Here is a 57,671-nt window from a genome sequence, read left to right as displayed (position 1 = left end):
GATTTTAAAACTTCACGATGAAGTGCCTATCCTTCTTTCGATATCTTTCTCATCTGACGCTCCATAAAAAAAGCCCCACAAAAGTGGGGCTGGATAAAATGATGTTCTAATCAATCTTGCGTTAATTATAATAAAGTGGCTCGCTACATCCACGGGCGCCTATTTTTTCATCTTCTACATAACGAGAATGCGCAAAATTCCGTACAAGATGATCATTGTTAGAGCCACCAGTCCAATCGCCTCCTCCCAACATAACATTTATGTCTACACGCAAACTGCTTCCTTGCTCCCCTGTATGCCATTTAGTCTCGGGATAACAACCAGACAAATATTGCCAAACATAACCGCAACCATCCTCACAACCGATATGCGAAATCATCCGTCTATTGTTTGTATCAACGTGTCCTCCAGACGTCTTAGGAGAAGGCGCTTGATTGCCTACAATACTGGTTGCTTGATTACTTCCATACATGCATGGCGAAAACTCATCACTCGTCAAAAATCTCTTATTAACAGACCAAAAATCAAAGGCATGATTCGCATAGCTACGATTGGTCGTAATCGGAACACCATATGCCGACTTTGCATTTACACCTGTCCCTGATTGAAGATAAATATCAACCCAAATATTATGCCACGGATTGTAAACCATCCCTTCTGGACTACTACGCGGGCGGTGATTTAAACACCAAACAGAATTGGGCAAAATATCCCCCGCTTGATAACCCGATAAGAGATGACCTTCAATCTCACCAACATCCGCACATAGCGTATGAAATCCACCGATCTTTTCAGAATTATCCTCTGTATAGCCATCAGGAGCCGTCAGATTTTGCGAAAGCTCAAAGGATAGCTCATTCGTCTGATCTTTTAAGATGAGATATATATAATAATCCTTTCCTGCTTCAAGATCTTCGTCAAAAGTCATCCTTCCACGCCCCTGGAACGCGGTAAAAGAGGTACCTACCCCCAATTCTCTTCACCATGATAAAAGCGAAAACATGCCCCGTCATTGATCACAAGACCTTTTCTATTTTTCGGATCGGCTTCCAGAATTCTGTCAGGTTGATGAAAACGCACATCCTCTAAAAATTTAGTGGAAAGAGAACCTACCTTACCTTGAAGTTCAGAAAGACTGTCACTGTTCCTCTGTGCCTTCTCTTGAACTTCTATCAATGCACTCTTCGCTTCTTCCGCTAACACTTTTATCTCAAAGGCAGCTGTATTCGCAGAATTTGTCGTTGCTGTCGCCGTGTCTAATGAACTCTTGACCTCTTTCAAGCCCTTACTTCGTCGTATCAGCTTCTTCTTTTGCTTGCTCCGCAACACTCTTCGCTTCTTCCGCTGTTGTCTTCGCAGTCTCAGCTACTTCCTTGGCTTCTACAACCAAAGGTTCTACTTTATCTGCCTTAACCTGCGCTGCTTCACAAATGATCAGATCAAATTCTGATAAACCGTATTTCTTTTGCGCATCCGCAATCACTTGGATTAATTGGTAAGTAGCAAACACCACGGTCATTGCATTTACTAAGACTTTATTTGTTTTTTCAAAGCTTTTGAACATCAGTTGATAGCTGATAGAGCGAGATCTGAGACATCGAGTTCGGCAGCAGCTTCTTTGTTTTTACGACGCTTGCCAACTTATGTATCAGAATACACCACAAAGGAACGAAACGGCACTTCTGTATAGCGTGTCCATTCTCTTATCGTTTTGTGACATCAAAGCCAGAAAAGGCACGAAAAACAAAACACGCTTGCCAGTTCTGGTTATTTGTTCTGCTATCTTAAAGCTGGTAAAAATCTTCTCCGTTCCACATGCCACAATAAGTTTTCCACGATCTGCTTCTTTTAAACCATCACAGACTTTCTCATATTTTTGGATTTGTTGAAAAGTTATCCCTAATTGATGCCCTAATTGCTTTTACGACATTCCCAGCATTTTTCTTTGAAAGCGATTTTTTGCCTATAGAAATGCCGTTAAAATGTAGCTTTTTGCTTTTCACTCTTAAGCTCCCCCCGCTGGGTGCGAGCACCCTCGCATTAGTATTCCGAGAGCCTGAAAGTATTGAATACGAAACAGATTTTTGCTTTTAGTGCTCATAGCACCTAGACATAGAAAAATATCCCATAATTCCGAGACCCCCACTGAGTGGGCTCATTTATGATCGAACTTTAGGGCTTTCAGACCCTACTAATCGCTGCGTAGACGAGCAAAAACACTCTTTAAGTAATAAAGTAATTTCAGGAAATTGGCAATCAAAATTAAAATAATCTCAAAGACTATAAGATTGGGCACTCTTCAAAAAAGGATAATGCGAAGGGCTGTCATCGTGGTTAGTCATTAACCCACATAATGCTTCTTTTCCAGAAAACGCAAAACGCGATATAAGAAAAAATGTTGTTTGCAAAGTTTTCTCTTGCCTATACAAAGAGAAAATAAAAAATTTGGAGGGCTCCCATGATAAATGACATCTACTGTGTTGGATACAATTATGTTGAACATGTTCATGAACTAGGCAATGTTGTTGAAGATGAACCCGTTATCTTTAGCAAACCAAAAAGTTCACTCGTTTTAGGTAATGAAATTTATCTCCCTGATTTTTCCAAAGAAATACATTTTGAAACTGAAATTGTGCTCAAAATCTCAAAGGACGCTTTCATGATCATGGAGGCAGAAGCAAAAGAATGCTATGATGCCGTAGCAATAGGTCTTGATCTCACCGCGCGAGATTTGCAAACAAAACTGAAAGGAAAAAGGCTTCCTTGGCTTTTATCGAAAGGATTTAAAGGCGCTGCATACGTCTCTGACTTCATAAACAAGGAAAAAATAAACAACCCAATAACCTTTGCAATGAAGTTGAATGGCAAAACAAGACAAGTTGGCAATACGAAAAATATGATCTTTAGCTTTGAGAAGATAATCTCATTTTTAAGTCACTACATTCAGCTAAGACGTGGTGATCTCATATACACAGGCACTCCACAGGGTGTCGGAAAACTTTCTCACTTTGACAGAATAGAATTGTATCTCGAAAATCAATTAATTTCAGAGCTAAAAGTAAAATGAATCATCAAATACTGACCTTTTTCATTGTTTCATTTTTTTAGTCATCTCACCGGGGCCGAATATGGCCCTTATCATCGATAATGCAACGAGATTGGGAAGAAAGAACGCATTTGTAAACGTTTTAGGATTGTGTACAGCAACATATGTGCATGGGGCATTTTCCACACCTAGGTGTATCAGCGCTCATTCTCAACAACAAAACGCTGTTTTTTTTAGTAAAACTCATGGGTGGCAGCTATTTATTATACATGGGCTTTAAATCGATTAAATCTGGGATACACAGCTTAAATTCAAAAGAAAGAAGTTCAACGAATGAAAAGAGTGCTATTGGTAAAACAAAACTTTTCACCAGCTATATGAACGGTTTTTTGACACAAATACTAAATCCCAAAGTATCAATATTTTACATAGCGGCCTTCCCGAAATTTTTATCTTCTGGCGGTAGCATTAAAAAAGGTTTTGAACTTGTCACAATACATTCTTTCAATATCTTTGCATGGTTTACTTTAATGACCATTTTTATATCATTTGCCAGCTCCGCTCTAAAAAAGCAGCGGATAAAAGGTGCGATTAATATAGCGACAGGAACAGTTTTATCTCTGTTTTCTTTTTTCATTGTCTTTGGATAGTTTTATCTTTTTGATAACAAATTGTAAAGTTAATAGAGCAATCTTTTCCTGATTCTGTCTCTCACTATGAATAGCTCAATCTCTAACAGAGCTTATACAATCCCCAGTTCTTTTTTTCTTTGTATAACTGAATTACGTTTCATTTCTTTATCATACTCTCAAGGCCGTTTGTGTAAACAATGTGAGTTTCTCGCAATATTTTATAAAATGTTACCAATATCTAAACAAAATCCTTATTCATCACTTTAAAAAATAAGCTATGATATTCCTCTTTTCGTTTATGAAACAAAAGTAACTTTTTGATTTATGATAGCACCATACAAACAAAAAAATGATTTTAAAAATCATTTTAATTTTCCATTACAAATTGTTCTTAAACTAAGATGAGAACTCTCGAGTGCTATTTGAGCAAAAATTAAAACTCTCACCATTATGAATAATAATAAATAATGCACTGATTACAAATAATAAGTTTCAAAAAATTATAAAAACTCCTGACAGTTTTCTGAAATAATTTTAAAAGCCCCACGTCTTTTAATGAACAATTAATTTGTTATTAATAACAATAAAAAGCTCCCTATTCAAATATCTGTTACGTTATTTAAGAGAAAAACATTCTCTTTTTTCAAAACCATATTCCTAAAACATATTCTTTTCTTTATCCACACAAAATCATAAAAAACGTTTTTTTCCTTTACACCTCATTTATATCATGCTTCGATACAGAACAATGCATTTTTAGTGTAATTTAATCTCAAAATAATTAAAGGGAACCCCCAAAAAATGAGCTATAAACAAAATTTAAAAGATGGTCCTCAGATGAAACTACAACGTGGCCTAGATAACCGTCACGTACAACTTATAGCCCTCGGTGGAGCTATTGGAACAGGACTCTTCATGGGATCAGGAAAAACAATTAGTGTAGCAGGCCCTTCCATCGTACTCGTTTATGCTATTATTGGATGTGCCCTATACTTTGTCATGCGTGCTATGGGAGAATTATTGCTTTCTAATTCACAGTACCGGTCCCTTATTGATTTTTCAACCGATATGCTAGGACCGGGAATCGCTTTCTTTGTAGGCTGGAGCTATTGGTTGAGCTGGGTTGTAACTGGAGCTGCAGATATTATTGCCATCATCACTTATATGCACTTTTGGTGGCCAACGCTTAATCCATGGATTGCCGTTTTTTCTTGCATTGGTTTCTTTTTAATTTTTAATCTCTTTGCCGTAAAACTATTTGGTGAACTTGAATTTTGGTTTGGTCTTATCAAAGTCGTAGCAATTTTAGCATTAATTGTTGTTGGTTTTTATATGATCGCTACGAGCTTTACTTCTCCCAATGGTACTGTTGCTTCTCTCAATCACGTATGGAACGATGGAAATATCTTTCCGCGAGGAATGACAGGTTTTTTTGCTGGATTTCAAATTGCCATTTTTTCTTTTGTTGGTATAGAAATTGCAGGAACAACTGCAGCTGAAGTCAAAAATCCTAAAAAAGTTCTACCAAAAGCAATTAATGCAATACCAGTACGTATTGTACTCTTTTACATCTTCTCTCTCATCGTGATTATGTCAGTCACACCTTGGGATCAAATTGTTCCAGATAAAAGCCCCTTTGTTTCGATGTTTTGGCTTGCTGGTATTCCGATAGCTGCTGGTTTGGTAAACTTTGTCGTTCTCACCTCGGCTGCTTCTTCGGCAAATAGTGGTATTTTTTCTACTAGCCGCATGATATATGGGCTTGCAACACAAAAAGGTGCTCCTCCAATTTTAGGTAAGCTTTCCAAATATCATGTTCCAGCCAATGCTCTATTCTTTTCCTGCTTATGTATTTTAATAGGGTATACAATTGCCTCACTCTCTCCAAGCCTCATAAGTGCTTTCACAATTGTGACGAGCATCTCAGCTATTGCATTTTTATTCGTATGGTCTGTAATTTTGGTTAGCTATATTGTATATCGTCGCAATCACCCTCATTTGCATGCTGAATCCGTCTACAAAATGCCAGGAGGAGTTATCGTGTGCGGGATAATTTTAGTTTTCTTTGCTTTCATGCTCTATTTGTTAACGTTAGAAGAAGACACCCTAACAGCTTTAAAATACGGTATATTCTGGTTTATTTGCTTAGGCATAACCTATTTTACATTTGTAAAGAAAAAAATGACTCAAGGTAACAAATAAAGTCTATACATAAAACATCTCAAAAAAGGGTAATTTTAGTTACCCTTTTTCTACTTAACCTCCTCCCCAAATATCAAAAAACGACGATTCCTACCAGCGCCGGTTTGTGAACAATCCAGCTTATTAAGAGGGAATGCTGCTGATCATTTATATGGTTCACCTACATAAGGCTCTATGGGCTAGCCCTGCCCTGAACACTCACCACACATTCTAAAAATACTTAATGTGTAAAATGTTATATGCTTTATATCACTACTCTACACAACAGTATTTTACTGTATAATAGGATAAGAACGAGCTATTCTGTAAAGAATTCTCTATAAACTTCACTGACATTGTTTACTAATAAAACATGAGATTTTATCTAAAACTTCCCCCCCAAAAAAATTTATATTCAATTTTTTATCAAAATTAAAAATGTAGCTCTAAACAGAATATATCTTAATAGCTATCTGCAATAAAAAAAGATTCTATGAAAATATTTTTCTATTTGTAATAATTTTTAAATATTAATACTTAAATGTAAATTTTAAATATATTTTTTAATTATTTAAATAATAGTTCAACAATTTAAAATTATTTTATTTATATAAAAATTACTATAAATAAATATAATTATTGTTTATATACAAATAATAATTATGTATAAAATAAATTATATTATATATAATTATTATTAATTATGTATAAAACATAAAAATCAAAAAAAATATAATACAATTTATCTTTTGTTTCTTATATATAAAATAATTATTCCATTAATGAATAATGTTCTTGCTTTATTCACATATAGTCATAGAAAAAAATTCCTTTACTCCTTAACCATAGCGTGTTCCGATAGAAGGAATTACCTTTTTTAGGGTAATTTTATTTAAAAATAACTAAGGAGAACTCCCCAAAAATGAACAAACAAAATTTAGAAAAAAAACCTAAGAAGAAATTACAACGTGGACTACATAACCGACACATACAACTTATAGCCCTCGGTGGAGCGATTGGAACAGGTCTCTTCATGGGATCAGGAAAAACAATCAGTGTAGCAGGGCCTTCGATTCTACTCGTTTATGCAATTATTGGTTGTGCTCTATACTTTGTCATGCGTGCTATGGGAGAGTTATTGCTTTCTAATACACAATACCGATCTTTTATTGACTTCTCAACCGATCTTCTAGGGCCATGTGCCGGATTCTTTATCGGCTGGACATATTGGTTGTGTTGGATTGTCACTGGAACTGCTGAAATTATTGCTATTGTCACTTATACACACTTTTGGTGGACTGAACTCAATCCGTGGATTCCTGTTATAATTGGTCTTATGTCCTTTTTAATTCTTAACCTCGTCGCAGTAAAACTATTTGGCGAACTTGAGTTTTGGTTTGGTTTTATCAAAATCGTAGCAATTCTAGTCTTAATCGTTGTAGGATTTTATATGATCTTTACCGGTTTTGTCTCTCCAAACGGTACGGTTGCTTCTCTTAGCCATATATGGAACGGTGGGAATATTTTTCCGCGAGGAATTACAGGCTTTTTTGCTGGATTTCAAATTGTTATTTTTGCTTTTGTTGGCATTGAACTCGCTGGAACAGCTGCTGCTGAAGTAAAAGAACCTCAAAAAGCTCTACCACAAGCTGTTAATTCAATACCAATCCGCATTGTATTCTTTTATATATTCTCTCTTCTTGTGATTATGTCTGTGACGCCGTGGGATCAAATCAGTCCAGAAAAAAGCCCATTTGTAACAATGTATGCACTTATTGGTATTCCAACTGCTGCAGGTTTGATGAACTTTGTTGTCCTCACAGCTGCCGCATCTTCAGCAAATAGTGGAATTTTTTCTACCAGCCGTATGATATATGGGCTAGCAACACAAAAAGGTGCTCCTAAATTTTTAGGAAAACTTTCTCGTAACCACGTTCCAGCTAACGCATTATTCTTTTCATGTATATGCATCTTATTTGGTTATGCAATTGTATCGTTATCTCAAACACTCATAGCTGCTTTTACAATTGTTACGACAATTGCCGCAACTTTGTTTATATTTGTATGGTCTATCATTTTGATCAGCTATATCATCTATCGCCGCAATCGTCCTCTCCAGCATACTGTCTCTCCTTATAAAATGCCTGGAGGTGTTGTTATGTGTTGGGCGCTTCTTATTTTCTTTGCATTCATTATTTATTTATTGTCATTAGAAGCTGACACTGCCATAGCTTTAAAATACACTCCAGCGTGGTTCATATTTTTAGGAATTGTATACTTTCTTTTTGGAAAAAAGAATTATGCAAAAAATTAAAAAATAAAGCTTATGTTTCCAAAAACATATAAAAAAGGGTAACTAAAGTTACCCTTTTTTTGATATTTATCTATAAAATTATAAAAGCTATTGACAAAATATCTCTGTAGAAGCTTCAATTACGCTCTTTATCAACCAAAGCGTTAGATTTTATCCAAGGCATCATAGAACGAAGTTTTTTACCAACTTCTTCAATAGGATGATTATCATTTAAACGCCGCATACTTTTAAAATGAGCAGCACCAGCTTTATATTCTTGAATCCAATTCGATGTAAATTTACCCGTTTGAATATCTTTCAATATACGTTTCATTTCTGCTCTAGTTTCATCCGTAATCACACGTGGACCAGAGATATATTCACCCCATTCAGCTGTATTAGAAATCGAATAATTCATATTTGCAATGCCCCCTTCATACATGAGATCAACAATCAGTTTCACTTCATGTAAACACTCAAAATAAGCCATTTCCGGCGCATAACCTGCCTGTGTTAATGTTTCATAACCTGCTCGAATCAGTTCAACAAGACCTCCACAGAGAACCGCTTGTTCACCAAAAAGATCAGTTTCGCACTCTTCTTTAAATGTTGTTTCAATCACCCCAGCACGTCCACCACCAAGTCCACACGCATAAGATAATGCTACATTATGTGCATGCCCTGAAGCATCTTGCGCCACCGCTATTAAGCAAGGAACACCACAACCCCGTTGGTATTCATGACGAACTGTATGCCCTGGACCTTTAGGAGCAATCATCACAATATCAACGTTTTTTTTAGGTTCAATCAAGCCAAAATGAATGCTCAAACCATGCGCAAAAGCAATCGCTGCCCCATCGTGTAAATGATCATGAATATGTTCCTTATAAATATCAGCTTGCAATTCATCTGGTGTTGCCATCATGATGAGATCTGCCCATTTTGCTGCTTCAGCAACACTCACCACTTCAAAACCATCAGCCATGGCTTTTTTAACTGTTTCCGATCCTGAACGCAAAGCTATTTGCACATTTTTAACACCAGAATCTTTCAAGTTTAAAGCGTGTGCACGCCCTTGAGAACCATAACCAACAATGGCTACTTTTTTCCCTTTAATGAGATTAACATCCGCATCACGATCATAATAAACACGCATAAAAAAATTCCTTCTTTCTCTATTTAAACTGGATTTCAGATTATTTTTATTCAATAAGAAACATTATCTACAGTGCATCACACACTTATAAAGACAAAAAACACCGCTTATAAGAACACAGCAATTGAATAATTTTAAAGTTTACATATTGCATAGAAAAAACTGTAGTCCCCAAACATTCCTAAAACATATACGGATCCCCAAATAAACTTCAACTGCTATTCTACAAAAACAATAATTACACAAAATAAGATTTCTAAAGAAAATTTAGCTAATATTCTACTCTTTTATCGTGCAACAAAACGCTATATTCTAAAAATTAAGATACAACATACAATTTTTAACATGAACCAAATCAATACAGATAGCAAGAAAAATTACAAAATAACAAGTATTGTGTTAATACAACTTTCAAAAGCATATACAACAATATCTTTAGAATAATAAAGAGGATGTTTTTACTTTTTACGTTCTTTAATATCCACGCCTCTCACGCGAAGAAGCCCCCCATACGTCCATTATGTTATCCATTTATGGCACCTTATAAAAAAATTTTAATATGCTCAAGCCCTTTTCAAGAATTCCCTATAATAGTGTAAGATTTATTGCACATCACTCTCTTTACTTCATAAAGCTACAAGTCGATATCATCATTCTATTTAACAGTTCCTATTGCATTCAGCTTATTCATAAGGAGATTTTACGTTATACTATTTACAGATAACCCAAAAATGAGCTCAAATATCAAGAAAATTTGTGTATTGATCCATTAAAATCCTACGCACTCCTTTATAATGGAAATACTTTCAAAACCCTATCTCTTCTCCATTCAAAGAAATTATAATAAGAAGATTTTAAAACTTCCTCATAATGGATAGTACAAATAAAAAACATCGCATACACTCAAAAACAAAAGATAGAAAGCAACCAATAAATAGAGGAACAATAGAATATTTATAATGCACGATAATAGTGCTATTTATCTAAGCAATATATTGTTTTTTTTAAGATAAATTGGCAAACCTCTATAAAAATTTCTTTTCCAATTTTTATAGAGAGAAAAAGATTACGATAATAACCGGATAAAACGCTGAACAGTCTCATGTATTCCATACTCTAATGCATCAGCAATGAGCCCATGGCCAATAGAAACTTCATCAAGCCAAGGAATATTTTTGACAAGAGCAGGAAGATTCATAAGTGTCAGATCATGCCCTGCGTTTATACCTAACTGCAACTCTTTTGCTCTTCTTGCTGCTAAAACAAGTTTATTGAGCTCTTGATCTTGTTTTGTTTTATCCTGAAATGCACCACCGTAAGGTCCCGTGTAAAATTCCACACGATCAGCGCCCATTGCTTTAGCAATATCAAGACCATCGACAGTAGGATTAGCAAAAAGGGATACACGAATCTTTCTGTTTTTTAAATTCTGAATAATAGGTGCTAAAAATTCTGCATCATGAGCAAAATTCCAACCATGATCAGACGTTGACTGATCTGGATCATCAGGAACAAGGGTGATCTGATCCGCATAGTTTTCAGCGATATCCAAAAATTGATCACTGGGATAACCTTCAATATTAAACTCAGCTGTAGGAAAAGTGTTCTTGATTAAACAGTATATATCTGGCAAATCCGCAAAACGAATATGCCTTTCATCAGGGCGTGGATGAACCGTCAAACCTGCTGCTCCAGCAGCAAGCGCTATATGCCCAATATTCGTTATACTTGGCCACGGAAGATTACGTCGATTACGCAAAACAGCAACAGCATTAAGATTAACCGAAAGTTTTACCGCCATGCCCATTTCCATTTTTTTTATAGTATGTAACAAGATAGAAAAAAGGCATTTTTCATCTGAAACTTAGATGATATACACATTTTTTTCTATCGAACAATCGTTAAACGCTCTGCTGCGCGCGTAATTCCCGTATAAAGCCAGCGCGCATACATATCACGAAATGCAAAACTTTCATCAAACAAAACGACATTATTCCATTGAGAACCTTGCGCCTTATGAACCGTTAATGCATACCCATAATCAAAATCATCATATCGCTTTTTTAATTGCCATGAAATTTCTTGATCAGGGTTTTCAAACGCTGCTTTTAAAAGTTTAATCTTTGCTACCCCACGCTCACTTTCTTCTGGTTTCACAAGAAGATTAATACTTGGTTTAACGGTCTCCTTCTGTGAAGTCATCACCTTCCATAAAGAGCCATTCAACAAACCTTTAATAGGATCGTTTCGCAAACACACCAGCTTATCTCCCGCTTGCGGATAATCTGCTGTAAATCCCTTTAACACACGCAAACGCTGATTATAAAGGTGGCGTGTACGATTAACCCCTACCAAGACCTGATCAGCATCCAAAACCAATTGTTGATTGACCTCTTTACGTGTCACAACGCGCGCTTCTCCATAGTCACCACAAGCAATATCGCGTCCTTCACGTACATCCATAGCAAGACGTATAATCGGATTGTCGCGCGCTTGCCGATGAATTTCTGAAAGAAGAAAATCTGGTTTCCCATTAGAAAAAAAGCCCCCACCAGATATAGGAGGCAATTGACCTGGATCACCAAGAACAAGAATTGGCGTTCGAAAGCTCATTAAATCACGCGCCAATTGTTCATCAACCATCGAGCACTCATCAACAATAATGAGTTTAGCTTGTGCAGCAGCACTTCTTCGATTTAATGTAAATGTTGGAGCAATAGACTTTTTTCCTGTTATTTCATCGGAAACTTCCTCTTCTCCACGCGGACAATAAATCAGCGAATGAATCGTACAAGCATTGCTTGCACCTTTAGAACGCAAAACCTGCGCCGCCTTCCCTGTAAAAGCAGCAAATTGAACAGAACCATCAACTGTCTCTGCAAAATAGCGCGCAAGCGTCGTCTTACCGGTCCCCGCATAGCCAAAAAGGCGAAAAAGAGGAGAACGCCCTTCCCTCAACCACGCGGCAACAGCCTTTAATGCATTATCCTGTTCCCGTGAAAACTGCATAGCTTACCAACATAAGATTTGCATAAGAAGAGCAGTATTTTGAAAAAAAACGGCTATCAAGAAAAACCTTTTTATTAAGAATTGCTGACACACGCCCATCTAACAACCTTCGTAGCACAATTATCAATTATTTACCCATTGCTTTTTCAAGATATTGTAAAAATCTAAATTTTATCTATACATCGATCTTCTTGGTAACACCTTATACTTATCAAATAAAATATCATTTTTTACAACAGTAACACCAACAATGGAATATGCATATCTTAAATTTAAAATAACACCTATATACGCTTTTTTTAACCAAAATTTAGAATAAGAAAAAGAGCATTGCAATTGCAAAAATCTCACTAGAAAAAATGTCCTTAACAGGATAAGAATAATGTCATTTTATGAATACTATTTTACACAATCAATCAGCTTTCTTGCACATAAAAATAAAGTACATCCACTATTACGAAATAATAATTAAATATATCAAAAACCTTTTAGCAGAAATAGAAATAGCTCTCAACAAAACTACTTAATCCTATGATGATACACCTATAAAGTTCCTATCGTCCTCTTATCATGATTTTAATAAATTTACTCTTCATGCTACAAATATGTTATATCTCAACGCATAAAGAGAGATATCACACTTATATGAAGCACGCTTTATCTCGCACAAATATGTAGTTTTTTCTGTTTCAACAATAAAATATGGTTCGTAAGTATGACCTTCTTGGTAGTCTATTATAGAAAACTGGAACATGGTTTCAGTCCAGCGTAGCACTTCAGATTCGTCCTCTAGAATATGAGAAAAGCGCAATTCTTCATCTATTGAGTCAAACTTTTTCTTTTTGTCGCAATGTTTTAAAGTTTATAAAAACTAACTGATTAATGCTGTTCTTATTTGCTAGAAATAACAATAAATCAAGGGGTATAATTTGTTAATAGGCTTGGCGTTATGTCAAAATATCAGCGATGAGATTGCTTTTTGGTTGTTTTAGAAATGAAATAATGAGCTCAAATATTGATGAATGAAACGGAAGGTTTAAATTGAAAATATTAATTCCAGATGACTATCAAAAAGCCACTCTAACATTACAGTCTATTACAAAATTAATGACATCACATGAAGTGCTGGTTATAAATAATTTAGCTAAAGAATGTGATTTAGAAGATAAGCTCAAAGAGATCGATATTCTTATCTTAATCAGAGAGCGGACTATAGTTGATAGAAATCTTCTCCTGAAACTGCCAAATTTAAAATTAATCTGCCAAACAGTCCCTATAGGTTCACATATTGATATAGAAGCTTGTAGAGACTTAGAAATTGAAATATTAGAGGTGGTGGAGATCCAACTTCTGCTGCTGAATTTGCGTGGCTCTTAATTATGTCTGCGCGTAGAAAACTCTGTAAATCTGTATCTGATATGAAAAAAGGACGATGGCAAACAACATTTGGCAACCAAATGAAAGGGGCTACTCTTGGAATATTCGGGTTTGGGCGTATTGGTAAAATGGTTGCTCAATATGCTCAAGCTTTTGGCATGTCCATTTTGGTTTATGGGAGCGAGCGTTCAACGCAAGAAGCAAAAAATTTAGGTTATCATTTTACGCATTCAAAAGAAGAATTTTTTACACGTCCTGACATTATATCCATCCATTTACGTTTAAGTGATAAAACTAGAGAAATCATAAAATTAGATGATCTATTGAGCATGAAACCTCATGCTATTTTTGTCAACACAGCGCGTTCAGCTTTGGTTGAAAAAGGGGCGATAGAAAAAATACTAAGTTTGGAAAATTCAACTTACTTTGCACTGGATGTTTATGACAGCGAACCAGTATATGAGAGCAAATTATTGCAATCAGATAGAGTTCTTTGCACACCGCATCTGGGCTATGTGACTGAAGAAAGCTTTGAGAATTATTTTGAAAAAGCTTGCCAAAATATAGCTTCTTTTATGAAGAGCACTTAATGCCGGCTGAGCCAATGTTTGTAAAATTTATCTTATGTCGCTAGCGTATCAAATTTGCACGACACATAATAACTTATTTCCTTAAATGAAGCATATTCCTTAGCTTTCACATTAAGACCAATCGTATTGACAGATTTTTATGTAATCAGCATAAAATACCTAATTTATTGTTGCAAGCATTATTAAAAAAGGCTACTTTATTGGAATACAATTTAATTGGAGGGGGGCGGAGTGAGCAATAATAAATTTATAGAAAAGAATTATTATAGATGGATTATATTGCTTGTTGCCACTATCGCTCAAGCATCAGCTTGCTTCTTTGTTCAAGGGATTGGTCCTTTAGCTGAATTTTTTTAAGAAGGATTTCTCGCTTAGTGACTCTCAAATAGGTTTGCTGTCTTCAGCAGCGCAGTTCCTACCTATTATTGGATTACTTGTAGCTGGTGAATTACTAGACAAGTTTAACGAGCGCTATATTGTTGGAGTTGGCGCACTCGGCGTTTCTATCGCTCTTTTATTGGGAGCAATTGCAGAAAACTATATTTCCCTTTTGGTTTGTTTGCTCATTGTAGGGGGATTTTATAGCTCTGCTCAACCTGGTGGTGCTAAATCTGTTTCTGCATGGTTTCCACAATCGCAACGCGGATTTGCAATGGGAATAAGGCAAGCGGGGCTACCATTAGGTGGGGCATTAGCTGGGATGGTTCTTCCTGCGAGTGCGCTTGTCTATGGCATACAAGGTGCGTTTTTGGTCGGTGCCATCGTTTCTTTTTTAGGGGGATGTATCTTTATTATTTTTTATCACGCACCAGCAAAAGTTGTCGCTATCGTTCCAAAAAGCAAGGCAAAAGTTTCGTTCTATGCAAATGTAAAGTCTCGTCTTGCGATGTTAACTGCACCACATATGAAGAATATTATTTTTTCAGGCGTTTCACTTGTGATCGTTCAATATGTTTTAACCATTTTTATAACGATTTATTTTTATAGAATCTATCAGCTGTCCTTAAATAAAAGTGCTTATTTGTTTTTTGTTTCACAGGCTTCTGGTGCCTTAGGAAGAATTATTTTAGCAGCGTGGAGTGATCATTGTAGAAAAGGACGATTTTTTCCTGTCTTGTTTTGCATGATTGCAGTCGTTTTTGGATTTTTAATATTAATTTTAGGCATGAGTGGATTCATAATTTATTTAACTATTTTATCTGCTTGGTTAGTTTTTTTTGGATTGGGATGGTATGGCCCTTGGGTCGCCTATATTGTAGACTCTTCACCAAAAGAAAGCGTTGGCTTTTCTCTGGGGTTAGCAATGTCTATAAATCAAATCGCAATTATTACTGCTCCACCATTATTTGGATTAATCCAAGATTTTACAGACACTTATGTACTAACATGGCTGATTTTAATTTTAATTATTATTTTTTCACTTTTCTTAATAAGAAAGTAGGGAAAGATAATTGGGGAGGAAATTATAATGATAAATGAAAATACTTTTGAGTTGAGCAATCTCGAAAGAGACAAACTTTGGGAGGCTTTGGACCATGTTATTTATGATCCATACGGGTGGTATTGAATATTCGGTTAAGCTAAAAAAATAGCATTTTCGCTGCTACCCCATAGAATATTGACAATTCTTATGAATCAAAAGATGTCTATTACCCCTAGAGCATATTTAATCTTTGAAAACCTTCCAATTGATAGACAAATTAATACGTCACCTAATCCTTATAATTTAGATGCGTCTTGTAAAAGTGGCTATATTAGCGAAAATTTAATTATGATGTTTTCTTTATTAATCGGAGAGCCTTATTCAATTAAATTTGAAGGCGAACATATAGTAAACAACCTAGTTCCTTTAGAGGATAATAAAAAAGATTATACAGGATTAGGATCTGAAGTTGAGTTAGATTTTCATATAGAAAATGCTGCACTAAAATTTATAAGAGGTTTAAATTTATCTCCTAAAGGGATCTTTTTATCTGGTGTTCGCAATGATGTTGATGGCCCGTTAACGAGAATATCTGATGCACGTCTCGCTCTAAAACTTTTAAATGAGGAGGATTTGAGGAGCTTAAGGGATAATTTATATATAATTAATGTTCCCTATAGATGGAGAAAAAATGGGGTAACCTCTACAAGTAAAGTACCCCTCGTTCAAGGGGACGGTGAATTCCCAGATATCAGCGCTGTTTTTTATCCAGGCATGTTAGAACCACAGTCAAAAAAAGCCAAGGAAGCTTTAGATCATTTTTATGAAGCTATTAAGGCTGTATTTTTTGGAATTGATGTACAACCAGGAAGATTATTATACATTGATAACAGAATGGCTCTACACTCTAGAGATAAATTTTCTGGATCATTTGATCGTTATAAAAATCCAATGCGGTGGATTCAAAGAGTGTTTGTGTCTGCAGATTTATGGAATCATAGATATGTAGAACAAATAAAAGAAAGAGTATTTGATTTTCAATGTTAATGTCCTGATAATGATATGGTGTTGAGTATTATTCTGGTTTATATATTGACTACACACCTCATATGTATAGGTTTCTCCCACATAATCATACCTGATTATAAGCTATGGTGGCCAATTGATTTTCCATGGCTGTATTTGATCTTTGTTATTTTTTCCCTTCCTTCAGTCCGCTAGGGGGATTCTCCTACCAAGCCCTTGAAAGAGCGATTTGAAGTAATTTCATAATGCGAAATCAAAACATAGTGACAAACTTTTCTATTGTTTTCACAAGTATGACGGTTTGCATGGTTGCACCCTTCAAGCACAGTGGATTTTTCTTGCACGATGGAATCTTTCATATATGAGACAACATAATTAATTTATAACAGATAATTCAATGTATTATCTAAAAAATGCAACGAAATAGCTATTAATGTGAACATATGAATTAAAAAAACAAACATCGCGTACAAATAAATTCAAACATAATTGGGCACACGACTTATAACATTTTTTAGATGAACAAATAATAATACACCCCATGTCTTTAAACACAGAATGAAAATCATAAAATGAGCTCTAAGGATAATAGAAACTCTCCACAAAGAAGAGAAAGAGATGAAGACTCCAAAGACTTCATCATCACCATCCTTCACTATTTTATTAATATATTCATTTTATACAAGAATCTTTCCCTCAGAAGAAATAGCATTTGCAATAGCTTCTTCGCTTGCCTCATCGGGTAATAACATCTCATTATGGGCACATCCTGATGGGATCATAGGAAAACAATTTTCTAAATGATAAACACGACAATCGAAAAGAACAGGCTTATCACAGTCAATCATTTGCTGAATTTTATCATCAAGTTCATCGGGTTTTGAACAATGAATTCCTACGGCTCCATAAGCTTGTGCCAATTTCACAAAGTCAGGCATAGATTCCGTATAAGAATGAGAAAGACGATTACCATGCAGCAATTGCTGCCACTGGCGAACCATCCCCATATACTGATTATTTAAAATGAAAATTTTCACCGGTGTGTCATGCTGAATAGCTGTTGCAAACTCTTGAATATTCATCTGAATGGAGGCATCACCAGAAATACACACAACAAGCGCATCAGGATGCGCTATTTGAACACCTATAGCAGCAGGTAAACCATACCCCATCGTTCCAAGACCACCAGAAGTCATCCAATGTTTTGGTTCATCAAAATGATAATACTGCGCTGCCCACATCTGATGCTGCCCGACATCCGTTGTAATATAAGCATTCGCATCTTTGGTAAAAGCATACAGCCGTTCAAGAGCATATTGCGGCATAATGACATCTTTTTTCTCCGCATATGCCAATGAATTACGAGCTTTCCAACGGTTAATTTGCGTCCACCACGCCTCACGGACTTCACTGTTAAACGCTGGTTGCTGTATCTTTAAGAGTTGCGTCATATCTCCTAAAACACAAGCCACATCACCAATAATTGGAACTTCTGCTTTTACAATTTTATTGATAGAAGAAGGGTCAATATCAATATGAATAATACGCGCATGAGGTGCAAATGCATCAAGGCGCCCGGTGATACGATCATCAAATCGTGCTCCAACAGCTAACATGACATCACAATCATGCATGGCCATATTAGCCTCATAGGTTCCATGCATTCCAAGCATTCCAAGCCAATTTTTACCGGAAGCAGGATAAGCACCAAGTCCCATTAATGTTGAAGTAATCGGAAAATCCCCCAATTGAACCAAATTACGTAAAAGCTGTATAGCTTTCATCCCCGATGAAATAACACCACCACCAGAATAAATAATAGGGCGTTTTGCCTCAACTAAAAGAGAAACGGCAGATTCAATAGCCTTAGTATTCCCTTTCATCGATGGAAAAGAATGTAAAAACTCCTGAACTTGAGGTGCTCTATAAAATCCTGAAGCAAATTGAACATCCTTAGGAATATCAATCAAAACCGGACCAGGACGACCTGATTGAGCAAGAAAAAAAGCTTCATGAATAATAGCCGCAAGATCATTGACATTTTTAACCAGCCAATTACGCTTCGTACAAGGCTTTGTAATTCCAACTGTATTAGCCTCTTGAAAAGCATTTGTTCCAATCACCGTTGTTGACACCTGCCCAGAAAAACAAATAAGAGGTATCGAATCCATAAGAGCATCTTGCAAAGGTGTAACAGCATTCGTTGCCCCTGGACCAGAAGTCACAAGCATAACCCCTACCTTCCCTGTGCTGCGTGCATAGCCTTCAGCCGCATGCCCTGCGGCTTGTTCATGGCGCACCAAAATATGCTGGAGTGTATCTTGGTGATAAAGAACATCAAAAATAGGCAAAACAGCCCCACCAGGATAACCAAAAATATGTTCAACGCCTTGATCTATAAGAGCTTGAACCACTATTTCAGCGCCCGACATTATTTTTCCATCTGCACTCTCTTGCTTTCTTGGATCATTTCTCATTTTTCCCACTCACCTACTTTATAGGACAATAAAAAAGCCCCTAACGGAGCTCATAAAAAAAGCCCCCAAAGGAGCCCATTACACAACACATACTGTATGATTACCCCCATTATTCCAACGTATAAAATATATAAAAAATTCCTTGTAGGAAGATTTCTAATTCCATTGATACCATTCGTCAATAAAAAATTATATTTTCTAAAAAATTTCTTTTTCACGAATTATCTTTTATCTTTCGATAAGTTTCTTTGCAAAGCTCTAACTCTTTTATCAAAAAGTAAGCACCCATTCTTCATCAAATTGATTACGAAACCATGTCATTTGTCTTTTTGCATATCTCCTCGTTTGTATTTTCACCGCTTCAAGAGCATTCTCAAAGCTTCTATATCCATCCAAATAAGCCATAAACTCAGGTATACCAATAGCCTTCATTGCTGGTAATGAAGAGGAAAGTTTAAGTTTTTTCATAGCCACCACTTCTTCTAAAGCTCCTCTTTCAATCATAGAATCCAAGCGTTTATGAATACGTTCATAAAGCAGAGGACGTGGTGGCATGAGAAGAATTTTTTCGGTCAAATTCGGCGCAATGATAGGTGTTGTTTTTTGTTTCTGCCACCAACTGAGCGTCTTACCGGTTGCATCATAAACTTCCAAAGCACGTACAATACGCTGTCTATCGTGCGAAGAAATTTTTTCAGCAACAACAGCATCAATCTGAAACAACTGGCGATAAAGACTTTCAGGTCCCTCTTTATCAAGCAGCAAACGCCACTTCTGCCGCACAACATTTGGAACATGAGGGATTTCCGAAATCCCCTCTAAAAGAGCACGAAAATAAAGTCCTGTCCCACCAACAAAAATAACTGATTTTAAAGAAAAAGTAGCCAATAGCTTCTCGACATCACACAACCATTGCCCTACTGAATAATTCAAAGTAGGACTCACATGACCATAAAGATAATGGGGAACAATCGCGATATCAGCCTCCCCCGGCCGTGCCGTTAAAATATTTAAAACATCATAAACCTGCATTGAATCAGTATTAATAATGAGAGCATTCTTTTCTTGAGCCATTTGCAAGGCAAGTTCTGACTTCCCACTTGCCGTTGGCCCCGCTATTAATGTAACTTTTCTCTGTGTCATGAATAGCAATTTCTCCCAATCAATAACTTATTGCAACATGCAGACACCACCAAAGCCCCCTATGAAATTTATAAAAAATGGGCTTAATAACAACACCAAAGGAATTTCCAAGCATTTTTGCTATCATAGTTCAATAGTAAACTACAGCCATAATCATTCTGTCCGTTAGTCCATTAAAAACAAACATATTCTTTGTCATTATTTATGAATAATAATACTGAGCTTAACCTATACAATCAAACAGCTTTATTTTTTCCTATAAAAACAGTATACTAATCTGCTTTATAATAGGAGATTCAGAACTTGTCTTCTTCACGCTCTCTTTTTTATAACTATTTCTTCATCCATCACCAAGAAAGGTGTAAATATATATATAACTAATTTAGTCTAATATGATTTTTCTCTAAGATAGTTTTTTTCAAACTGAAGTGAAAAAAACGTTCTCCATAGCACATAAAGTACAATCACAAAGGACTAAAAGTCTCACTAAATAAAACATTATTTATAATAATAATTGACTTAAACACAAAACATAGATCTCTTATGCAGCATTTCAAAGTCTAGGCTGTTGCAAGATTGGAAACTAGCAAATCTATGATGGTGCCAACTTGTACTTTTATTTAACGTAGAAACAGAGCTGCCCAATGGATTTTATATTGCACACCCCATGCTCTCTATCGTGAAATGAGCTTGAGAAACATTGGATATCACATGCCTGACTTGCAAAATATCCCATTACTAAGGCTGATAAAAAACAAAAAAATAATTTTTAAGGATCAATCCATTAGGAGCGTTACGAACCGTAACTCTCCATCTGGACGCGCTACAATAAATAGAGCATTTTTGCGTCCAGCTTCACGTAATTTATGAATACGTTTTTTAGCCTCATCAATTGTTGTGATAGAACTCTGATTGATATCAACAATCACTTCACCAACGCGAATACGCTTTTTATCCGCTGCACTATTTTGTGCAACAGCTGTCACCACTAATCCTCGAAGTTTATCTGAAATTGAATAACGATGACGCAAATCCTCTGTCAGTTCAGATAACGTCATTCCCATAAATTGCATTGTCACGTTTTTCGACAGATCTTGATTTTTTTTATCAGCAACTTCTTCTGTATCTTCATTTGGATCTGTTTCAATCAAACGTCCAAGCTTAACTTTTACTGTTTCTTCTTGCCCATTGCGTAAAATAGTAACGTCCACCACTTTTCCTTCTGAACTTTCTGCAACTAAACGCGGCAAATCACGTGCATGCTTAATTTTGGAATTACCAAAGGAAAGAATAACATCTCCAGTTTGTAACTGGCTATTATCTACATTATTTTCTTCCGTCTGTTCTATTTTACCAGCCACCAATGCTCCCACAGCATTGTCCAATTTTAAACTTTTTGCAATATCCTCTGTTACCGGCTGAATACGAATAGCCAACCAACCACGCCTTATTTCTCCAAAATCACGCAATTGATTAATAACAGAAAGAGCCATATCCGATGGAATAGCAAATCCAATACCGATAGATCCTCCCGAAGGTGAAACAATTGCTGTATTAATGCCAATGACTTCACCATTTCTATCAAATAACGGACCACCAGAATTGCCCCGATTAATTGCTGCATCTGTTTGAATAAAATTATCATAGGGACCAGCATTAAGATCACGGTTACGTGCAGAAATAATACCAACCGTCACACTTCCACCAAAACCATAAGGATTACCAATAGCCATAACCCAGTCACCAATACGTGCTTTTTCTGAGTCACCAAAACGCACAGCTTTTAATTTTTTACTTCCTGCATCGACTTGAAGCAACGCCAAATCAGTTTTGCTATCCTTTCCAAGAAGCTTTGCCTTTAGTTTTGTACCATCCGTAAAATTAACTTCAATATCATCAGCATCTACAATAACATGATAATTTGTAACAATAATCCCTTTTTGCGCATCAATCACAAAACCAGACCCTAAAGAACGCACCTTTTGAAATTGACTATCTTTTTGACCATCCTTGGGTATAAAAAAATCACTAAAATATTCCTCCAGCAATGAATCTTTTGGGATAACGGGTACCGAGGTGTTTGCATCCTGTTCTGTTCCTTCAACAGTCTGCGCCGTGGAAATATTCACAACTGTTTCCAAAAGCTCAGAAGCTAAATCAGGAATAGAAAGCAATGCCTTGCTTGTCTCGGCTCCCCAAGACAAACTCACTGATCCTGATAGAAACAAAGTCACACAAAAAACAACTCTTGTGATAAAAAACTTTAAAAACGTATTTTTACTCACGACACTTCTATCCATGACATGCCTTTAATCAAAGATGCAAAGAGCCCCACTAAATTTATATACGGAAAACCAGCACGGCTCGATACTCTCTACCACTTTTACCATAAAAGAAAATGGTCACAGATCATTCTTTTCATGCAAAATCTCGTATCTGCAATCCATTATTTTATCTATTCTCTCCCGATTTTGGATCAGTTTTACTGAGGCCAGTATTCATTGTCGGTAAGAATGCTTTATTTGCCTGCGGCGGATTACGAAAATAGAAAAAGAAATCCTCATTTGGAGAAATCACCATCGGTGTTTTCTCTAAATTCTTGTATTGTTCCATCGCCAACCAAAAATCGTAAAAAGACGGATTAGCCTCCCTCGCATTCAATAAAAGACGAATACTTTCAGCTTGACCTTCACCACGGGTAATTTCAGCATCACGCTTTGCAGCTGCTACAATTTCTTCATATTCACGATTAGCTTCTGCCACAATACGATCTCGCTCCTGCTGACCACGAGCCCGGATATTTTCCGCAGCAGCTTCACGTTCAGCTGCCATTTGCCGATAGACATCTTCTGAAACAGCATCAGTCAAATCGGTTTTACGAATACGCACATCAACAATGGCAATACCCAACGAACCTGCATCTACAGAAAATTGCTTCTGTACTTCAGCCATCATCGCGCCTCGTTCATCCGATAAGGCTGCTTTAAATTCTCGCTTACCATAAACAGCACGCAAAGCGTCAATAAACCGTGGTGCAAGGTTTTCACGTGCCGCAATTTGTGGACGCCCAGAAGCAATGCGCTGTAAAAACAACTTAGGATCTGTAATACGGTAAATAAAGAACGCATCCACCTCATAATACGCACCACCACGAACCTGTACAGATTGTGTAGGAACATCGTAACGCAATAACCGATTATCAACAATGATCATCTTATCGATAAAGGGCGCCTTGAAATAGATTCCAGGATTAGATTCTACCTGAACAATTTGTCCAAAACGCTTAATTGCTACCTGTTGACGAGGATAGACGATAAAAACGGACATCCACAAAATCATCAAAACAAACACTATAGCACTAAAAACAAACAAAAAGCGAGATTGCTGCATAATTAATCTCCTCCAGAAATACGAGAATCTAAGAGTAACGCAGGACGCGCTGATGTTGCCTTTACTTTTTCCGATGACTTGCTACGCAACAATTCGTTCAAAGGCAAATAAGGCATCGCTGGAGAATTTGCCTGATCAAGAACCAGCTTATTTGGTGAAGAAAGAATCCGCCCCATCGTCTCCATGTAGAGACGGTAGCGAGCAGCTTCTGGTGAAATCGCAGCCTCTCGAGCTATCGCCTGAAAACGTTCAGCACGCCCTGTTGCCTCTTCAACCATTTGTGCCTTTTCACCTTTTGCGATTTCCCGTGTGCGTGAAGCTTCACCATTTGCTAAACCAATTTTCGTAAAACGCACACGATTCCCCTCTTCAATCATTCTTCCACGTTCCTGCTCCGCCTGCTGAACAGAATTAAACGCAGCAGCAACCTTTGTCGGAGGAGCAGCTTCACTGATAGAAACACGGCTTATTTCGACACCAAGTTGATATTTATCCACAGTCAACTGGATAATCTTTCTAACGTCATTAGCAACTTCTTCTTTCTTGTCACGTAAAACATCATCAACCGGCCGCGAACCAATGACCTCACGCATTGCACTCTCAGCAACTTGGCGGACAGTTCCCTCTTGATCATTCACATTGAATAAAAACTGACTAGGGTATGAAATCCGATAATAAACGGAAAAATTAACATTAACGATATTTTGATCACTCGAAAGCATTAAACCATCACTTTGTTGCGCCTGACCGGGCTTCCCACCAATCGCGATTGTTTTTTCCGTTAAAGGTACTTTCATATAGGTCTCAATTGGCCAAAAATGAAAATGCAACCCATCACCAATAATGCCTTCTTTAGGGATGCCAAAGCGCAACTCTACCGCTTGTTCATTTTGCTGAACAATATAAATTGACTGGTATAGCCAAAAAAACACAATAAGCAGAAGGAATAAAACAGAAAAACTGCTTCTCCCGAATTGTTTAAACTGATCCTGCCCTTTGCGCAAAATTTCATTAAGATTAGGACCATTTTCACCACCATTACCGCCACCAGAACCAAAGAGATTCTTAGCTGGTGTTTTTTTGTCACCACTGTTTTTATCGCCACTCCACGGGCCACCACCATTTTGATTTGTCCAGGGCATTATCACCTCTTTAACTGATTACCACTACTCGAACACCAACCATTTGCTTGATCTTATAGGGTGTCTCTTACCTCATTACAATACAACTGATAAACCCTTCCACTTCATATTACAAAAAATTATTTCCGCTCATAAACAACAAAACGTGTCGGATGACTATCTTTATCCCCTTTTGGAATATCTTGTGTTTGCACAATAGTCCACTTTTCTTTATCAAAAACAGGAAAAAAACTATCACCTTCTATAGAAGCTAAAACTTCTGTAAGGAATATTTTATCAGCCATATGCAACCCTTGTTGAAAAATTTCACCCCCACCAATAATAAAAATTTCCTCTACATCATTTTGAGAAGCAACATTTGTTGCAAGAGAACAAGCTTGCGATAAAGAGTGAGCAACAACAGCCCCTTCAGCACAAAAGGTACAATCACGCGTAATGACGATATTTGTACGCTCTGGTAAAGGTCTCCCAATAGAATCCCAAGTTTTTCTTCCCATAATAATGGGCTTACGCAACGTCAAAGCTTTAAAGCGTTGCAAATCCGTCGATAAATGCCACGGCATTGCACCTTCACGACCGATAACACCATTTTCTGCAACAGCAGCAATTAAACAAATGGAAATCGTCATATTGCTACCGGCGCTTTAATATGGGGTTGTGCTTCATAATTAAGCAACTCAAAATCCTCAAATTGAAAAGAAAAAAGATCTGTTACCGCTGGATTTATGCGCATACATGGCAAAGCATTTGGTATACGAGACAATTGATATTTTGCCTGTTCAAAATGATTAGAATAAAGATGAGCATCTCCCAGAGTATGAATAAAATCGCCTATTTTAAGACCGCTTACTTGCGCAATCATCATCGTTAGCAATGCGTAGGATGCAATATTGAATGGAACACCTAAGAAAATATCCGCCGAACGCTGATAAAGTTGACAAGATAATTTCCCCTCCGCAATGTAAAATTGAAAAAGACAATGACACGGAGGCAACGCCATTTCCTCTATTAATGCAGGATTCCAAGCTGACACAATCAAGCGACGAGAATCTGGCGTTTCCTTAATCATCGTTAAAAGATTGTTAATTTGATCAATATGGCGTCCATCAGGAGCAGGCCAAGAACGCCACTGATAACCATAAACAGGACCAAGATTTCCCTTTTCATCAGCCCACTCGTCCCAAATTGACACACCATGCTCTTTCAACCAAGCGATATTTGTATCGCCTTTAAGAAACCACAAAAGTTCATAAATAATTGAACGTAAGTGTAGTTTCTTTGTTGTCAACAACGGAAATCCTGCTTGTAAATCAAAGCGCATCTGATACCCAAAAATAGATCGCGTTCCAACACCCGTTCGATCTGTCCGATCAATACCCTGATTTAAAACATGAGATAAAAGAGCAAGATATGATTTCATAGGACTATTATGTCCGATTCTTCTCATTATAGAAAATAAAAACTGTAAAATCCGTACAAAGATAATTCAAATCTTTTTCCAAAAACATCTTACACAAGAAATTATCATGATCTGACTAAATTTTTGATGCAAAAGATAAAATACTATAGACAGCTTCTAAAAAAATGACATAAATGAACAAAGATGGATGAACATGAAATAAAGGGATCGACTATGGAAAAACAAGAAGCTTTAAAACCACATGATACAAGAAAACGTATCTGGGCTATCGTGTCCAGTGCATCAGGTAATCTAGTAGAATGGTATGACTTTTATGTTTATTCCTTTACATCTATTTATTTTGCATCACAATTCTTTCCCTCAGATGGCAATGACGTTACGCAACTTTTAAAAGCGGCGGGTGTTTTTGCTATTGGTTTTCTTATGCGCCCAATCGGCGGATGGCTTTTTGGCTTCATTGCCGATCGTTATGGACGCAAACGCTCAATGCTTATCTCTGTTTTTATGATGTGTGGTGGTTCGTTCTTAATCGCCCTACTTCCTACCTATGAAACCATTGGAATGGCAGCAGGAATTCTTTTACTTTTACTCAGAATGCTTCAGGGGCTTTCTGTCGGTGGTGAATATGGTACAACAGCAACTTATATGAGCGAAATCGCCCTCAAAAATCGCCGAGGATTTTTTAGCTCTTTCCAATATACCACACTGATTGGTGGTCAACTTCTAGCCAGTCTCGTTATATTCATTTTAGCGCTTTATCTCACCGAAGATCAGCTAAAAGCGTGGGGCTGGCGTATTCCATTTGCCATTGGTGGACTAGGAGCAATTGTTGCGATTTATCTACGCCGCACACTCCATGAGACAACGACCAAAGAAAGTCGTTCTAGTGCACAAGCTGGTAGTATTAGGGGACTTCTGAGCAACCACCGAAAAGCTTTCTTTCTGGTTATTGGCTTTACAGCTGGAGGATCGCTCACATTCTACACCTATACGACTTACATGCAGAAATATCTGATCACAACCACTGGCTTTGATAAACATACAGCCACAACAATCATGACAGCTGCACTCTTTGTTTTCATGTTACTCCAACCCCTCTTTGGTGCTCTTGCAGATAAAATTGGAACAAGAACTTCACTCCTTATTTGGAGTGTCTTATCTATTATCTTTACCATTCCTGGACTTAATATGATTGGTAGTACTGATAGTACATGGATTGCTTTATCAGTCATTACTGGAATGCTCTGCATTATGAGCTTTTATACATCTATCTCTGGCATTGTAAAATCAGAAATGTTTCCCGCTTCAGTACGAGCAATAGGAGTTGGGCTCTCTTATGCTATTGCCAACGCACTGTTTGGCGGTTCTGCTGAATATGTCGCGCTTGGATTAAAAGATCTTGGATATGAATCTGTCTTCTATTTTTATATAACCGGCATGATGATTATTGCATTCATCGCTGTTCTCTTAATGCCAGATGCTCGCAAAAAAGGGTATTTACAAGGAGACGATATTCATTAACCTTTAATGTTAACAAACAAGGATTTTAACAAAAAAGCCTAGTATTCTGGGCTTTTTTTTATATCCTTTCCGATAGCAGTTTAAAGCTCACAATTTTTTTATCCCTTCAAACACTCTAAAGAAGCAATGTTCCCTCCTGCACACGCCGCTTATAAAAATAAATGGCTTCATATTATTATGTAATAAATACTTCTTTTACTGAATTTAATTCACTGAAGATAAAAAACGTTTGATTTATTTTAATATTCCCATTCCCACTCAAAGTCGAAGACAAGTGATTATCTTTCAAGAAATTTTATCAATAATAAAGATTACACTCATGATTTTGTTTAATACGTTCTTAATGGTACCCCTCATGCAACACAAATCCTTTCATGAAAAATAGAAAATACCATTATATTATGAATTCACACACTTTTTTGAGAAACATTTCTCAATGCACCCAACTCCATTTCACAACGGCACTCGTGAATGACATAACGTAAAAGCCCCGTAAAGTATAAACATGGGCACTACTCTCTTTACACTTAATAAAAGTGCAAGCCGCTATCATTATATTATTGATGAACTCTTAATATTGTACTCCCCCTTAACACTTAAGATCATTCATAAAAAGTATTTTAACAGATACACCAACCTTGCATGCAATAGTCAATAACATCATTTTACGAAACAACATCAAGCATATAAACTAAAGAGTATCATATCTTCATAAACACTCTGCATATGCAAATAATTCACAATCAAACAAAAAATAATATTTCCTTAAGGATAGTAAAAAGCGTATGATTTACGCAATATAACAACACCATGAGCCCAAAACACCACTGATAGCTCTAGAAAAAATCTTTATGTTTCCCTAAAAAATTATCATGATACAATGGCGTTTTTATAATGCACATCGTAAATAGCTTTAAAAAGAAGAAAAGTTATAAATCTAAAAGGGGAATACTTCATGAATAATCAAACAACTTTAGATCCACATGATACAAGGAAACGTATTTTTGCTATCATATCCAGCGCATCAGGAAATCTGGTAGAATGGTACGACTTTTATGCTTACTCCTTTGCATCGGTTTATTTTGCATCACAGTTTTTTCCTGAAGATGAAGATATTGTTACACAACTGTTAAAAACGGCAGGAATCTTTTTTATTGGCTTTCTTATGCGTCCAATTGGAGCATGGCTCTTTGGCTGCATTGCCGATCGTTACGGACGCAAACGCTCAATGCTTATTTCTGTTTTTATGATGTGTGGTGGCTCTTTTCTCATTGCCATACTTCCCACTTATAAAACCTTGGGAATAACAGCAGCATTTCTTCTCCTTTTAGTCCGTATGTTTCAAGGACTTTCCGTTGGCGGTGAATATGGTACAGCAGCAACTTATATGAGCGAAGTTGCACCGAAAAATCGTCGCGGGCTCTTTGCTTCTTTTCAATATGCAACAACGATCTCAGGTCAACTTCTCGCAAGTTTTATAATATTTATTTTAGCCCTTTACCTTACTGAAGATCAGTTAAAAGCGTGGGGATGGCGTATTCCTTTTGTGATTGGTGGCTTTGGAGCAATCGTTGCAATTTATCTGCGTAGTTTGCTCCATGAAACAACAACCCACAAAAGCCGCTCTGAAAAACATGCTGGTAGTCTTCGAGAACTTTTTCGCAATCATAAAAAAGCTTTCTTTTTGGTTGTTGGCTTTACAGCTGGTGGATCACTCACATTTTATACATACACCACTTATATGCAAAAATATCTGATCACAACCACGGGCTTTGATAAACAAACCGCAACAACGATAATGACTGCCGCCCTCTTTGTTTTTGTGCTACTCCAACCCCTTTTTGGTTCCCTAGCCGATAAAATTGGAGCAAGAGCTTCACTCATTAGTTGGGGGGCATTATCCATTATCTGCACCATTCCTGTACTTAAAATGATCGGTAATGCCCATAATCCATGGACAGCACTCTTAATTATTATTGGAATACTCTGTGTTATGAGTTTTTATACGTCCATTGCTGGTATCATAAAAGCAGAATTGTTCCCTGCTTCAATCCGAGCAATTGGTGTTGGATTTGCTTTTGCCATTGGCAACGCACTCTTTGGCGGTTCTGCTGAATATGTAGCGCTTGGATTAAAAAATATGGGATACGAATCTGTTTTCTTTTTTTACATCGTTGGTATGATGGTCATTGCACTCATCTCTATTCTTCTTATGCCCGATATAGATAAAGGAGGATATCTCGATAAAGACGATAGACTTCATTAAACTTATTTTCTGGATAAAAAAGCCCAAGAAATTGGGCTTTTTTTGATCTCCTCTCCACCCTAGTAAAGAACGAAAAGCCCGCCCTACATTCGTCTTACAAACGACTCAGTTTCTCTTAAATTGTCTATAGTTACTGCCTCTTTATGTAATTTACTTGATAAGATTCTATGGGCAGCCCTACCCTAAATATTTATCACGATATCTAAAAAACACCTCATACGGAAAACCTTATCTGAGGCTTACCTCACCCTCCTAAATGATGATATGTTATGATACAATAAGATAAGTAAAGACACAAAATCCCCTTTTACATTACTTAAGCTTTATGAAATATTTTCAGTTTTTGAGCTTTCTGTTCATAAAGACCATCTCTTCTATGATCTTCCGGTATGATTCCAATAATTGCATTCTTCTCATAAAGTTTAAAGGTATCTTGATCTACTTTTCAATGTTCTCTCCCTTTAAATGCAATATGATAACTTTTTATTCTACAACACAAGTAAAAATCTTAAAACGAATGACAACATAACTCTAATAGATCATCTTAAAGAGTTTCCCTAAGAAATTGTTATAATACAATTGAATTTTTCTGGAAATCATAAACAATTATGTTTAGAAAATATGAACTATAAATCCAAAAGGGGAACAATTCATGAAAAATGAAACAACTTCAGCATCACAGGATGCAAGAAAACGTGTTTTTGCTATTATAGCAAGCGCATCAGGAAATCTCGTAGAATGGTATGATTTTTACGTTTACTCATTTGCATCAATTTATTTTGCATCACAATTCTTTCCCTCCGATGGTGATACGATTACGCCACTGTTAAAAACCGCGGGTGTGTTTTTTATTGGCTTTCTTATGCGCCCTATTGGAGCTTGGTTTTTAGGGTTTGTCGCCGATCGTTATGGACGTAAACGCTCGATGCTTATATCCATTTTTATGATGTGTGGTGGCTCTTTTTTCATCGCCATACTTCCCACCTATGAAACCTTAGGAATAACATCAGCAATCCTTTTACTTTTAGCTCGGATGATGCAAGGACTTTCAGCGGGTGGTGAATATGGTACAGCAGCCACTTATATGAGCGAAGTTGCCCTCAAAAAACATCGTGGGCTTTTTGCTTCTTTCCAATCTGCCACCCTTATTACAGGTCAACTTCTTGCCAGCTTCATTATATTTATTCTAGCATCTTATCTCTCTGAAGATCAGTTAAAAGCATGGGGATGGCGCATTCCTTTTGTAATTGGTGGATTCGGGGCAGTGATTGCGATTTATCTGCGTCGTTCTCTCCACGAAACAACCACGAAAGAAAGCCGCTCTCACAAACACTCTGGCAGTCTTAAGGAACTACTCACCAAGCATACAAAAGCCGTTGTCGTAATTGCATGCTTTGCATCAGGAGGATCACTCACATTTTACACCTTTACGACTTATATGCAAAAATATCTGATCACAACTACCGGCTTTGATAAACATACCGCAACAACGATTATGACAGCTGTACTATTTATTTTCATCCTATTCCAACCCATAGCTGGTATCATAGCCGATAAAATTGGAACAAAAACTTTACTTATCATTTGGAGTATACTCTCTGTCATCTTTACATTTCCTGGACTCTGGATAATCGGTAATACGCATAGTATATGGATTGCCTTTTCCGTCATTATTGGCTTGCTCTTCATTATGAGCATGTATACATCCATCTCTGGTGTCGTAAAATCAGCAATGTTTCCCTCTTCAATACGCGCATTAGGCGTTAGCATCTCTCATGCCATTGGTAACGCCTTATTTGGTGGTTCTGCTGAATACGTTGCGCTTGGATTAAAAAAGTACGGTCATGAATCACTCTTTTATTTTTATATAACCGTCGTGATGATCATGGCATTCATTGCTCTTCTCTTTGTCCCAAGTATGCGTAAAGGAGGCTACCTCCAAGAGGATGAAAAACATTAATCCTTTTTATCAACGAAAAAGCCCAAGAAATTGGGCTTTTTTTTATCATTATCACAAATTTAATATTGTTTAAATTTTATGAAGTGCATTAAGTTGCTTAGCAACTAGATAATAAAAAGTCATACGACTTTTTCTACGCTCTCCAGACATCATCTCAGCCACTTTTGAAACAGCCATTTTAGCACTCTTCTCATCAGCTTCTAAAACATCTTGAACCCATTTTTCAACACGTTCTAACTCTTTTGGATCCGACGTAGCAACAAGCGCTGCATCCTGCTTTTTCATCACCAAAGCTAAACGACGGCTAAGTCGTTCTACTGCTGCTTCATCGGGATTTGAATCATATAGTTTAATATCTGCTAAATTATTTGTCATTTTGCATCATCTCCTCTCCAAAAATGAGCGGACTATACTTTACAGCCGCACCATATAGCTCCATAAATAATTAGAGGATTAAAAATATTAACAACCCCCCCTTTTCCTAAGACTGTTCTTCATCTATATTTAGAGGGCTGGTTTACCAGCTATGGTAATAAATGGACGGTGAAATAAACCTATTGGACCCGGGGGCGGTACCCGGCGCCTCCACCAAAATATAAGAAACCAAAGTTATATTTTGGTGGGGGCGAAATAGGATCGACAAGGGTGTAAAGATCGCTCTTTTACTCGGCATTGTACCACCGTTATCGGGCTAAATGAGTAGTTGCAAATGACAACTATGCGGAAGCACGTCTCGCCGCTTAAGGTGGTGTGAATGTTTCAATTTGAGCCTTAAACCGTCGCAGGTTTAAGCGGGGTTCGGAGGCACCTGGCAACAGAAGCCTTCACTTTTTTAAATGTTGTTGATTGATCTTTCAGACATTATTTACCATAGAGTTTCGTATTTATTCGATTTATTGAGGTGCATCGTAGAAAAAATCTGCTAATTTAAAATATATTCTATCACACAATATCAATACGCCCCATTCTGCTACGTGAAATAAAAGGAAAAAACTTCGATGGTTAAAGATCAAATCCGTTACGATATTCTCGTTCAGGATGCGCTTCGTGGAGTTATCCGTAAAGTTTTATCGGAAGTTGCCAAAGCAGGTCTTCCGGGAAATCATCATTTTTTTATAACTTTTTTGACAAATGCCCCAGGCGTTAAAATTTCTCCTCGGCTAAAAAATCGCTATCCCGAGCAAATGACAATCGTCTTACAGCATCAATTTAGAGATCTCAGTGTTTCAGAAACAGCTTTCGAAGTAACTCTCTCTTTCAGGGAAATAACCGAAAAGCTCGTGATTCCTTTTACTTCCATTCAGGTCTTTTACGATCCTGTAGCAGCATTTGAAGCAGCATTTGATCTGCCCTCAAATCTGACCTCTGGAGAAAGTGAAAATTCAGAAAATACCTCAACTACGCCCATTACCTTATCAAACAAACAAAAAAAAGAAAATACGCTTACAAAAGAACAAAATCTCAGTACAAATAAAGAACCTTCAAATAACGATGCAAAACAAAATCAAAGTGCTGATGTTGTTTCTTTAGATTCCTTTCGGAAAAAATAATTTTTCTCATGACTGAATTGATTAATCTTCGCCAATTTCGAAAACAAAAAAAACGTACAGAAAAATCTCTTTGTGCTGAGCAAAATCGTTATCGTTTTGGACGAACAAAAACTGAAAAAAATTTTGAGCAGAAAAAATCTTTAAAAATGCAAAAATTTCTTGATCAAAATCGTTTGCGAAACGACGAATAAAGGTGGAAAAATGCACGAAAATAATTCTATCGATTGGTCAAAAGTCATTCCACGAAAGATATCTGTTCGCGTTGATGGACACGCAACAAGCGTCTCTTTAGAACCACCATTTTTAGATATTCTAAAAGATATAGCCCGCAAAAAAGGACAATCTTTAGCCTTTATTATTACCGATATTGATAGCAAAAGACCACAACAAGTAAATCTTTCGGCTTCGTTACGCGTTTATGCCCTTCAAAGCGTTCTCACCCAACGCCTTTAATGTTTGTGCTTATTTTTTTTACGTTCTCTTTCAGTCTGTTCAACTGAAACTGTTGTGACTTTTTAAGAGAAGTTTTTTTAATCTAGAACTTCAATGAAAAAAAGACTACAAAAGAGATATAATGAGTAATTTTTCTGATCACACCATACCTTTCTTTGAAGAAGATTTCCCTCCAGACCATGATAAGAAGAGCTCTGATTTTTTCTCCCATACTCTAAAAGAACAAAAATCATATAACACAGACTATTTAGAACAACTCAATCCAGAACAGCAACAAGCTGTTATGAATACTGAGGGACCTCTTTTAGTTCTTGCAGGTGCTGGTACAGGAAAAACGCGCGTTTTAACAACCCGTATTTCTCACATTTTACGCTCTGGACTTGCCTCTCCTCAGCAAATACTTGCTGTCACTTTCACCAACAAAGCAGCACGTGAAATGAAAATACGTATTGGTGAACTTATTGGAGAAGTTGTTGAAGGTATGCCTTGGCTTGGAACCTTTCATTCCACTGGAGCTAAAATTTTACGCCGTCACGCAGAGCTTGTTGATTTAAAAAGAAACTTTACAATTCTTGATAGCGATGATGTTCTTCGACTTTTAAAACAACTTATTCAAGCTGAAGGATTAGACGATAAGCGTTGGCCCGCACGAAACCTTGCCATGATGATTGATTCTTGGAAAAATCAAGGACTTTCACCAACACATATCTCAAAAAGTGATGCTCATTCCTTTGGTAACGGCATGGGACGTGAACTTTATCACAGTTATCAAAATCGATTAAAAGATCTTAATGCTTGTGATTTTGGTGACCTTCTACTTCATTCTATCTCTATCTTCCAACATAATCCAGATATTCTTCGCGAATACCATTCTCAATTTCGTTATATTCTTGTCGATGAATATCAAGATACAAATACAGCACAATATCTTTGGCTTCGCCTTTTGGCCCAACATCCTCAAGGTCAACATGTTAATCTTTGTTGTGTTGGTGATGATGATCAATCCATTTATGGATGGCGTGGTGCAAAAGTCGAAAACATATTACGTTTTGAAAAAGATTTTCCTTCTGCTAAAATTATTCGTCTAGAACGCAATTATCGCTCAACATCCCATATTCTTAAAACCGCCTCCCATCTCATTGCTCATAATGAAGAAAGACTGGGAAAAGTCCTTTTTTCTGCTCAAATAAAGAGTGAGGAAGAAAAGGTAAAAATTCATTCAGCATGGGATTCGGCAGAAGAAGCACGAGCAATCGGAGAAGAAATCGAACGCGCACAACAAACCGGTCATGCATTAAATCATATGGCTATATTGGTACGCGCATCATTTCAAATGCGTGAATTTGAAGATCGCTTTGTAACACTTGGCCTTAATTATCGCGTCATTGGTGGTCCTCGTTTTTATGAGCGAATGGAAATACGTGATGCCATGGCTTATTTACGCGTTGTTGTCCAACCTACTGATGATTTAGCTTTTGAGCGTGTTATTAATACACCAAAACGCGGCATAGGAGATGCAACCCTGCGCATTCTTTATGAGAGTGCACGTGCACGTGCTGTTCCTCTCTTTTCTGCTGCCGCTGACATCATTGAAACAGATGAATTAAAGCCTAAGGCACGCAGTGCGTTACGAAGCCTTATTGAAAACTTCCGCCGCTGGCAAAATATGCTTCAAGACACTCCTCATAGAGAACTTGCCGAGATTGTCCTTGATGATTCTGGTTATACAACCATGTGGTTAGAAGATCGTTCACCAGAGTCTCCTACAAGACTAGAAAATCTTAAAGAAATGATTCGTTCCATGGAACAATTTGAAAATATTCAAAGTTTTTTGGAACATGTTGCACTCGTTATGGAAACGGAAAATAATGAAAATATGGATGCAGTCAACATCATGACACTTCATTCAGCCAAAGGACTTGAATTTGAAACAGTTTTTCTTCCAGGTTGGGAAGAAGGACTCTTTCCCCACCAACGCTCATTAGATGAAGGTGGACGTTCAGGATTAGAAGAAGAACGGCGCCTTGCTTACGTAGGTCTAACAAGAGCAAAAAAATATTTGCATATATGGTTTGTATCGAATCGAAGAATTCATGGACTTTGGCAACCTGCTCTTCCCTCCCGTTTTCTAGATGAATTACCAGCAGAACATATAGAAGTTGTAGAAATGGAAACATCCTATGGTGGTTATGGAAAATCTTCCTTTCAACATCACGATTCCTTTTATAGTGACTATGCAACAGCAAGACAAAAGCGTGCACAAAAAAACAAGAATATTGAAGGGAAAGTTATCTCTCAATCAATCTCTCATGCACCATCAGATTTTTCTGTCAATGATCGGATTTTTCACATAAAATTTGGTTATGGTCGTATTACAACAATAGACGATCATAAATTGACAATAATGTTCGAAAAAGCCGGAGAAAAGCGTGTACTAGACAATTTTGTAAACAAAGCTTAATTACAAGTAAACCACGATCAGTTTTTTCAAGAAACCACTTTATTTTATTCTGAATGTCATTTCCATTTACGAACAAAAGCTTCAATGGGCAAATTTTGCATATCAGGCAATGCGTTGTGAATTTTATCAAGCGGCCAATCCCACCAAGCCATATCTAAAAGGCATTCTATGACATGATTGGGAAAACGCATCCGCAACCGTTTAGCAGGCACCCCAACAACAATCGTATATGGCAAAACATCTTTCGTTATAACAGCGTTCGCGCCAATGATAGCGCCATGACCAATTGTCACCCCAGGCATAATAACCGCACCATATCCAATCCACACATCATGCCCAATAATAACACGTTTTGCACAACGCCTTTCACGAAAAACACTATCTAATGCCATATAACGAAAATATTCGTTTGGACGATAGGTTATTTTATGCGTTGAAACGCGCTCCATAGGATGCTCCAACGCATTCATCCGTACATGAGATGCAATAGAACAAAAGCGCCCAATATCGCTATAAATAGCCTCACTATTACGCTCTAAATAAGAAAAATCTCCAACGGTTACATCCCGTAAAATCACCCGCTCATTAATTTCCACATAGCGCCCTAATTTACAACCATGCAGCCGCGCTGTCGTATGGATACGAGGCTCACTTTCATGAAATCGAAGATCTTTCTCAATATTCATACATCTTTCACCAATGTTTCATCAATAGATATGGAAAGACATACCAATAAAGCCAATAAAATCAACCATGAAACAAACATTGCAAAACAAACCTGCCGATGTTACAATTTCTCAATCTATCTAAGAGAGTCAAACTATGAAAAATGTAATACGCATCTTGGGGCTGACAATCATATTTCTTGCAGGTGTTTTTATTTATGATACGCTGACAAATAAGCCTTTAGGTGATAACTTTACTCTCACTGATTCTAATGGAAAAAATATTACTGAGGCTGATGTTCGAAGCAAGCCTTCAATAATTTTTTTCGGCTTCACTATGTGTCCTGAAAGCTGCCCTACCACACTGATGAATCTTGATCGATGGCTTACAGCCCTTGGTCCTGAAGCTGATAAATTAGGTATATGGTTTGTGACTGTTGATCCTGAACGTGACACACCAAAAGTACTCCATGATTATCTCAGTAATTTTAACAATAAAATTGTTGGCATTAGTGGAGATCCTGATAAAGTTCATAAAATGGTCAATTCTTTCAACATCGTTGCTGAAAAAGTTCCTGAAACAGATGGAAACTATACATATAACCATACAGCAGCAGTTTTTTTACTCAAAAAAGGTGGAAAATTAGCTGGCGTTATCCGTTATGACACGAAAGAAAGCGATAGCGAATTAAAAGATGAAATCGCCATTGAACGGTTAAAAAAACTCATCTTAAACTAAAAAAGCCGATCAAAAGAAAGAACAGCATGTCGCAACAAATTCGCCTCTATTATACTGCTTCTAAAAATGAAGCAGAACGGTTCTATACCCTTATAGAAACAGCCTTTGACGAAGAAGGTTATCCTCTTGCTCTTACAGAGATAGATGAACAAAATGCTGTATATGAGCTTTCTCTATATGTCGATCAAGACAATCAAGAGAACGCATTGAAACGTTTTGCCAAAATTCTTTCTATAGATTTTGATAAAATTAATATGGAAGTTTTACCCAACATTGATTGGGTACAAAAAAGCCTAGAAGGACTAAAACCTGTGCAAGCTGGTCCTTTTTTCCTTCATGGAAGTCACAACCGAAACGCCATTCCAGCAAATGTTCTCCCTATTGAAATTGAAGCTAATCAAGCTTTTGGCACCGGACATCATGGAACAACAGCCGGTTGTTTAGAAATGATCGCCAAAGTCATGAAACACGAAAATCCCCAAAATGCCCTTGATCTTGGTACTGGGAGCGGTGTACTAGCCATTGGCATAGCAATGCTCAAACCAATTACTGTGCTTGCATCCGATATTGACCCAATTGCTGTTCAAGTTGCACAACACAATATCGAATTCAATGATGTCAATGAATATGTTACAGCTATTACAGCAACAGGTTTTGCCCATGATGCAATTGCATCACGAGCCCCTTTTGATCTCATTGTTGCCAATATCCTTGCTAATCCGCTTATTGAACTTGCGCAAGAAGTGGTAACGGCACTTCAAAAAGAGAGGTCACTTATACTCTCTGGAATTCTTGAAGAACAACATGCCCATGTTTTGGAGACTTATATAAAACAAGGACTGAAGCATATCGAAACATACCACCGGCAAGGATGGGTTACGATACACCTGAAATAAAATAAAAGGACGTCGTTATGTATCAATCTTTTGAGGCGACAACAAATCCTGCTTATGCAGCAGAACGCATTTCTTGCCTTCGTAAAGAACTCAATCACCTTGGACTCGATGGTTTTCTTGTTCCGCGGTGCGATGAGCATCAAGGAGAATATGTCCCCCCTCATGCTCAACGCCTTAGCTGGCTAACCGGCTTTACTGGCTCAGCTGGGATTGCACTGATTTTAAAAAACAAAGCCATCATATTTACAGATGGGCGATATAAGCTCCAAGTTCGCCAACAAACTGATCCTGATATTTTTAATTATGAAGATCTCATAACTTGTCCTCCCTCACAATGGCTTGAAAAAAATGGTCAAAAACTTTCTATTGGCTTTGATCCATGGCTCCACACGATTGCTGCCACCGATGCATTGAGAAATGCATTAGAAATGAAAGCAGGTGGAAAACTTGTAGAAGTTCAACATAATCCCATTGATCTGCTCTGGCATAATCAACCAAAATTACCACAATCTGCCTTATCAATTCACCCTCTCAAATATGCTGGGTGCGATACAAATGAAAAACTCGCTTTGATTTACAAAGATATACAGCAAACTCATGCAAATGCTTTTATTTTTACAGACCCCTCTTCCATTGCATGGACATTCAACATACGGGGCAATGATGTTTCCAACACGCCTTTTTCCCTTTGTTTTGCTCTCATTCCACTTAACGAAACACCAGCTTTATTCATTGACAGCAAAAAACTTGGTGTAGAACAGAAACAATATCTAGAACGTTATGCAAAATTATATGAACCAGAACAGCTTATTCCCAAGATCAAAGAGTATGTTCAAAAAGGGACAGTGTTTGCCTTAGATCCACAGCTAACATGCGAAAAATTACGAACTGTTATTGAAGAAAAAAATAGCTCTTTTATCACACTTACTGATCCTGCTGCTCTACCACGTGCCATTAAAAATGACACAGAACTCAATGGCGCACGCAAAGCGCATCTACGCGATGGTGTTGCCCTAACCCGTTTTTTTTCTTGGTTAGATAAACAAATACCAGGGTCAATAAGTGAAATTTCCGCTGCTCAAAAATTAGAAGAATTTCGCATAAATACAGCAAAAGAAATGGGAGAAAAACTTAAAGATCTTTCTTTTGATACAATTTCAGCAGCAGGAGAAAATGGTGCCATTATTCATTATCGTGTAACAACGCAAACAAATAAACAACTCAAAACCGGTGAACTTTACCTCGTTGATTCAGGTGGACAATATCGTGATGGTACGACTGATGTCACACGCACCGTAGCAATTGGGAATATTGGAGAAGAAGAAAAACACTGTTTTACGCTTGTTCTCAAAGGCATGATTGCTCTTTCAACTATCAGATTTCCAAAAGGCACACGAGGACAAGACCTTGATTCTCTTGCACGCATTGCATTGTGGAAAGCTGGTTTTGATTATGCCCATGGCACCGGTCATGGTGTTGGATCTTATCTTTCTGTCCATGAAGGACCGCAAAATATTTCTCGCAAAGGGTGCCAAGAACTCATCTCCGGTATGATTCTTTCAAACGAGCCAGGCTATTACCGCGAAGGCGCTTTTGGTATCCGTCTTGAAAATTTGATGATTGTGAAGCCAGCACAAAAAATTGATGGTGGAGATATAGAAATGCTCTCGTTCGAAACACTCACACTTTGCCCCATTGATCGACGGTTAATCCTTCCAGAGCTTTTGACACAAGAAGAACGGCAATGGCTCAATGATTACCATGCGCGCGTTTATCAGATGAATGCACCTTACTTGAACGAAGAAGATAAAAAATGGGCAAAAGAAGCAACAATGCCCCTTTAAATGAAGCAACGTATAACTTTTACTCTTTCTACAAAACACAGGATCTTCTCTTTTTAAGGGAAAAATATGTATCTGCATCAGGAAATACAAAAAATATTTCTACAAGATACTTCAAGTTTTTTGCTGGTACGGTAAACGCTAACCTCGGTGAAGCAAGATGAGATACACCTATACGCGGTAATACTTATCTTGGCGATCTCCATCTAGACACTCTCATATCCCTAGTTTCTTTATATGGAAACTTTCGTTATATTTTGTAACCCTCCGCATCGTATTTCTAAAACACCTATTATAACCAGCTTATTACGCTGTTTGGATTCAAAAATTCTGCATATTTATTCGAATAAATTTTACCTTTTTGTTTGCTTCATAATGATAATTTATATTTTTAAATTCTTGAGTTATTTTCAACAGCTGTAATTCCTTATAATACATATTGCTACAATAAAATAGAATCTGCTATGAAATAAAAGTTAAGTATTTAGAATTTAAAAGAAATAGCATGATGATAACATCAGCGTTAAAGTTTTTCATTTATTTGCATAGTTAACAGTACAATATTATTTTCTAGACTATTACTTATTGTTGAAAAACGTTATCTACAATATAAATAGTTTCCAACTGCACAGTATGAAAACAACATATATGGAGGTATATGTTTTTACCTGAACATGTCATTCAGCTAAAAAATTAACAACAATAACAGAGTATATGAAAAACTACATAACACAAAAACAGTCACATAAGTAAAGGAGATTCAAACTCTCTACAAAATTTCACAAATACTTTGAAAAAGACACAATAAAGCGTGTATCTTATGGCTTGTTAGTTAACAAAATCTTAATCACAGATCTTAATAAGCTATATCCTTATCCAGTATTTTAGAAATAAAGTGATTATCCTAATGCGTATAGTTTTATTTTGTTCCATAATATTATTTTTGGATACTATATTGGGCCTTCTGTATTGAAGGAAATTACTAAATTTAAGCGAGTTCCTATTGCTGTATTTTCTGAAAATCAAGTCATTACTCCAAATAAGTACGATAAATTATACGAAGAGTACGTAAAGACACAATATCCTGATAATATATACGAAGAGCGTCTAGAAATTGCAAAAAAATATCTGGATAATAAGAGTTATGGTGTATATCATGTTCTAAGCCCTGGGATGATAGTACTAATTCCTGAAAATATAAATCTTATCCATGCGAAAGTTGTTTGGTGTGCATGCCTTGTGGACTTATTACAGGGAGAGTACAATAAAAAATTTTCAGCATTATCCCTACCTACCTACATACATACATAAGCTACATTCTCAATATAATTGGAAAGAAAACGATTTCATTTGGGCAAAAAATTTAGTCATGAACTCGACAGATCCAATGTTTAGATACGCACGAATGGTATTTAATTCTGAAATATTCTCAATCCAAATACTAGCTCTAATAAACGAAATTTCCTATGCTGAGAAATTTGAGAGAGATGAAGGAAGTCAGGAAAAAAATTATGCTGCTAGACGCATTAGCGAATATCCGAAATTTTGTAATGAAATTGGACAAGTGTACCATCTAATAATGCCTGATAAGTATAGATACCAGTAATCTTTTATAATTCAACATAATAAACAACTCGCAGTTATATCCCTTATTCATTTATAGCGGAATATTTTATTATATTTTGTAATCTTCCGCGTTATATTTTTATTACGTCATTATAATTGGTTTATTACGGCATTTTGGATTAAATTATACATATTTGTTCAAAAATTTTACCTTTCTTCACAGTAATAATTTATATCTTTTACTAATAATAACCTTGTATATTCTTCATTATAATAGTTTAAGTTTAATATTTAAGTTCAACGTTAATCATTTTTAATAACTTAATAAATATCAAAATATATGGCGCTCTGTTTTTGCAAAAAACAGCCCCTATTATCCCCCTTTTTGATTTCATCCCCCCAAAAATGTAAGAGAGATAATCATACAAACAGCATACGATCTTCTGGAAAAATCCCTCTAAACATTATGTTTCTCAATCAGCTGTAGCCAAGCCTCTTCATCGATAACCTCAACACCTAATTCCTCAGCTTTAGCCAACTTGGAGCCCGCTCCAGGTCCTGCAACAAGAAGATCTGTTTTTTTAGAAAGTGAACCAGATGTTTTAGCCCCTAATCGCTCTGCCAATGCTTTTGCTTCATCGCGTGACATATGCGCCAAAGTTCCTGTAAAAACAATGATCTTCTCTGCTATTGGTGAAGAATCTGCTATGATAGGCTCCTCATCAAGAGGTATTACTTCTTCAAGCAAAACAGATAAAATCTCACGGTTATGCGCTTCTTGATAAAAATCAACAATTGCGCTCCCTACCTGTGGTCCAATTCCTTCGATATTGGTAAGCTCTATCCAAGCCTCATTTCCTTCTTCATTTTCCTTATCACATGGCATAAGTGCTTCCATAGCCGCAGTCTCAAAAGCTGTATAATTTTTATAAGCGCGTGCAAGGCGGCGTGCATTCACTTCGCCAACATGACGAATCCCCAATGCAAACAAAAAACGGCTCAACGGAATTTCTCGGCGCGCATTAATGGCATCATACAATTTCCGCACTGAAACAGTACCAAAACCTTCCATATTTTCCAAACGTATCAAAGATTTTTCTTGGCGCCGTTGTAAAGTAAAAATATCGGCTGGTGTATGAATACAAAGCGCCTCATCTTGAACATGGAAAAAGAACTCTACCTGTTTTTTACCCAAGCCCTCAATATCAAAAGCATTGCGTGAAACAAAATGACGAATACGTTCAATTGCTTGTGCAGGACAAATAAGCCCCCCTGTACAGCGACGCACGGCTTCTCCCACTTCACGAACAGCATGACTCCCACAAGCTGGACACAAATGAGGAAACACAAAAGTAGAAGCATTTTTTGGACGCTTTGCAGCGACAATATCAACAATTTGAGGGATCACATCACCAGCGCGTTGTACAATCACGCTATCGCCTACACGGATATCACGCCCTTCACGAATGGGCTCTCCTTTATGACCAATTCCCTTAATATAATCCTCATTATGCAAACTAGCATTGGTCACCACCACTCCACCAACAGTAATAGGCGTAAGACGTGCAACAGGTGTCAAAGCTCCCGTGCGCCCAACTTGAATGTCAATATTCTCCAAAAGCGCTATCGCTTTTTCTGCTGGAAATTTATGGGCGATAGCCCAACGCGGCGAACGAGAAACAAACCCCAAGCGCTTTTGGAGCATCAAATCATTGACCTTATAAACAATGCCATCAATATCATAGCTTAAAGAATGACGGCATTCTTCGATATCGTGATAATAGCAAATAATGTCTTCTACTGTCTTAAAGACTTTTGTTAATGGATTGATAACAAAGCCATACTCTTTTAGCTTTTTCATCATCTCCATTTGACTTTCTGCCAATATTTCACTCACCTCACCACAAGCATAAGCAAAAAATTGAAGTTTTCTGCTAGCGGTTATCCGTGAATCAAGCTGACGGAGAGAACCAGCCGCCGCATTTCGAGGATTGGCAAAGGTTAACTTGCCCTTCTCTTGTTGGCTGATATTCAGTGCTTGGAAATCCTCCCGCCCCATATAAACTTCACCACGCACCTCAATGATACCAGGAAAATCACCTTGCAAAACTTGTGGAATATCAGCAATTGTTCGGGCATTTGCCGTCACATTTTCACCGACAGTTCCATCCCCACGCGTTGCCGCACGCACAAGCTGCCCCTTTTCGTAGCGCAAAGACAAAGATAAACCATCAATTTTTGGCTCCGCTGTTATTTCCAACACTTGTGTTTCTGGAAGCCGTAAAAAACGACGAATACGCTCAACAAATTCAGTAACATCTTCAGAGCTAAACGCATTATCAAGTGAAAGCATAGGCTGTACATGAACAGATTTTTCAAATTTTTCAGAAATTGGTGCTCCAATTTTATGTGAAGGAGAATCAATACGTATAAGCTCTGGAAAAAGAGCTTCAATTTCTGCATTACGACGACGTAAAGCATCATATTCTGCATCAGAAATTTCAGGCTGATCATCACGATTATAAAGCACATCATGACGTGCAATCTCTTTTGCCAACCACTCTAATTCACGTTCTGCTTCAACAGCTGTGAGATTTTTATATGCATCTTTGTTCATAAAATCTATTCCAAATTACAAGCGCTGCCACAAGGGCCTCCCACGCCTCCTCATCAAGTGAATCTCAATAAATATAAGCTTTCTAGTATTTTTATCGCTGACTAATTACCTTTATGCGAGAAGCTTTTGAGCCGCTGCACGCGCTTCTTCAGTAATCTGTTCTCCAGCCAACATACGGGCAATTTCTTCTGCACGCTCATGCTCTTTCATTTTATGAATCGCAGTAACAAAGCGTCCTTTATCATGACTCTCAATTTTTGAAATAAGAAAATGACCATGCGCTTTCGATGCAACCTGTGGAGCATGCGTAATAGCGAAAACTTGGACATGTTCTGATAAGCGTTGCAACCGTTGCCCAATAGCCGCTGCAACAGCCCCCCCAACACCTGTATCAATTTCATCAAAAATCAGCGTCGGTGCTGATCCTCGATCAGATAAAACAACTTTTAATGCCAGCAAAAAACGGGATAATTCACCGCCAGAAGCCACACTAAGCATCGGCCCAGCACGTGTTCCAGGATTTGTCCGCACCCAATATTCAATACGATCACATCCCTCTGCACTCCGCTTTTCCACATCACTTTGCATTTCAACAATAAATTCAGCCCTCTCTAACTTCAATGCCGGCAACTCAGCCATAACACTTTCAGATAAATGCTTTGCTGTCTCCCGACGCTTTATTGTTAAGGCTTGCGCCAATGTATCATAATTTTTCTTTGCCTGCTCTGCCTCATCTTCAAAACGTGTCAATATAGTCTGAGCCTCTTCAAAATCAGCGAGTTCTGCGTCCATTTTATCGCGTAACTGAATCAATTCATCCGCAGAAACTTGATATTTACGAGCAAAACCCCGAAGAGAAAAAAGACGCTCTTCTATCCGTTCCAATTCATCAGGTTCAAAATCTAATGCTCGTATTGCCGTCTCAATACCTTCTTGTGCTGTTGCAAGTGCATGCAATGCCTCATCAATAGATTTCACCACAGGTGCAATAAGTTCTTGCGCCTCAGGAATTTTCCGCTCCAAACGCCTCACCAAATTAGAAAGCACTGGGATTGGTGATTTTTGACCCGTTAAAAGATCATCCGCTTCTTTAATATCTGTTGCTATTTTTTCTAATTTAAGCATATCAGCACGACGAAGAAAAAGAGCTTCCTCTTCACCAACTTTAAAATCAAGCTTTTCAAGCTCTTCTACACACGCACGAAGATAATCAACCTCCCGTACAGCACTCTCTACTTTAAGACGCTGCCGTTGCAAACGCTCCTCAAATTCACGCCATGAGTGATAACACTGACGCAAATTTTCCACTTCATCTTCAAGACCACCAAAGGCATCTAATAATTGGCGATGTGTAGCAACATCAACAAGCGCACGATCATCATGTTGTCCATGGATTTCAACCAGCAAACGGCCAACACTCCGCATCAATGCAACACTAGACACCTGATCATTGATAAAAACACGGCTACGTCCATCACTTGATTGCACACGTCGTAAAATAATATCACCCTCATCATCAAGACCATTCTCACGAATAAGTTGACGTGCAGGATGTGAAACAGACACATCAAAAACAGCTGTGACCTGCCCGCGGTCAGCCCCATGACGCACAAGCGAAGCATCACCCCGCCCCCCTAGAGCAAGTGATAAAGCATCAAGGAGAATAGACTTCCCCGCACCCGTTTCTCCAGTTAAAACCGTCAACCCCGCTGTAAAATGAATATCGAGCGTTTCGATCAAAACAATATTATGAATCGAAAGCTGTACCAACATAGAGAATCAACGTATCCTCTTCTTGTCACCACCTAAAGCATTTGAGATCCAAGAAGATTTATGCTCACGTGGCGATATTTTATTCTTCTGCAAGAGATTATAAGAAAATTTATACCACTCACTTTTGGGATAATTACGTCCTAAAATAGCTGCTGCCGTCTGTGCTTCCGCCGTTAAGCCGAGAGCAAGATTAACTTCAGTCAAGCGGAAAAGTGCTTCTTCAATTTGATTTGTATCAGAATACTCCTCAACCACGGTACGAAACCGTCTACTTGCCGCAAGATAGCGCCGTCCCTCTTCATAATAACGGCCAATCTGCATTTCTTTACCAGCCAGTTGTTCGCGACCAAAACGGATTTTATCCTTAGCATCCTTGACATACTCAGAATTAGGATAACGCTCTATAAGAAGCTGCATAGCAGCAATAGCACGTTTCGTGTCACGTTGATCACGCGTAACATCAGGAATCCGACGGAAAGAAGAAAGACCAATAATATAGTATGCATAAGCCGAGTCAGTCGACCCTGGATAAAGAGTAATATAGCGTTGAGCCATACTAATTGAATCATCATACTTTCCGAGTCGATAATTAGTAAAAGCACCCATGACCAAAGATTTACGTCCCCAGTCTGTATAAGCGTACTGTTTTTCAATCTTCAAAAACTTCTTCGATGCGTCCCCAAGCAGCCCACTTTCAAGGCTAGCAAGCGCCTGATTATATAAAACATCTGGTGGCTCTATTTTCAAAACATAAGCAGATGGATCAAGGGTATTTTTCTCTTTAAAGAGGCATCCCGCTAACATACAGGTGCTTCCCAAAAGCACCACCCCCAATATCTTGCGTACAATGTTAGATTTTCTATATGTCATATTTCCAATGCACACATGAGATTTTTTCATAGTTTTTCCGGCCTCCACAGAATATCACCTTGTAGCAAAAACAATTTATCAAAGGTTTTATAGCATATCACTTTAAAATCCACATAACCAATTTAGCAGTTTAGGTCAATCATCCCCTTAAAAATCAAATAAACGATAAAAAAATCTTGTCAATTTTTTTACTCTTTCTCTAAAAAGCTTTTTTCATAATATGATTCGTCTGCCAAAACAGCCTTCACCAATTGCGCATTAATTCTATGCCCACTACAATAAGAACGAAATAATCCAATAAAAGGTGCCCCAAGCAAAGCAGTATCACCAATCGCATCAAGCATCTTGTGCCGAACACATTCATTCTCCCAATAAGGACCATCGGGATTTAAAATTTTATCATTAAGGTCGATAACAAGAGAATTTTCCAAAGAAGCACCTCTCGCCTTTCCAGAAAGCCTTAATTCCTCCACGTCTTTGATAAAACCAAAAGTGCGCGCACGTGACAAATCATCCCTAAACCCTCGTGTGGTAAGATCAAAACTGAAATGTTGCTTACCAATAGCAGAAGAAGGAAAAGAGATCGTTATATCAAAACGACGTCCATCGAATGGCAAAAGCTCTGCAACACCATGAGCTCCTTCAACCCGCACCGGCTTTTTTATAATGAAATAAGAACGCAACGCATTTTGCTGTACAATACCAACATCTTCAAAAGCTTGGCAATATAGCCACGCTGAACCATCCAAAATAGGAATCTCATTATGTGACACTTCAATAACAAGATTATCCAAATTATAAGCAGCAATTGCCGCCATCAAATGTTCAATTGTTTCAACCCTTACATCTTCATCTCCAAGTACTGTTGATAATTCAGTTTCTCCTGTTTGCGATGCATGGGCTTGAAATATTTTCTCTGTTCCGTCTAATCCACAACGCTTAAAAACAATACCACACCCAACATCCGCTGGACAAATCTTTACCACTGACAAACAGCCACTGTGAACGCCAATCCCCTTAAATGTTACTGCTTTTTTAAGAGTAGACTGATATTTTGGTACTAAATTCATCATATCATGTTATTAAATTGCTTGTACATCTTTTAACAAAATTTATAAAACTATAAAAAATATTCATAGTAAATAATAAAAAAAACCGCTTATTATAAGCGGTTTTTTTTTAACAAAGTATTTTATCCAAAAAACAGTAATATATTTTACTGTATAATTTTTGTCTGATCATTAAAGAAATAATAAAATTTCTTACTTTACCTCATTTTTCATCAATTAATTTGCCTGACGACGTAAAAATGCTGGTATTTCCAACTGATCTTCTTCACTTATAAAAGTACGCTGATCTTGTGGTACCTGAGGATGCAGCTCACCAGAACGACGTGGAACATAAACAGAAGCATCTTGAGAAAGCGCCTGAGAATTTTTATTGTAAACATGAGACTCTTTCTGCTGAGACGATCTAACAGCAGGCTCCAACCTCGCTTCTGGCTCAGCTTCTTCACGATGTGTCAAGCTCTGTTTCAAACGCTGCCAAAGATTACGAGGACCTTGATCAGTCACAAATGTTCTTTGACTTTGTCCATGAGCAACAGGTGGAAAATCCTTTAACTCAGGCATACGCATTGGAGCGCGCGCTTGCATTTGTTTTGGTTGCACTGGCTTTTCTTTTTGCTTCACAAGCCCTGTCATCTCATCAAGAACATGCGCTGTTGCCTCCATACTCACAGGAGCCGTCATCGCCTGTTGAGAACCACGGCTTACTTGCATACGAGGCACATTTGATCTCTGTTCCTGAACAGCATTTGAACCATACGCAACAGCATTCGTCGCACTTCGTGTCGTCATTGAGTCTGCAGGATGTGCAAAAATTTGACTTTTGGGACGGAACTGTTCTCCGGTTGATTTACCCTTCTCTATTTCAAGTGATTCGATTACTTCTACCATTGACTCAGAACGCAGAGGCGAAGATTGAACATGAAAAGAACTGTGTGACGTTCCAGGATCGCTCTTGCGTATTGAAGAAGCAGTCCTTTGAATCTGAGGATGAGAGGACTGAACCACATCACTAACTTCACGATCAATACCGGTGGCAACCACAGAAACACGAATAACACCTTCCAATGACTCATCATCAATAGCGCCAAAGATCACATTCGCATCAGCATCTACTTCTTCACGAATACGATTAGCAGCTTCATCAACTTCAAAGAGAGTCATATCACGACCACCCGTAATAGAAATCAATAAACCACGCGCCCCACGCATAGAGGTATCATCCAACAATGGGTTTGCAATAGCAGCTTCAGCCGCAGCCAAAGCACGCCCATCACCAGATGCCTCACCCGTTCCCATCATGGCTCGACCCATTTCGTGCATAACAGAACGAACATCAGCAAAATCAAGGTTAATCAAACCCTCTTTAATCATCAAATCCGTAATGGAAGCAACACCAGAATAAAGCACTTGGTCAGCCATAGCAAAAGCATCAGCAAACGTTGTCTTATCATTTGCAATACGGAAAAGATTTTGATTGGGAATAACAATCAATGTATCGACAGACTTTTGTAATTCTTCAATACCAGCCTCTGCCGTTTTCATACGACGTGCGCCTTCAAACTGAAACGGCTTTGTCACAACACCAACAGTCAAAATACCTTTTTCACGCGCTGCGCGAGCAACAACGGGAGCAGCTCCTGTTCCAGTTCCTCCCCCCATACCAGCAGTAATGAAAACCATATGAGAGTCTGCAAGATGATCAATAATTTCATCAATACATTCCTCCGCCGCCGCTTGTCCAACTTCCGGCAAAGCCCCAGCACCCAAACCTTCTGTCACAGCTGCCCCAAGTTGGATAACACGTTCAGCCTTTGACATAGCCAAAGCCTGTGCATCCGTATTTGCAACAACAAAGTCAACTCCCTGAAGACCAGCATTTATCATATTATTCACGGCATTCCCGCCACCACCTCCAACACCAAAAACGGTAATGCGTGGCTTCAATTCCGCGATATCTGGCCGATGCAGATTAATCGTCATTTTCTTTTCCTTCTCATAAGACACCGCAAGCCAAAGCGATGAAATTTATCCAACTAGACACTTAACTAAAAACTCTCACGCAACCACTGACCAACACGCTGAAAATATCCACGCGTGCCCATCGATAAATGATTTCCTGCCGCCTGCATTGTTTTTTCTTCAAACCCCACCAATTGCGGATAAATTAACAACCCAACAGCAGATGTAAACGCCGCCCCTTTTGCAAGAGAAGGAAGCCTCGAAATACCTAAAGGCCGCCCGATACGAACATTTCTTCCTAATATAGTACGTGCCATTTCTGGCAATCCTGTTAACTGGCTTGCTCCCCCAGTCAAAATAACACGTTTACCAATGATGTGACCAAAACCAGAACGATTTAAACAATCACGGACCATTTCTAAAATTTCTTCAACACGCGCACGAATGATACGCCCAAGAACCGCGCGAGGATATTGAGTTTCACGCTGTTCACTCCCAATTTCTGCTACATTAATCATTTGCCGCTCATCAGCACTTGTTAAAAGTGCTGAACCATAAACAACTTTTAAACGTTCCGCCTCTGTTAAAGACATAGAAAATCCGCGCGCAACATCAAGAGTCACATGATGCCCCCCAACAGCAAGAGCATCCGCATGAATAAATTTCCCCTCAAAAAACACTGAAAATGTTGTTGTTCCACCACCAAAATCAATACATGCAGCCCCTAAACGCGCCTCATCATTCATCAAGACAGCAAGACCACTTGCAAAGGGAGTAGCAACCATTGCTTCAACACTCAAATGTGCACGATTAATACAAGTTTCTAAATTACGCAAAGAGGCTGTTTCTGCTGTTACCACATGCACGTCGACACCAAATGTTTCCCCTGCCATGCCAATAGGATCAAAAATTCCTTTATCTCCATCCAATACATAAGAAACTGGAACTGAGTGCATAACATGACGTTCAGCATCAAAGGCTTTACGCGAAACATCTGAAAAGGCCATACGCATATCACGCTTGGTGACTTCACGACCATTCAAATGGACCTTTCCATTAATCAAAGCACTTTGTAATCGACTTGAGGAAAAATTCACAATCACTGAATCCACCACCAAACCCGCCATTTTTTCTGCCGCATCAACAGCCAATCTTATGGATTGTTCTGCTGCAAACATATCCATGACAACACCAGATTTAATACCACGTGAACGCTGCACTCCAAAGCCTAGAATTTCCGTAGAATGTGTACGACCATGTAAATAGTGCGCATGCTTCAAAGGACGCAAACAAGCAATAAGACAAACAATCTTACTTGAACCGACATCAAGTACCGTTAAAAAACGTGTTTTACGCCCCTTCAAATGATGTGATCTGAGCAGCATCATAGGCTTCCTGCCTTTCGCGCTTTTAAAATACGTTCTTCTTCTGCTACAGTAGTATGATAACGCTCCAACGTTTCATCTGATAAAGAAACAGTAATTCGATCAGCAAGACGTAAATCAACACTGAGAATATCGCGAGATAAAAGATCTTGCATTGTACCGGACGAAAAAAGAGAAGAAAGCCTTTCAAGAGCACCATTTTCAGGCAACATAACGCGCATTCCATTATTCAAAACAAGATCCCAACGTCGATCACCTACCCGCACAAAAGCACGAATACGATCATATACTTCCGGATAGACTGACAGCGCTTGAATAAACACTTTAGCAGCATTTTGTGCACCCTGCCCAACCACAAGAGGTAAATCCCGAACAATTTCCCCTTTAAAAGGCACAATGACACGACCTGTATTATCAACAATATCCATTATGCCATCATGTTGCCAAATGGCATAGGGTTCACGCTCCACAATGGAAATGCGCATTCTATTGGGATAAATTTTCTGAACATTAGCCGATTGCACCCAAGCCTGTTTTTCCAAAAGAGAACGTGCTCTTTCAACATCAAAAGTGAATATAGAAGGCGCAACATCAAGTTTTAAAATTTTAAAAATATCCTGCTTTGCCAAGCGCTTATTACCGCTTATATCGACATGAGTGACCACAAAACTACTATCCAATATGATCGTATTTACGATCACAGCCATCTGACCACTTGATGAAAGTCCATAAAAAGCCGTAACAAAGAAAAACCATACAACAGCAAAAGAGCCGAAATGGCGTGGAATATGAATATTGACAAAAACAAACTCAAACATAAACCGGAGAAAACGACGATAAAGACGTGGCAAAGCCGGCACTGAAAGCACCTCCATCGGAACATTTGTTTTATTAACATTCAACGCATACATGATGCGTCCTCCACCATCCATTGAACAATATCGCCGTAAGTACGGCCGCTCGCTTTTGCAATATCAGGAAGAAGAGACGTCGATGTCATACCGGGTTGCGTATTAATTTCAAGCCAAACCAATTCTCCCGTTTTCTCATCAAAACGAAAATCAGAACGGCTAACACCTCGACACCCTATCGCCTGATGGGCTGCTAAAGACATTCTTTGCACACTTTGGTAAATATTTAGTGAAAGTTGTGCAGGACAAATGTGAAGAGAACCACCCGTTTTATATTTCGAGTCATAATCGTAGAATGGAAAGTGTTTATCGGGAAGAATTTCACACACATCCAGCACTTCATTCCCCAAAACAGCACAAGTCAATTCACGACCAGGAATATATTTTTCAATCATCACCTCATCAGCATACCCCCACTCAGCTCCCCCAATACTATGCGGCGGTGCTGCTTCATTTTCCTGGACAATGACAACACCAAAACTTGATCCTTCACACACAGGTTTAATTACATAAGGAGGCTCCATGGGATGCGTTTGTCCCAAAGCAAAGCGGCTCATGATACGAGAAGGAGCAACACAAACCCCAAAATTTTCAACGATAATTTTTGCACGTCCCTTATCCATTGCCAAAGCGGATGCCATCACACCAGAATGGGTATAAGGAATTTTTAAATATTCAAGAATCCCCTGGATCCGGCCATCTTCACCAAATGGACCATGCAATGCATTGAAGGCAATATCGGGCTGCAACTGTTCAAGAACAGAAGCAATATGAGCGTCAACATCCACGCGGCTCACGCGATACCCCTGCACCTCTAGAACATCAGCACACGCCGCCCCCGAAGATAAACTTATAGACCGTTCAGAAGAAAAACCTCCCATTAACACAGCTATATGTTTATCTTTCATAATAAATCACCCTCTTTCGCATACTATATGTAGTCTATATAGAATACATCAGCACCACATACAGGAAAAACAAAGTTTATCCTTGCGAATCAATAACCTAGCATTTTGCATAATGAATCAGACTCAAAAGCCTGATGCAAGAGATTCTTTGTTAATTTATTGATTCTTAATAGAATTTTTTTATTATCTCTTTGAAATGACTCAATTTTTTATTTTCACTTTTTTAGTGAACAATAAATCAATGAAATGGATCAAAAGGAGAAACACTTCGACCACGCTCAAATTGACCAATACGCTCTATTTCCCATTGTAAAAGGTGGGCTGAATTTGCAAAAACACGCGCACGCACTGTTTCTCCCAATGCTTCAAGATCATATCCTGTTGCTTGCCCTGTATTAATCATAAAATTACAGTGCATTTCACTCATTTGAGCGCCACCAATCTGTAAACCACGACACCCTGCTTCATCAATCACGCGCCACGCGGATGTATTCTCAGGATTTTTGAAAGTTGACCCCCCTGTTTTTTCGCGAATAGGTTGCACTGTTTCTCTGTGGAGGGCAACTTCATCCATAGCAGCACGAATATCATCTTTATTGCCGATTCTTCCTTCTAATAAAGCAGCCGTAAAAATAAAATCTTTAGGAATATCACAATGGCGATAGGAATAATGCATATCTTTCACACTCAAGATATGACGTTGCCCTTTACGATCCAGCGCATAGACCTCGACAACACGCGCTGCAGTTTCAACACCATTCGCACCCGCGTTCATTTTGAGAGCTCCTCCAAGACCTCCGGGAATACCATGATAAAAATGAAAACCTGCAATCTCAGCTTCTAAAGCGGCAGCAGCTAAATGTTTATCCGCCGTACCAGCACCAACTAAAAAGCCTTTTGGAGAAACTTGCTTCACTTGCCCAAATTTTTTTGGCGAAAGACGAATCACAACACCAGGAACCCCCCCATCACGCACCAGAAGATTAGAACCAATACCGACAATTGTTACAGGAACAAATTCAGGCAAATTTTGAAGAAAGAGAGCCAAATCTTCTTCATCAACAGGCTGATAAAAAAGCTCTGCCAACCCGCCCGTGCGAAACCACGTTACCTTACGCATCTCAACATTAGGTGTAAGCTTTCCTCTCACGCCACCCAACAGTGGTTGCAATTGCGCCAATAGCGCCTCACCATCAATGTGCTGAAAATTTACCATGACCATCCAATACCGCTAATTGATGAGGCAACGCACAAGCCCATTGTGTGATATTGCCAGCACCAAGAAAAACAACATAATCCTCTGCCTGAGCAAATTTTGAGACAAGAGACACGACATCTTCCAGACTATGTATCAAGCGCACATCACGATGACCCGCCATTTTAATATGCTCTACCAATTCTTGAGAACCAAATCCTACAATAGGCTCTTCACCAGCCGCATAAACGGGCGTAATCAACACTGTATCTGCATCATTAAAACAAGCAGAAAAATCATCAAATAAATGATACAAACGTGAATACCGATGGGGTTGTGCAATCGCAATAACACGCCCTTTTGCACTCTCACGTGCTGCACGCAAAACAGCCTTTATTTCAACAGGATGATGTCCATAATCATCAAATATTTCAATGCCACGCCAATTTCCTGTTCGCGTAAAACGCCGTTTTACTCCGCCAAATTCTGCTAAGCCCCTTTTTATAGCTTCATTTGAAATGCCTAGTTCATGCGCAATAGCAATCGCCGCCGTTGCATTAGCAACATTATGCTGCCCTGCCATGGGCAAAAGCAAATTTTTCAACTCAATCTTTCTTCCTGTTTTGCGTGAGCGAACAAGAACATCAAAATGCGTTTTTTGACCATCCATCGAAAGATTAAGAAAACGAACATCCGCTTGTGGATTTGCACCATAAGTGATCACCCAACGATCATCAATACGGCCCGCCAATGACTGAACCTCTGGATGATCAAGACACAAAACAGCAAAACCATAAAAAGGAACATTTTCTACGAATTGCCGAAAAGCCTCACGCACAGCATCAAAACTTCCATAATGATCCAAATGCTCAGCGTCAATATTAGTAATAACAGCAATATCAGCAGGCAGCTTTAAAAATGTACCATCACTTTCATCAGCTTCAACAATCATCCAATCGCCATCTCCTGTACGAGAATTCGTACCATAAGCATTAATAATACCGCCATTAATCACCACTGGATCAAAATGACCAGCATCAAGAAGGGCTGCGACCATTGATGTGGTTGTTGTTTTACCATGTGTACCACCCACCGCAATTGCACGCCGAAACCGCATCAGCTCCGCCAGCATTTCTGCACGTCTGACAAGCGGCAAATGTCTTTCCTTTGCAGCAATATACTCAGGATTTGTTTTTTTAACGGCAGTAGAAAAAACAACAACCTCTGCATTCCCTAAGTTTTCAGCACAATGACCTATATGAACGTTAATTCCTTTTTTCCGCAAACGTTCAACATTTGCACTTTCAACTTGATCTGACCCTTGAACTTTATAGCCAAGATTATAAAAAACCTCCGCAATTCCACTCATACCGATCCCCCCGATTCCGATAAAATGGATAACGCCTATATCAAGTGGCATTTTCATTAAAAAGCTCCTCTTTTATATCTGACAACAATCGCCCTGCAATTAAGGACTCAGCCATATCAGCAAGGCAACGGGTTGCATGAGGTTGTCCAACTTTTTTTGCAGCAAGCGCTTGTTTTTCCAATAAATGGGGCGCACAACAAGCGTGCATTAAAAGAGAAAAAAGCTTTTGTGCATTTAAATCTTTTTCTGATACAATTTGCGCACCACCTACACGAGCAAGCAGAGCTGCATTGGCAGCCTGATCATGATCTAAAGCATGGGGATAGGGAACAAGCAAAGCAGGTCTACCAATCACCGCTATCTCACAAACGGACGAAGCCCCAGCGCGCGACAAAATAAAATGAGCATGTGCCATACGTTCAGCCATATCATCAAAGAAAGGAGCAACTTCTGCTTGTACGCCCATATCACGATAGATTTTGATCAACCTTCCTGCTTCACCGCGGACTTGCTGTACAATTCGTAAACGTTTACGGTTCTTATCATCAAATAAAGCAATAGCTTCTGGAACAATATGTGAAAAAGCAGAAGCCCCTTGGCTACCTCCAAAAATCAAAAAATTAAATGGCTTTTCTCCCTCTGAAGAATGATAAGGAATTTTGGCCGCCTTCAACACAGCCTCACGGACAGGATTCCCCGTCAAAAGTATTTTATGAGCATAAGCGCCTTTTGGTGACAACAAACCACCAGCGATTGCACGCACAAAAATTGCCAACACCCGATTGGCACGCCCCATAACAGCATTTTGTTCATGAATAAATGTTACACGCCTCGTTAAGGACGCAATAAAAAGAGGAGGAAAGCTCGGATACCCCCCAAATCCTCCAACAAGAACAGGACGTAATTTATAAAACAACGCCAACGATTGCCCCATCCCCCTTAGCAAAGACCAAAACGTCTTTATCAGAGCAAAAGGATGGCGTCGTGTAAATGTTGCCGATGAAACGATATGAATATGCCCTTCATCAAAGCACCGAACAAAAGGTCGTGCTCTTTCATCTGTTATTAAATGAACATCATATCCACGCTGCCTTAATTCAACAGAAAGGGCTTCAGCAGGAAAAAGATGTCCACCTGTACCACCAGCCACCAAAACAATAACTTTTTTATCATTCATAAGGGGTATCCAAGACAGAAGATGAAGAAAAAGCTGAAAGGCGCGCTTCTGGCCAACGACGTGTTAAACTGAGCAAAATGCCCATTGAAAACGCAATCGCCATCATCGAAGAACCACCATAAGAAATAAAAGGCAATGTCATGCCTTTTGGAGGAATTAAGTGAAGATTAACGGCCATATTAATCGCTGATTGAAAGCCAATCATCATTGCTAT

The 57,671-nt window shown here is 38.1% G+C and carries 48 protein-coding genes and 1 other RNA gene (1 of these 49 only partly in view); 21 read left to right on the top strand and 28 right to left on the bottom strand.

Going from position 1 to position 57,671, the window contains the following annotated elements:
• Nucleotides 1-121: 121 nt before the first annotated feature.
• From ACFIL7_RS03960 to ACFIL7_RS03945, 4 genes are all read right to left on the bottom strand, one after another.
• Nucleotides 122-928 (bottom strand): hypothetical protein, encoded by an 807-nt coding sequence (locus tag ACFIL7_RS03960; protein WP_375683380.1) that lies wholly within the window; start codon nt 926-928, stop codon nt 122-124.
• Between the two features lie 35 nt (nt 929-963).
• Nucleotides 964-1,281: a hypothetical protein gene (locus ACFIL7_RS03955; protein ID WP_375683379.1), complete on the bottom strand. Its 318-nt coding sequence runs from the start codon at nt 1,279-1,281 to the stop codon at nt 964-966.
• Between the two features lie 4 nt (nt 1,282-1,285).
• The gene (locus tag ACFIL7_RS03950; protein WP_375683378.1) at nt 1,286-1,564 is read right to left on the bottom strand and encodes a hypothetical protein; all 279 of its coding nucleotides are present in this window, start codon (nt 1,562-1,564) and stop codon (nt 1,286-1,288) included.
• Between the two features lie 84 nt (nt 1,565-1,648).
• On the bottom strand, nt 1,649-1,882 hold the full coding sequence (locus ACFIL7_RS03945) for a DEAD/DEAH box helicase family protein (RefSeq protein ID WP_375683383.1): 234 nt from the start codon (nt 1,880-1,882) through the stop codon (nt 1,649-1,651).
• 576 nt (nt 1,883-2,458) lie between these two features.
• Between ACFIL7_RS03945 and ACFIL7_RS03940 the strand changes: the two genes are divergently transcribed.
• The 4 genes from ACFIL7_RS03940 (at nt 2,459) to ACFIL7_RS03925 (ending at nt 8,173) form a co-directional block, all read left to right on the top strand.
• A complete protein-coding gene (locus ACFIL7_RS03940) occupies nt 2,459-3,067 on the top strand; it encodes a fumarylacetoacetate hydrolase family protein (protein ID WP_375683377.1) in 609 nt (202 codons plus the stop codon).
• Between the two features lie 149 nt (nt 3,068-3,216).
• Nucleotides 3,217-3,696 (top strand): LysE family translocator, encoded by a 480-nt coding sequence (locus tag ACFIL7_RS03935; RefSeq protein WP_375683376.1) that lies wholly within the window; start codon nt 3,217-3,219, stop codon nt 3,694-3,696.
• 783 nt (nt 3,697-4,479) lie between these two features.
• Nucleotides 4,480-5,880: an amino acid permease gene (locus tag ACFIL7_RS03930; RefSeq protein ID WP_375632941.1), complete on the top strand. Its 1,401-nt coding sequence runs from the start codon at nt 4,480-4,482 to the stop codon at nt 5,878-5,880.
• Nucleotides 5,881-6,781: 901 nt separating this feature from the next.
• On the top strand, nt 6,782-8,173 hold the full coding sequence (locus tag ACFIL7_RS03925; protein WP_375632943.1) for an amino acid permease: 1,392 nt from the start codon (nt 6,782-6,784) through the stop codon (nt 8,171-8,173).
• 115 nt (nt 8,174-8,288) lie between these two features.
• Here ACFIL7_RS03925 and ilvC read toward each other — a convergent pair whose 3' ends face one another.
• The 3 genes from ilvC to ACFIL7_RS03910 form a co-directional block, all read right to left on the bottom strand.
• Nucleotides 8,289-9,308: a ketol-acid reductoisomerase gene (ilvC, locus tag ACFIL7_RS03920; RefSeq protein WP_375632945.1), complete on the bottom strand. Its 1,020-nt coding sequence runs from the start codon at nt 9,306-9,308 to the stop codon at nt 8,289-8,291.
• A gap of 1,066 nt (nt 9,309-10,374) precedes the next feature.
• A complete protein-coding gene (locus ACFIL7_RS03915) occupies nt 10,375-11,109 on the bottom strand; it encodes a pyridoxine 5'-phosphate synthase (RefSeq protein WP_375632947.1) in 735 nt (244 codons plus the stop codon).
• Between the two features lie 86 nt (nt 11,110-11,195).
• Nucleotides 11,196-12,317, bottom strand: a complete 1,122-nt coding sequence (locus ACFIL7_RS03910) for an ATP-dependent RecD-like DNA helicase (protein WP_375634607.1) — start codon at nt 12,315-12,317, stop codon at nt 11,196-11,198.
• Between the two features lie 1,041 nt (nt 12,318-13,358).
• On the opposite strand from ACFIL7_RS03910, the gene ACFIL7_RS03905 reads away from it, so the two are divergent.
• The 5 genes from ACFIL7_RS03905 to ACFIL7_RS03885 all read left to right on the top strand — a co-directional run bounded on the left by ACFIL7_RS03905 (nt 13,359) and on the right by ACFIL7_RS03885 (nt 16,754).
• Complete coding sequence (locus ACFIL7_RS03905; protein ID WP_375683375.1) at nt 13,359-13,694, top strand: hypothetical protein; 336 nt, start codon at nt 13,359-13,361, stop codon at nt 13,692-13,694.
• A gap of 2 nt (nt 13,695-13,696) precedes the next feature.
• The gene (locus tag ACFIL7_RS03900; protein WP_375683374.1) at nt 13,697-14,284 is read left to right on the top strand and encodes an NAD(P)-dependent oxidoreductase; all 588 of its coding nucleotides are present in this window, start codon (nt 13,697-13,699) and stop codon (nt 14,282-14,284) included.
• 231 nt (nt 14,285-14,515) lie between these two features.
• Entirely contained in the window at nt 14,516-14,641 is a 126-nt protein-coding gene (locus ACFIL7_RS03895) for a hypothetical protein (RefSeq protein ID WP_375632953.1), read from the top strand.
• A 34-nt stretch (nt 14,642-14,675) separates the two neighbouring features.
• On the top strand, nt 14,676-15,725 hold the full coding sequence (locus ACFIL7_RS03890) for an MFS transporter (protein WP_375676883.1): 1,050 nt from the start codon (nt 14,676-14,678) through the stop codon (nt 15,723-15,725).
• A gap of 201 nt (nt 15,726-15,926) precedes the next feature.
• Complete coding sequence (locus tag ACFIL7_RS03885) at nt 15,927-16,754, top strand: TauD/TfdA family dioxygenase (RefSeq protein ID WP_375634611.1); 828 nt, start codon at nt 15,927-15,929, stop codon at nt 16,752-16,754.
• Between the two features lie 656 nt (nt 16,755-17,410).
• Here ACFIL7_RS03885 and ACFIL7_RS03880 read toward each other — a convergent pair.
• From ACFIL7_RS03880 to ACFIL7_RS03850, 7 genes are all read right to left on the bottom strand, one after another.
• Nucleotides 17,411-19,210: an acetolactate synthase 3 large subunit gene (locus ACFIL7_RS03880; RefSeq protein WP_375683373.1), complete on the bottom strand. Its 1,800-nt coding sequence runs from the start codon at nt 19,208-19,210 to the stop codon at nt 17,411-17,413.
• Between the two features lie 270 nt (nt 19,211-19,480).
• Nucleotides 19,481-20,353: a tRNA (adenosine(37)-N6)-dimethylallyltransferase MiaA gene (gene miaA / locus ACFIL7_RS03875; RefSeq protein WP_375634613.1), complete on the bottom strand. Its 873-nt coding sequence runs from the start codon at nt 20,351-20,353 to the stop codon at nt 19,481-19,483.
• Between the two features lie 776 nt (nt 20,354-21,129).
• Nucleotides 21,130-22,653: a Do family serine endopeptidase gene (locus ACFIL7_RS03870; RefSeq protein ID WP_375632961.1), complete on the bottom strand. Its 1,524-nt coding sequence runs from the start codon at nt 22,651-22,653 to the stop codon at nt 21,130-21,132.
• Between the two features lie 151 nt (nt 22,654-22,804).
• The gene (gene hflC, locus ACFIL7_RS03865) at nt 22,805-23,743 is read right to left on the bottom strand and encodes a protease modulator HflC (RefSeq protein WP_375628861.1); all 939 of its coding nucleotides are present in this window, start codon (nt 23,741-23,743) and stop codon (nt 22,805-22,807) included.
• A 2-nt stretch (nt 23,744-23,745) separates the two neighbouring features.
• Nucleotides 23,746-24,885, bottom strand: a complete 1,140-nt coding sequence (hflK, locus tag ACFIL7_RS03860) for an FtsH protease activity modulator HflK (protein ID WP_375632963.1) — start codon at nt 24,883-24,885, stop codon at nt 23,746-23,748.
• A gap of 119 nt (nt 24,886-25,004) precedes the next feature.
• Nucleotides 25,005-25,514 (bottom strand): dihydrofolate reductase, encoded by a 510-nt coding sequence (locus ACFIL7_RS03855; RefSeq protein WP_375632965.1) that lies wholly within the window; start codon nt 25,512-25,514, stop codon nt 25,005-25,007.
• A complete protein-coding gene (locus ACFIL7_RS03850) occupies nt 25,511-26,305 on the bottom strand; it encodes a thymidylate synthase (RefSeq protein ID WP_375618242.1) in 795 nt (264 codons plus the stop codon). The genes ACFIL7_RS03855 and ACFIL7_RS03850 overlap by 4 nt, the downstream gene beginning before the upstream one ends.
• A gap of 213 nt (nt 26,306-26,518) precedes the next feature.
• Here ACFIL7_RS03850 and ACFIL7_RS03845 point away from each other — a divergent pair, with 213 nt between their 5' ends.
• The 3 genes from ACFIL7_RS03845 (at nt 26,519) to ACFIL7_RS03835 (ending at nt 32,052) form a co-directional block, all read left to right on the top strand.
• Complete coding sequence (locus ACFIL7_RS03845) at nt 26,519-27,826, top strand: MFS family transporter (RefSeq protein WP_375634614.1); 1,308 nt, start codon at nt 26,519-26,521, stop codon at nt 27,824-27,826.
• Nucleotides 27,827-28,781: 955 nt separating this feature from the next.
• Nucleotides 28,782-30,092: an MFS family transporter gene (locus ACFIL7_RS03840; protein ID WP_375632969.1), complete on the top strand. Its 1,311-nt coding sequence runs from the start codon at nt 28,782-28,784 to the stop codon at nt 30,090-30,092.
• Nucleotides 30,093-30,744: 652 nt separating this feature from the next.
• On the top strand, nt 30,745-32,052 hold the full coding sequence (locus ACFIL7_RS03835; RefSeq protein WP_375632971.1) for an MFS transporter: 1,308 nt from the start codon (nt 30,745-30,747) through the stop codon (nt 32,050-32,052).
• A gap of 69 nt (nt 32,053-32,121) precedes the next feature.
• Here the strand turns inward: ACFIL7_RS03835 and ACFIL7_RS03830 are convergent, their stop codons facing one another.
• Entirely contained in the window at nt 32,122-32,427 is a 306-nt protein-coding gene (locus ACFIL7_RS03830) for a DUF2853 family protein (protein WP_375618238.1), read from the bottom strand.
• Between the two features lie 97 nt (nt 32,428-32,524).
• Here ACFIL7_RS03830 and ssrA point away from each other — a divergent pair.
• The 5 genes from ssrA to ACFIL7_RS03805 all read left to right on the top strand — a co-directional run bounded on the left by ssrA (nt 32,525) and on the right by ACFIL7_RS03805 (nt 36,516).
• Nucleotides 32,525-32,881, top strand: a transfer-messenger RNA (tmRNA) gene (gene ssrA, locus ACFIL7_RS03825).
• A 169-nt stretch (nt 32,882-33,050) separates the two neighbouring features.
• Nucleotides 33,051-33,602: an SspB family protein gene (locus ACFIL7_RS03820; protein WP_375612012.1), complete on the top strand. Its 552-nt coding sequence runs from the start codon at nt 33,051-33,053 to the stop codon at nt 33,600-33,602.
• Between the two features lie 8 nt (nt 33,603-33,610).
• Complete coding sequence (locus tag ACFIL7_RS03815) at nt 33,611-33,793, top strand: DUF4169 family protein (protein WP_375683372.1); 183 nt, start codon at nt 33,611-33,613, stop codon at nt 33,791-33,793.
• Between the two features lie 10 nt (nt 33,794-33,803).
• The gene (locus ACFIL7_RS03810) at nt 33,804-34,055 is read left to right on the top strand and encodes a ribbon-helix-helix domain-containing protein (RefSeq protein ID WP_273788067.1); all 252 of its coding nucleotides are present in this window, start codon (nt 33,804-33,806) and stop codon (nt 34,053-34,055) included.
• 121 nt (nt 34,056-34,176) lie between these two features.
• Nucleotides 34,177-36,516 (top strand): ATP-dependent helicase, encoded by a 2,340-nt coding sequence (locus ACFIL7_RS03805; protein WP_375683371.1) that lies wholly within the window; start codon nt 34,177-34,179, stop codon nt 36,514-36,516.
• A 56-nt stretch (nt 36,517-36,572) separates the two neighbouring features.
• Here the strand turns inward: ACFIL7_RS03805 and ACFIL7_RS03800 are convergent, their stop codons facing one another.
• Complete coding sequence (locus ACFIL7_RS03800; protein ID WP_375636800.1) at nt 36,573-37,202, bottom strand: DapH/DapD/GlmU-related protein; 630 nt, start codon at nt 37,200-37,202, stop codon at nt 36,573-36,575.
• A 136-nt stretch (nt 37,203-37,338) separates the two neighbouring features.
• Between ACFIL7_RS03800 and ACFIL7_RS03795 the strand changes: the two genes are divergently transcribed.
• From ACFIL7_RS03795 to ACFIL7_RS03780, 4 genes are all read left to right on the top strand, one after another.
• Nucleotides 37,339-37,920 carry an SCO family protein gene (locus tag ACFIL7_RS03795; protein ID WP_375632977.1) on the top strand — a complete coding sequence of 194 codons (582 nt, stop codon included), beginning with the start codon at nt 37,339-37,341 and terminating at the stop codon, nt 37,918-37,920.
• A 26-nt stretch (nt 37,921-37,946) separates the two neighbouring features.
• The gene (locus ACFIL7_RS03790; RefSeq protein WP_375683370.1) at nt 37,947-38,816 is read left to right on the top strand and encodes a 50S ribosomal protein L11 methyltransferase; all 870 of its coding nucleotides are present in this window, start codon (nt 37,947-37,949) and stop codon (nt 38,814-38,816) included.
• A gap of 17 nt (nt 38,817-38,833) precedes the next feature.
• Complete coding sequence (locus tag ACFIL7_RS03785; protein WP_375636803.1) at nt 38,834-40,660, top strand: aminopeptidase P family protein; 1,827 nt, start codon at nt 38,834-38,836, stop codon at nt 40,658-40,660.
• A gap of 966 nt (nt 40,661-41,626) precedes the next feature.
• Nucleotides 41,627-41,968, top strand: coding sequence for a hypothetical protein (locus tag ACFIL7_RS03780; RefSeq protein ID WP_375642931.1), 342 nt, complete (start codon nt 41,627-41,629; stop codon nt 41,966-41,968).
• A gap of 712 nt (nt 41,969-42,680) precedes the next feature.
• Here the strand turns inward: ACFIL7_RS03780 and ligA are convergent.
• The 12 genes from ligA to ACFIL7_RS03720 form a co-directional block, all read right to left on the bottom strand.
• A complete protein-coding gene (gene ligA / locus ACFIL7_RS03775; RefSeq protein WP_375683369.1) occupies nt 42,681-44,840 on the bottom strand; it encodes an NAD-dependent DNA ligase LigA in 2,160 nt (719 codons plus the stop codon).
• 111 nt (nt 44,841-44,951) lie between these two features.
• Complete coding sequence (gene recN / locus ACFIL7_RS03770; RefSeq protein WP_375683368.1) at nt 44,952-46,613, bottom strand: DNA repair protein RecN; 1,662 nt, start codon at nt 46,611-46,613, stop codon at nt 44,952-44,954.
• Between the two features lie 6 nt (nt 46,614-46,619).
• Complete coding sequence (locus ACFIL7_RS03765) at nt 46,620-47,513, bottom strand: outer membrane protein assembly factor BamD (protein WP_375683367.1); 894 nt, start codon at nt 47,511-47,513, stop codon at nt 46,620-46,622.
• A 158-nt stretch (nt 47,514-47,671) separates the two neighbouring features.
• Nucleotides 47,672-48,556, bottom strand: coding sequence for a UDP-3-O-acyl-N-acetylglucosamine deacetylase (lpxC, locus tag ACFIL7_RS03760; protein WP_375632989.1), 885 nt, complete (start codon nt 48,554-48,556; stop codon nt 47,672-47,674).
• A gap of 213 nt (nt 48,557-48,769) precedes the next feature.
• A complete protein-coding gene (gene ftsZ / locus ACFIL7_RS03755) occupies nt 48,770-50,533 on the bottom strand; it encodes a cell division protein FtsZ (RefSeq protein ID WP_375632991.1) in 1,764 nt (587 codons plus the stop codon).
• Nucleotides 50,534-50,598: 65 nt separating this feature from the next.
• Nucleotides 50,599-51,900 carry a cell division protein FtsA gene (gene ftsA, locus ACFIL7_RS03750; protein WP_375613372.1) on the bottom strand — a complete coding sequence of 434 codons (1,302 nt, stop codon included), beginning with the start codon at nt 51,898-51,900 and terminating at the stop codon, nt 50,599-50,601.
• The gene (locus ACFIL7_RS03745) at nt 51,897-52,808 is read right to left on the bottom strand and encodes a cell division protein FtsQ/DivIB (protein ID WP_375618227.1); all 912 of its coding nucleotides are present in this window, start codon (nt 52,806-52,808) and stop codon (nt 51,897-51,899) included. The genes ftsA and ACFIL7_RS03745 overlap by 4 nt, the downstream gene beginning before the upstream one ends.
• Entirely contained in the window at nt 52,796-53,716 is a 921-nt protein-coding gene (locus ACFIL7_RS03740) for a D-alanine--D-alanine ligase (protein ID WP_375662083.1), read from the bottom strand. The genes ACFIL7_RS03745 and ACFIL7_RS03740 overlap by 13 nt, the downstream gene beginning before the upstream one ends.
• A 238-nt stretch (nt 53,717-53,954) precedes the next feature.
• Nucleotides 53,955-54,932 carry a UDP-N-acetylmuramate dehydrogenase gene (murB, locus tag ACFIL7_RS03735; protein ID WP_375662115.1) on the bottom strand — a complete coding sequence of 326 codons (978 nt, stop codon included), beginning with the start codon at nt 54,930-54,932 and terminating at the stop codon, nt 53,955-53,957.
• The gene (gene murC, locus ACFIL7_RS03730) at nt 54,910-56,337 is read right to left on the bottom strand and encodes a UDP-N-acetylmuramate--L-alanine ligase (protein ID WP_375634624.1); all 1,428 of its coding nucleotides are present in this window, start codon (nt 56,335-56,337) and stop codon (nt 54,910-54,912) included. The genes murB and murC overlap by 23 nt, the downstream gene beginning before the upstream one ends.
• Nucleotides 56,321-57,457, bottom strand: coding sequence for an undecaprenyldiphospho-muramoylpentapeptide beta-N-acetylglucosaminyltransferase (gene murG / locus ACFIL7_RS03725; protein ID WP_375632997.1), 1,137 nt, complete (start codon nt 57,455-57,457; stop codon nt 56,321-56,323). Before murG ends, murC begins: the two co-directional genes overlap by 17 nt.
• Nucleotides 57,450-57,671 carry the final stretch of an FtsW/RodA/SpoVE family cell cycle protein gene (locus tag ACFIL7_RS03720; RefSeq protein ID WP_375632999.1) on the bottom strand. Its footprint extends 933 nt past the window's final position, so 222 of the gene's 1,155 nt are visible here — the last part of the coding sequence; the start codon falls outside the window, past its right edge; it ends in the stop codon at nt 57,450-57,452. The genes murG and ACFIL7_RS03720 overlap by 8 nt, the downstream gene beginning before the upstream one ends.

The sequence above is a fragment of the Bartonella sp. AP3QHHD genome (genome assembly GCF_042195765.1).
In the GTDB taxonomy this organism is placed as follows: Bacteria; Pseudomonadota; Alphaproteobacteria; order Rhizobiales; family Rhizobiaceae; genus Bartonella.
The sequence above is the reverse complement of the archived record's forward strand: the minus strand, read 5'-3'. Positions and strand labels throughout refer to the sequence as shown.

Excerpts from the sequence above, each read along its gene's own strand:
- ACFIL7_RS03840 (WP_375632969.1), top strand. The coding sequence starts at position 28,782 with ATGAATAATCAAACAACTTTAGATCCACATGATACAAGGAAACGTATT.
- ACFIL7_RS03900 (WP_375683374.1), top strand. The coding sequence starts at position 13,697 with ATGTCTGCGCGTAGAAAACTCTGTAAATCTGTATCTGATATGAAAAAA.
- ACFIL7_RS03810 (WP_273788067.1), top strand. The coding sequence starts at position 33,804 with ATGCACGAAAATAATTCTATCGATTGGTCAAAAGTCATTCCACGAAAG.
- ACFIL7_RS03845 (WP_375634614.1), top strand. The coding sequence starts at position 26,519 with ATGGAAAAACAAGAAGCTTTAAAACCACATGATACAAGAAAACGTATC.
- ilvC (WP_375632945.1), bottom strand. The coding sequence starts at position 9,308 with ATGCGTGTTTATTATGATCGTGATGCGGATGTTAATCTCATTAAAGGG.
- hflC (WP_375628861.1), bottom strand. The coding sequence starts at position 23,743 with ATGCAGCAATCTCGCTTTTTGTTTGTTTTTAGTGCTATAGTGTTTGTT.
- ACFIL7_RS03820 (WP_375612012.1), top strand. The coding sequence starts at position 33,051 with ATGGTTAAAGATCAAATCCGTTACGATATTCTCGTTCAGGATGCGCTT.
- ACFIL7_RS03885 (WP_375634611.1), top strand. The coding sequence starts at position 15,927 with ATGTCTATTACCCCTAGAGCATATTTAATCTTTGAAAACCTTCCAATT.
- ACFIL7_RS03740 (WP_375662083.1), bottom strand. The coding sequence starts at position 53,716 with ATGAAAGATAAACATATAGCTGTGTTAATGGGAGGTTTTTCTTCTGAA.
- ACFIL7_RS03880 (WP_375683373.1), bottom strand. The coding sequence starts at position 19,210 with ATGAGAAATGATCCAAGAAAGCAAGAGAGTGCAGATGGAAAAATAATG.
- ACFIL7_RS03795 (WP_375632977.1), top strand. The coding sequence starts at position 37,339 with ATGAAAAATGTAATACGCATCTTGGGGCTGACAATCATATTTCTTGCA.
- ACFIL7_RS03790 (WP_375683370.1), top strand. The coding sequence starts at position 37,947 with ATGTCGCAACAAATTCGCCTCTATTATACTGCTTCTAAAAATGAAGCA.
- ACFIL7_RS03765 (WP_375683367.1), bottom strand. The coding sequence starts at position 47,513 with ATGAAAAAATCTCATGTGTGCATTGGAAATATGACATATAGAAAATCT.
- ACFIL7_RS03950 (WP_375683378.1), bottom strand. The coding sequence starts at position 1,564 with ATGTTCAAAAGCTTTGAAAAAACAAATAAAGTCTTAGTAAATGCAATG.
- murG (WP_375632997.1), bottom strand. The coding sequence starts at position 57,457 with ATGAATGATAAAAAAGTTATTGTTTTGGTGGCTGGTGGTACAGGTGGA.
- ACFIL7_RS03805 (WP_375683371.1), top strand. The coding sequence starts at position 34,177 with ATGAGTAATTTTTCTGATCACACCATACCTTTCTTTGAAGAAGATTTC.
- ACFIL7_RS03910 (WP_375634607.1), bottom strand. The coding sequence starts at position 12,317 with ATGCAGTTTTCACGGGAACAGGATAATGCATTAAAGGCTGTTGCCGCG.
- ACFIL7_RS03870 (WP_375632961.1), bottom strand. The coding sequence starts at position 22,653 with ATGGATAGAAGTGTCGTGAGTAAAAATACGTTTTTAAAGTTTTTTATC.
- ACFIL7_RS03830 (WP_375618238.1), bottom strand. The coding sequence starts at position 32,427 with ATGACAAATAATTTAGCAGATATTAAACTATATGATTCAAATCCCGAT.
- lpxC (WP_375632989.1), bottom strand. The coding sequence starts at position 48,556 with ATGATGAATTTAGTACCAAAATATCAGTCTACTCTTAAAAAAGCAGTA.
- ACFIL7_RS03855 (WP_375632965.1), bottom strand. The coding sequence starts at position 25,514 with ATGACGATTTCCATTTGTTTAATTGCTGCTGTTGCAGAAAATGGTGTT.
- ACFIL7_RS03940 (WP_375683377.1), top strand. The coding sequence starts at position 2,459 with ATGATAAATGACATCTACTGTGTTGGATACAATTATGTTGAACATGTT.
- ACFIL7_RS03925 (WP_375632943.1), top strand. The coding sequence starts at position 6,782 with ATGAACAAACAAAATTTAGAAAAAAAACCTAAGAAGAAATTACAACGT.
- ACFIL7_RS03745 (WP_375618227.1), bottom strand. The coding sequence starts at position 52,808 with ATGTATGCGTTGAATGTTAATAAAACAAATGTTCCGATGGAGGTGCTT.
- ACFIL7_RS03960 (WP_375683380.1), bottom strand. The coding sequence starts at position 928 with ATGACTTTTGACGAAGATCTTGAAGCAGGAAAGGATTATTATATATAT.
- ACFIL7_RS03850 (WP_375618242.1), bottom strand. The coding sequence starts at position 26,305 with ATGAAATCATATCTTGCTCTTTTATCTCATGTTTTAAATCAGGGTATT.
- ACFIL7_RS03800 (WP_375636800.1), bottom strand. The coding sequence starts at position 37,202 with ATGAATATTGAGAAAGATCTTCGATTTCATGAAAGTGAGCCTCGTATC.
- recN (WP_375683368.1), bottom strand. The coding sequence starts at position 46,613 with ATGTTGGTACAGCTTTCGATTCATAATATTGTTTTGATCGAAACGCTC.
- ACFIL7_RS03935 (WP_375683376.1), top strand. The coding sequence starts at position 3,217 with ATGGGGCATTTTCCACACCTAGGTGTATCAGCGCTCATTCTCAACAAC.
- ACFIL7_RS03915 (WP_375632947.1), bottom strand. The coding sequence starts at position 11,109 with ATGGCGGTAAAACTTTCGGTTAATCTTAATGCTGTTGCTGTTTTGCGT.
- murB (WP_375662115.1), bottom strand. The coding sequence starts at position 54,932 with ATGGTAAATTTTCAGCACATTGATGGTGAGGCGCTATTGGCGCAATTG.
- ftsZ (WP_375632991.1), bottom strand. The coding sequence starts at position 50,533 with ATGACGATTAATCTGCATCGGCCAGATATCGCGGAATTGAAGCCACGC.
- ACFIL7_RS03835 (WP_375632971.1), top strand. The coding sequence starts at position 30,745 with ATGAAAAATGAAACAACTTCAGCATCACAGGATGCAAGAAAACGTGTT.
- hflK (WP_375632963.1), bottom strand. The coding sequence starts at position 24,885 with ATGCCCTGGACAAATCAAAATGGTGGTGGCCCGTGGAGTGGCGATAAA.
- ligA (WP_375683369.1), bottom strand. The coding sequence starts at position 44,840 with ATGAACAAAGATGCATATAAAAATCTCACAGCTGTTGAAGCAGAACGT.
- ACFIL7_RS03815 (WP_375683372.1), top strand. The coding sequence starts at position 33,611 with ATGACTGAATTGATTAATCTTCGCCAATTTCGAAAACAAAAAAAACGT.
- ACFIL7_RS03785 (WP_375636803.1), top strand. The coding sequence starts at position 38,834 with ATGTATCAATCTTTTGAGGCGACAACAAATCCTGCTTATGCAGCAGAA.
- ACFIL7_RS03930 (WP_375632941.1), top strand. The coding sequence starts at position 4,480 with ATGAGCTATAAACAAAATTTAAAAGATGGTCCTCAGATGAAACTACAA.
- murC (WP_375634624.1), bottom strand. The coding sequence starts at position 56,337 with ATGAAAATGCCACTTGATATAGGCGTTATCCATTTTATCGGAATCGGG.
- ftsA (WP_375613372.1), bottom strand. The coding sequence starts at position 51,900 with ATGATGCTGCTCAGATCACATCATTTGAAGGGGCGTAAAACACGTTTT.
- miaA (WP_375634613.1), bottom strand. The coding sequence starts at position 20,353 with ATGACACAGAGAAAAGTTACATTAATAGCGGGGCCAACGGCAAGTGGG.